This window comes from Burkholderia sp. LMG 13014 (assembly GCF_905232215.1).
In the GTDB taxonomy this organism is placed as follows: Bacteria; Pseudomonadota; Gammaproteobacteria; order Burkholderiales; family Burkholderiaceae; genus Burkholderia.
The window spans coordinates 1-49,726 of the sequence record NZ_CAJNKE010000009.1; the positions used below are offsets into that span (position 1 = coordinate 1).

The 49,726-nt window shown below is 64.4% G+C and carries 46 protein-coding genes; 16 read left to right on the forward strand and 30 right to left on the reverse strand.

What is annotated here, in order from left to right; genetic code table 11:
- The coding region (locus JYJ84_RS02595; protein WP_205189113.1) for an ABC transporter substrate-binding protein at window positions 1-513 on the reverse strand (513 nt) is incomplete at its 3' end.
- A 350-nt stretch (window positions 514-863) separates the two neighbouring features.
- On the opposite strand from JYJ84_RS02595, the gene JYJ84_RS02600 reads away from it, so the two are divergent.
- The gene (locus tag JYJ84_RS02600) at window positions 864-1,625 is read left to right on the forward strand and encodes a 2-keto-4-pentenoate hydratase (RefSeq protein ID WP_122950500.1); all 762 of its coding nucleotides are present in this window, start codon (window positions 864-866) and stop codon (window positions 1,623-1,625) included.
- A gap of 91 nt (window positions 1,626-1,716) precedes the next feature.
- Here JYJ84_RS02600 and JYJ84_RS02605 read toward each other — a convergent pair whose 3' ends face one another.
- The 3 genes from JYJ84_RS02605 to JYJ84_RS02615 form a co-directional block, all read right to left on the reverse strand.
- Complete coding sequence (locus JYJ84_RS02605; RefSeq protein ID WP_175220681.1) at window positions 1,717-2,622, reverse strand: DMT family transporter; 906 nt, start codon at window positions 2,620-2,622, stop codon at window positions 1,717-1,719.
- Between the two features lie 186 nt (window positions 2,623-2,808).
- Window positions 2,809-4,083, reverse strand: a complete 1,275-nt coding sequence (locus JYJ84_RS02610) for an aminotransferase class V-fold PLP-dependent enzyme (protein ID WP_175220683.1) — start codon at window positions 4,081-4,083, stop codon at window positions 2,809-2,811.
- A 55-nt stretch (window positions 4,084-4,138) separates the two neighbouring features.
- On the reverse strand, window positions 4,139-5,464 hold the full coding sequence (locus JYJ84_RS02615) for a cation:dicarboxylate symporter family transporter (protein WP_175220685.1): 1,326 nt from the start codon (window positions 5,462-5,464) through the stop codon (window positions 4,139-4,141).
- Between the two features lie 204 nt (window positions 5,465-5,668).
- Between JYJ84_RS02615 and JYJ84_RS02620 the strand changes: the two genes are divergently transcribed.
- Window positions 5,669-6,607, forward strand: coding sequence for a LysR family transcriptional regulator (locus tag JYJ84_RS02620; protein ID WP_175220687.1), 939 nt, complete (start codon window positions 5,669-5,671; stop codon window positions 6,605-6,607).
- 150 nt (window positions 6,608-6,757) lie between these two features.
- Entirely contained in the window at window positions 6,758-8,170 is a 1,413-nt protein-coding gene (locus JYJ84_RS02625) for a 3-deoxy-D-arabino-heptulosonate 7-phosphate synthase (protein ID WP_175220688.1), read from the forward strand.
- Window positions 8,171-8,215: 45 nt separating this feature from the next.
- On the opposite strand, the gene JYJ84_RS02630 is transcribed toward JYJ84_RS02625, so the two are convergent.
- The 3 genes from JYJ84_RS02630 to JYJ84_RS02640 form a co-directional block, all read right to left on the reverse strand.
- Window positions 8,216-9,268, reverse strand: coding sequence for a helix-turn-helix domain-containing protein (locus JYJ84_RS02630; protein WP_175220691.1), 1,053 nt, complete (start codon window positions 9,266-9,268; stop codon window positions 8,216-8,218).
- Between the two features lie 148 nt (window positions 9,269-9,416).
- The gene (locus JYJ84_RS02635) at window positions 9,417-9,749 is read right to left on the reverse strand and encodes a hypothetical protein (protein ID WP_236027308.1); all 333 of its coding nucleotides are present in this window, start codon (window positions 9,747-9,749) and stop codon (window positions 9,417-9,419) included.
- A 32-nt stretch (window positions 9,750-9,781) separates the two neighbouring features.
- A complete protein-coding gene (locus JYJ84_RS02640; RefSeq protein WP_175220693.1) occupies window positions 9,782-11,287 on the reverse strand; it encodes a hypothetical protein in 1,506 nt (501 codons plus the stop codon).
- 456 nt (window positions 11,288-11,743) lie between these two features.
- Here JYJ84_RS02640 and JYJ84_RS02645 point away from each other — a divergent pair, with 456 nt between their 5' ends.
- Together JYJ84_RS02645 and JYJ84_RS02650 are read left to right on the forward strand one after the other, a co-directional pair.
- Window positions 11,744-13,918 carry a hypothetical protein gene (locus tag JYJ84_RS02645; RefSeq protein WP_175220695.1) on the forward strand — a complete coding sequence of 725 codons (2,175 nt, stop codon included), beginning with the start codon at window positions 11,744-11,746 and terminating at the stop codon, window positions 13,916-13,918.
- A gap of 16 nt (window positions 13,919-13,934) precedes the next feature.
- Window positions 13,935-14,642: a DUF3142 domain-containing protein gene (locus tag JYJ84_RS02650; RefSeq protein ID WP_374102082.1), complete on the forward strand. Its 708-nt coding sequence runs from the start codon at window positions 13,935-13,937 to the stop codon at window positions 14,640-14,642.
- A gap of 45 nt (window positions 14,643-14,687) precedes the next feature.
- On the opposite strand, the gene JYJ84_RS02655 is transcribed toward JYJ84_RS02650, so the two are convergent.
- Entirely contained in the window at window positions 14,688-15,062 is a 375-nt protein-coding gene (locus tag JYJ84_RS02655; RefSeq protein ID WP_122950493.1) for a gamma-glutamylcyclotransferase family protein, read from the reverse strand.
- A gap of 58 nt (window positions 15,063-15,120) precedes the next feature.
- A complete protein-coding gene (locus JYJ84_RS02660) occupies window positions 15,121-15,771 on the reverse strand; it encodes a LysE family translocator (protein WP_122950492.1) in 651 nt (216 codons plus the stop codon).
- A 165-nt stretch (window positions 15,772-15,936) separates the two neighbouring features.
- Here JYJ84_RS02660 and JYJ84_RS02665 point away from each other — a divergent pair, with 165 nt between their 5' ends.
- Window positions 15,937-16,857 carry a LysR substrate-binding domain-containing protein gene (locus JYJ84_RS02665; RefSeq protein ID WP_175220699.1) on the forward strand — a complete coding sequence of 307 codons (921 nt, stop codon included), beginning with the start codon at window positions 15,937-15,939 and terminating at the stop codon, window positions 16,855-16,857.
- Window positions 16,858-16,979: 122 nt separating this feature from the next.
- On the opposite strand, the gene JYJ84_RS02670 is transcribed toward JYJ84_RS02665, so the two are convergent.
- Window positions 16,980-17,816, reverse strand: a complete 837-nt coding sequence (locus tag JYJ84_RS02670; protein ID WP_122950490.1) for an alpha/beta fold hydrolase — start codon at window positions 17,814-17,816, stop codon at window positions 16,980-16,982.
- A gap of 141 nt (window positions 17,817-17,957) precedes the next feature.
- On the opposite strand from JYJ84_RS02670, the gene JYJ84_RS02675 reads away from it, so the two are divergent.
- A complete protein-coding gene (locus JYJ84_RS02675; RefSeq protein WP_175220700.1) occupies window positions 17,958-18,515 on the forward strand; it encodes a GNAT family N-acetyltransferase in 558 nt (185 codons plus the stop codon).
- 61 nt (window positions 18,516-18,576) lie between these two features.
- Here the strand turns inward: JYJ84_RS02675 and JYJ84_RS02680 are convergent, their stop codons facing one another.
- Window positions 18,577-19,407 carry an oxidoreductase gene (locus tag JYJ84_RS02680; protein ID WP_175220702.1) on the reverse strand — a complete coding sequence of 277 codons (831 nt, stop codon included), beginning with the start codon at window positions 19,405-19,407 and terminating at the stop codon, window positions 18,577-18,579.
- A 94-nt stretch (window positions 19,408-19,501) separates the two neighbouring features.
- On the opposite strand from JYJ84_RS02680, the gene JYJ84_RS02685 reads away from it, so the two are divergent.
- Window positions 19,502-20,473 (forward strand): AraC family transcriptional regulator, encoded by a 972-nt coding sequence (locus tag JYJ84_RS02685; protein ID WP_175220703.1) that lies wholly within the window; start codon window positions 19,502-19,504, stop codon window positions 20,471-20,473.
- Between the two features lie 46 nt (window positions 20,474-20,519).
- Here JYJ84_RS02685 and JYJ84_RS02690 read toward each other — a convergent pair whose 3' ends face one another.
- From JYJ84_RS02690 to JYJ84_RS02705, 4 genes are all read right to left on the reverse strand, one after another.
- Window positions 20,520-21,911: an MFS transporter gene (locus JYJ84_RS02690; protein ID WP_175220705.1), complete on the reverse strand. Its 1,392-nt coding sequence runs from the start codon at window positions 21,909-21,911 to the stop codon at window positions 20,520-20,522.
- A gap of 36 nt (window positions 21,912-21,947) precedes the next feature.
- On the reverse strand, window positions 21,948-22,637 hold the full coding sequence (locus JYJ84_RS02695) for a CoA pyrophosphatase (protein ID WP_175220789.1): 690 nt from the start codon (window positions 22,635-22,637) through the stop codon (window positions 21,948-21,950).
- Between the two features lie 284 nt (window positions 22,638-22,921).
- Window positions 22,922-24,127, reverse strand: a complete 1,206-nt coding sequence (locus tag JYJ84_RS02700; RefSeq protein ID WP_175220707.1) for an MFS transporter — start codon at window positions 24,125-24,127, stop codon at window positions 22,922-22,924.
- Window positions 24,124-24,489 (reverse strand): RidA family protein, encoded by a 366-nt coding sequence (locus JYJ84_RS02705; RefSeq protein WP_122950484.1) that lies wholly within the window; start codon window positions 24,487-24,489, stop codon window positions 24,124-24,126. The genes JYJ84_RS02700 and JYJ84_RS02705 overlap by 4 nt, the downstream gene beginning before the upstream one ends.
- Window positions 24,490-24,622: 133 nt before the next feature.
- On the opposite strand from JYJ84_RS02705, the gene JYJ84_RS02710 reads away from it, so the two are divergent.
- Both JYJ84_RS02710 and JYJ84_RS02715 read left to right on the forward strand, forming a co-directional pair.
- Window positions 24,623-25,441 (forward strand): TrmB family transcriptional regulator, encoded by an 819-nt coding sequence (locus tag JYJ84_RS02710; RefSeq protein WP_174957458.1) that lies wholly within the window; start codon window positions 24,623-24,625, stop codon window positions 25,439-25,441.
- Between the two features lie 89 nt (window positions 25,442-25,530).
- Window positions 25,531-26,388, forward strand: a complete 858-nt coding sequence (locus JYJ84_RS02715; RefSeq protein WP_175220709.1) for a PhzF family phenazine biosynthesis protein — start codon at window positions 25,531-25,533, stop codon at window positions 26,386-26,388.
- Window positions 26,389-26,772: 384 nt separating this feature from the next.
- On the opposite strand, the gene JYJ84_RS02720 is transcribed toward JYJ84_RS02715, so the two are convergent.
- From JYJ84_RS02720 to JYJ84_RS02745, 6 genes are all read right to left on the reverse strand, one after another.
- The gene (locus tag JYJ84_RS02720) at window positions 26,773-27,390 is read right to left on the reverse strand and encodes a M17 family peptidase N-terminal domain-containing protein (RefSeq protein WP_175220711.1); all 618 of its coding nucleotides are present in this window, start codon (window positions 27,388-27,390) and stop codon (window positions 26,773-26,775) included.
- Window positions 27,391-27,629: 239 nt separating this feature from the next.
- Window positions 27,630-28,034 (reverse strand): hypothetical protein, encoded by a 405-nt coding sequence (locus JYJ84_RS02725; RefSeq protein WP_226219789.1) that lies wholly within the window; start codon window positions 28,032-28,034, stop codon window positions 27,630-27,632.
- Between the two features lie 431 nt (window positions 28,035-28,465).
- Window positions 28,466-30,007, reverse strand: coding sequence for a GMC family oxidoreductase (locus tag JYJ84_RS02730; protein ID WP_175220713.1), 1,542 nt, complete (start codon window positions 30,005-30,007; stop codon window positions 28,466-28,468).
- 32 nt (window positions 30,008-30,039) lie between these two features.
- Window positions 30,040-30,453, reverse strand: coding sequence for a DoxX family protein (locus tag JYJ84_RS02735; RefSeq protein ID WP_175220715.1), 414 nt, complete (start codon window positions 30,451-30,453; stop codon window positions 30,040-30,042).
- A 63-nt stretch (window positions 30,454-30,516) separates the two neighbouring features.
- On the reverse strand, window positions 30,517-31,242 hold the full coding sequence (locus tag JYJ84_RS02740; RefSeq protein WP_175220718.1) for a pirin family protein: 726 nt from the start codon (window positions 31,240-31,242) through the stop codon (window positions 30,517-30,519).
- A gap of 398 nt (window positions 31,243-31,640) precedes the next feature.
- The gene (locus JYJ84_RS02745) at window positions 31,641-32,555 is read right to left on the reverse strand and encodes a LysR family transcriptional regulator (RefSeq protein WP_175220719.1); all 915 of its coding nucleotides are present in this window, start codon (window positions 32,553-32,555) and stop codon (window positions 31,641-31,643) included.
- 126 nt (window positions 32,556-32,681) lie between these two features.
- Between JYJ84_RS02745 and JYJ84_RS02750 the strand changes: the two genes are divergently transcribed.
- Complete coding sequence (locus tag JYJ84_RS02750) at window positions 32,682-34,958, forward strand: FdhF/YdeP family oxidoreductase (RefSeq protein ID WP_175220721.1); 2,277 nt, start codon at window positions 32,682-32,684, stop codon at window positions 34,956-34,958.
- 343 nt (window positions 34,959-35,301) lie between these two features.
- On the opposite strand, the gene JYJ84_RS02755 is transcribed toward JYJ84_RS02750, so the two are convergent.
- The 8 genes from JYJ84_RS02755 to JYJ84_RS02790 form a co-directional block, all read right to left on the reverse strand.
- Complete coding sequence (locus JYJ84_RS02755; protein WP_175220723.1) at window positions 35,302-36,240, reverse strand: alpha/beta hydrolase; 939 nt, start codon at window positions 36,238-36,240, stop codon at window positions 35,302-35,304.
- A gap of 170 nt (window positions 36,241-36,410) precedes the next feature.
- Window positions 36,411-37,175: an SDR family NAD(P)-dependent oxidoreductase gene (locus tag JYJ84_RS02760; RefSeq protein WP_175220725.1), complete on the reverse strand. Its 765-nt coding sequence runs from the start codon at window positions 37,173-37,175 to the stop codon at window positions 36,411-36,413.
- Window positions 37,176-37,262: 87 nt separating this feature from the next.
- A complete protein-coding gene (locus JYJ84_RS02765) occupies window positions 37,263-38,249 on the reverse strand; it encodes a zinc-binding dehydrogenase (RefSeq protein WP_175220727.1) in 987 nt (328 codons plus the stop codon).
- Window positions 38,250-38,712: 463 nt separating this feature from the next.
- Window positions 38,713-39,303 (reverse strand): hypothetical protein, encoded by a 591-nt coding sequence (locus tag JYJ84_RS02770; RefSeq protein WP_174957425.1) that lies wholly within the window; start codon window positions 39,301-39,303, stop codon window positions 38,713-38,715.
- A 124-nt stretch (window positions 39,304-39,427) separates the two neighbouring features.
- Window positions 39,428-40,306: a transporter gene (locus JYJ84_RS02775; protein WP_374102083.1), complete on the reverse strand. Its 879-nt coding sequence runs from the start codon at window positions 40,304-40,306 to the stop codon at window positions 39,428-39,430.
- Between the two features lie 124 nt (window positions 40,307-40,430).
- Entirely contained in the window at window positions 40,431-41,255 is an 825-nt protein-coding gene (locus JYJ84_RS02780; protein ID WP_226219796.1) for an alpha/beta fold hydrolase, read from the reverse strand.
- A 47-nt stretch (window positions 41,256-41,302) separates the two neighbouring features.
- The gene (locus JYJ84_RS02785) at window positions 41,303-42,589 is read right to left on the reverse strand and encodes an LLM class flavin-dependent oxidoreductase (protein ID WP_175220731.1); all 1,287 of its coding nucleotides are present in this window, start codon (window positions 42,587-42,589) and stop codon (window positions 41,303-41,305) included.
- A 125-nt stretch (window positions 42,590-42,714) separates the two neighbouring features.
- Window positions 42,715-43,206, reverse strand: a complete 492-nt coding sequence (locus JYJ84_RS02790) for a flavin reductase family protein (RefSeq protein ID WP_174957427.1) — start codon at window positions 43,204-43,206, stop codon at window positions 42,715-42,717.
- A gap of 530 nt (window positions 43,207-43,736) precedes the next feature.
- Between JYJ84_RS02790 and JYJ84_RS02795 the strand changes: the two genes are divergently transcribed.
- The 4 genes from JYJ84_RS02795 (at window position 43,737) to JYJ84_RS02810 (ending at window position 48,171) form a co-directional block, all read left to right on the forward strand.
- Window positions 43,737-44,483 (forward strand): hypothetical protein, encoded by a 747-nt coding sequence (locus JYJ84_RS02795; protein ID WP_175220733.1) that lies wholly within the window; start codon window positions 43,737-43,739, stop codon window positions 44,481-44,483.
- Between the two features lie 291 nt (window positions 44,484-44,774).
- Window positions 44,775-45,701, forward strand: coding sequence for a ribokinase (rbsK, locus tag JYJ84_RS02800; RefSeq protein ID WP_174957431.1), 927 nt, complete (start codon window positions 44,775-44,777; stop codon window positions 45,699-45,701).
- A 41-nt stretch (window positions 45,702-45,742) separates the two neighbouring features.
- Entirely contained in the window at window positions 45,743-47,116 is a 1,374-nt protein-coding gene (gene fucP / locus JYJ84_RS02805; RefSeq protein WP_175220735.1) for an L-fucose:H+ symporter permease, read from the forward strand.
- 2 nt (window positions 47,117-47,118) lie between these two features.
- The gene (locus JYJ84_RS02810; RefSeq protein WP_175220737.1) at window positions 47,119-48,171 is read left to right on the forward strand and encodes an aldose 1-epimerase family protein; all 1,053 of its coding nucleotides are present in this window, start codon (window positions 47,119-47,121) and stop codon (window positions 48,169-48,171) included.
- Between the two features lie 22 nt (window positions 48,172-48,193).
- Here the strand turns inward: JYJ84_RS02810 and deoR are convergent, their stop codons facing one another.
- Entirely contained in the window at window positions 48,194-48,964 is a 771-nt protein-coding gene (gene deoR / locus JYJ84_RS02815) for a DNA-binding transcriptional repressor DeoR (protein ID WP_122950476.1), read from the reverse strand.
- A 146-nt stretch (window positions 48,965-49,110) separates the two neighbouring features.
- Between deoR and deoC the strand changes: the two genes are divergently transcribed.
- Window positions 49,111-49,726 (forward strand): deoxyribose-phosphate aldolase (deoC, locus tag JYJ84_RS02820; RefSeq protein ID WP_205189114.1); only part of this gene is annotated, 616 nt, incomplete at its 3' end.

The window sequence follows — 49,726 nt, forward strand, 5'->3', positions numbered from 1 at the left end:
CGCCGCCGCGAGCTTCCCGCACGCGGCCTTCAGCTGGTCGACGTCGGTGGGCACCGTCGCGATGCCCGCACGCTTGAACAGGTCGAGGTTCGCGAACAGGCCGATGCCGACCAGCTCCATCGGCAGCATGTAGGTCTTCCCGCCGATCTGCGTGTGGTTACGCACGCCGCGCCAGATCGTCGGCACCCACTTCTCGCCGCTCAGGTCCAGCAGCTGATGCGCACCCTGCCACTGCCGCATCAGCTCGCGATCGACCATCAGCACGTCGGGCCCGTTGCCGCCCTGCAGCCGCGACGACACGACCGTCGTCGTGTCGTTGCGCGACATGTATTCGAACTTGACCTTGATGTCGGGGTTTTCCTTCTCGAACTTTGCGATCAGCGCCGCCATGTTGGCGGGCTCGGCACCGCCGCCCTTCCAGCCCGTCACGTCGAGCGTGACCGGCGCGGCGCACACCTGCGCCGCCAGCACTGAAAGGACTGCGAAAGTTGCCGCCCGAAGTCTGTTGAACATCTGCTGTCTCCATGTTTGTTGTTGAATCGTGGGCACGGCCAGTGGCGTGCGGCGATCAGGGCATGCGGCACGCGATGCGGCCGCGATCCGTCGCACAGGAATCCCGCGTTTCCCCGTCGTCCGATTCATTTGGGAAAGCGCTTTCCCTATTGTGTCGCACAACCTGCCCGGCTTGCAAGCGCCGGGGCGAACCGATCGTCTAGGGGATATCCCGGGGGCCTGTCGCGGCAGTTCCGAGCCGCCCATGCGCAACCGGATCAAGCGGTCATCGTGCCGAAGGCGCTATCATCGGATGTGCGACTTTCGTCCGGCCCTTATTTGCCGGCCCACTTTCAACTCGCTCAACCGACATGACAACGACTACCGAACGCGTGGACGGCGCCGCCCAGCATCTCGTCGCCGCCCGCCATGCCGGCTCGCCCGGCCCGCTGCTGCCCGATGCGCTGCGTCCCGAGAACGTCGAGACCGCGCTCGCGATCCAGCAGCGCGTGGCCGACCTGCTCGGCGAACCCGTCGGCGGCTGGAAATGCGCGCTGCCGCCGCCCGACCGCGTAATCCTCGCGCCGATCTTCGCGTCGACGATCCGCGAGGCCGATGCGCCCTACCGCGTGGTCGGCGGGCCGATCGTGCGGATCGAACCGGAAATCGCGTTCGTGCTCGATCGCGACCTGCCAGCACGCGAACAGCCGTATGACGAACAGGACGTGCGCGACGCGATCCGCGAAGTGCGCATCGTGCTCGAAGTGCTCGGCTGCCGCTACGCGGAGCCCGCGCGTGCGTCGAAGTTCGAACTACTGGCCGACGGGCAATTCAACCAGGGGCTGTGCGTCGGTCCGGTCGTGCCCGACGGGCTGAACGTGCCGCTCGAGACGCTGGCGCTGTCGTTCGAAGGCGCGCTGAACCGCGCGATCGACGGCCGTCATCCGGACGGCGATCCGCTGAAGCCGCTGGCGTGGCTCGTCAATTTCCTCGCCTCGCGCGGCGACGCCGTGCGCGCCGGGCAGATCGTGACGACCGGTTCGTACGCGGGCGCGATCGACGTGCCGCTCGGCGATGCGCTGACGGTGCGCTTCGGCGAACTCGGCAGCCTGTCGGTGACGTTGACGGCGTGATGCACGCGGCACGCGGGCACGGTTGACCGGGCCGGCCGCTAGCCCCAGCGCGATGGCCGCGATCCATGCGCGGCCTGCTTCGTGGCCGGTATCAGGAACGTGGCTGCCCGCGCTGGCGTGACGGCAGCGTCATGGCGGCCACGCCCGCGACGACGCATCCGAGCCCCAGCCACGCCGATGGCGACAACGACTCCCCAAGCAGCGCCATGCTGATGCCGACGCCGATCGGCACGCGCAGATAGGCCTGCGCCGTCGTGCCGACCGACCCGAGCGTCTGGACGAGCCGGAAGTAGATGACGAACGCGAGTGCGGTCGAGAAGACCGCGAGCGCTGCCAGCGCGATCAGCGATGGCACCGACGGATGAAGCGTCCACGGGCGATCGACGACGATGCTGGCCGGTACCAGCACGGCCGCCCCGACGATGAGCGAGCCGGCAGCCGGCGCCGCGGGCGACAGTCCGCTGAAGCCCCGCCCGTAGATCGCGGCGCCCGCGTAGCAGACGGTCGCCGCGACGATCGCCAGTTGCGGCACGAGTTGCCGCCCGAGTCCGTCGAATGCGCTGACGCCGACCACCAGCGAGATGCCGATGAGCCCCGCGACGACACCGAACAGCTTCCGCGGCGTCAGCGGTTCATGGCGCGTGATCAGCCAGGTGCCGACGAACGCGAGCACGGGCGATGCGGAATTGAGGATCGTCGCGAGCCCCGCTTCGACTGAACGTTCGGCCCATGCGATCAGCGTGAACGGCACGACGCTGTTCAGCAGCGCCTGCACGAAGAAGCGCCGCCAGACCGCGGGATCGCGCGGCATCGGAATGCGCCGGATGCGCGTCCACAGCAGCAGCACCGAGCCTGCGATCACGGTCCGCGCGGCGATCAGCGTCAGCGGCGGAATCGTCTCGACGCCGATCCGGATGAACGTGTAGGACGCGCCCCACAACGTCGAGAGCGTGACGAGCAGGAGCAGATCCGCGACGGCGGGCGGGTGGCGGGGCATGGCTGGCTGCATGTCGGGGTGTTCGCGTTCGCGGTCCGTGACGGGTCGGGATCGACTCGTCGGGCGCGGATCGCGTGAGCGAATGATGCGATTGGCCGACACGCAAACGCTTCAGTGTGATGCGAAATATGGATGGCGCCCGACCAGCCTACGCCAACGACACTACCCCACACCCCGCATCCAGCATCAACGCGCCGCCATCGCCTCCGTGACCGCAAGAAACCGCTCGATCTCTTCACCCGTCTGGCAGTGAAGCGGCGACACGCGCACCGCGCCGTCGAGATTGAACGATTTCAGCATCCGCCCTGAATACAGGCTCGACGCGACCCGCTCGTAGACAATCACGCCGCGCCGCTCGTACTCGCGTACCGCCTGCGTCGCGTCGAGATTCTCGAACCCGATGCCGACGATCAAATCGCGAGTCTCGAACGCGTCGTGGTCCCAGAACACGCGAACCCCTTCCATCGCCCTGAGCCCCCGCCGGCCGCCGTGACCATCGAGCAGCGCCGCCAGCAATGCCCGTTCGTGCAGTTCGATCCGGTGCATGCCTTCGGCGAACAGCGTGCGCCGATCATCCGAGTCGCTGAAGTACGCGCCGATCCACGTGACGTAATCGACAATCGCCGTGACGACCGCGAATTGCGCGGGCGCCGGGCTGCCGAGTTCCCACACGCCCGACGCTTTCGCCGCGAGCCGGTGATGCGGCAGCGACGCCGCGCGCGGCGACAGCCACGAGATCCCGGAGCCGCGGCAGCCGAAGAACTTGTAAGGGGCGAAATTGATGCCGTCGAGCGGCGTTTTCTGCAGGTCGATCACGCCGTGCGGCGCATGCTGGACGGCATCGACGACGATGAACAGATCCGGCTTCTTCTCGCGTGCCCGTGCAACGATCGCTTCGATATCGAGTTTCGCACCGGAAATGTTCGACGCAGCCATCACGCTGAGCAGCGCCGTATCCGCGTCGACGAGCGACACGATCGCGTCGACGTCCACGCCGCCGGTTCGCGGATTGCTCGGCGCGATGCGCAACGTCTTGCCGGTGCGTTCCGCGTAGTACGTCATCGCGTCATGGGACGACGGATGCTCGAGCACGGTCGTGACCGCGTTCGTGCCCGGCACGTTCTCCATGATCGCCCGCACCATGTCGAAGATCGCGCCGGATGCCGTCAGCGATGCGTAGATCGAGCCGCCCTGCGCGTTGAAGATCGTACGAACGTCGTCCTCGCCGCGCGCCTGGATCGCCTGCAGGTCGAGCGCGCGTTCGTGAATGCGCTCCGGGCAGTCGGGCAGCGCATCGACACGCGCATACGCATCGAGTGCCGCCTTCAGCCGGAACGACCCGCCGGCATTGTCGAAAAACAGGCGTTCACGCCCGTCGATGTCACGGTCGAGGTGATGAAAGCGCGACCGGATTTCGCGCATCAGCGCGTCGGGAAAAAAGGCTCCACGGATACTGCTCATCTGCGATGCTCCTGTTTGGTTCTTGAAGTTGTCGGTCGGTGTCGTGCAGCCAGGGTCACGCGTCGAGCGACGCGAGATACGCGCGGCCCTTTTCCGCGTCGTACCGGCCTTCCCACTTCGCGATGACGAGCGGCGCAAGCGCATTGCCGATCACGTTCAGCGCGGTACGCCCCATGTCCATCACGCGGTCGACCCCGGCGATGAAGGCCAGCCCCTCGAGCGGCAGCCCCGCGCTCGCCAGCGTGGCGAGCAGGATCACGAACATGAAACCCGGTACGCCTGCCGCGCCTTTCGACGTGACGACCATCGTCAGCGTCAGCACGACCTGCTCCTGCCAGCCCAGATGCACGCCGTACAGCTGCGCGACGAACAGCGTGCCGATCCCGAGATAGATCGACGCACCGTCGAGATTGAACGTGTAACCCGTCGGCACCACGAACGTCGTGATGCTCTTCGGCACACCGTAGTCCTCCATCTTCTTCATCAGCTGCGGCAGCACGGTCGCCGAGCTGCAGGTCGAGAACGCGATGATCAGCTCGTCCTTGATCACGCGCAGCAGCGTGAAGATCCGGAACCCGCACATCCGCGCGACGGCGCCGAGCACGCCGAGCGCGAACAGCAGGATCGCGAGGTAGGTCACGGCGACCAGCTTCAGCAGCGGCAACAGCGAACCGAAGCCGAAGCTCGCGACCGTCACCGCGATCAATGCACACACCCCGATCGGCGCGTAGTGCATGACCATGTTCGTGACCTTGAACATCGCATCGGCAATCCCCTTCAGCGTCGCGAGGACCGGCGCCCGGTATTCGTCCGGCACCGATTGCAGCCCGAGCCCGAACAGCAGCGAAAAGAAGATCACCGGCAGCAGGTCGCCCTTCGCCATCGACGCGACGATGTTGTCGGGAATCACGCCGAGCACGAGCGCCATCAGCCCGTGATGGGCCTGCGCCTGCTGCGCCGCCTGCTGGTAGTGCGACAGGTCCGCATGCCCGAGCTGCGACAGGTCGGTGCCGACACCGGGCTGCAGCACGTTGCCGATCACGAGACCGAGCACGATCGCGACGGTCGTCACTGCCTCGAAGTAGAGCAGCGTCTTCAAGCCGATACGGCCGAGCGACTTGCCGTCGCCGACGCCCGCGATGCCGATCACCATGCTCGTGAACACGATCGGCACGACGATCATCCGGATCAGCTTGATGAAGATGTCGCCGGCCGGCTGCAGGAACCCGGACACCGCCGCGTCGCGCAGCTGCGGGAAGCGGTTCAGTACGAGTCCGGCCGCGATGCCCGCGACGAGGCCGATGACGATCTGCCACGCCAGCCCGACGCGCGGCTTGCGCGCGGCGGGCTCGGCAGGCGGGTGTTCAATGACGGTATCCATGTCTGTCTCCATAACCGGGGGCCATGCGATTGATCGTGGCGCACCGTGCGGCGCGCATGCCGGCCGCGGGATTTCCGGCCGGTTCGGGCCGCGCAGGACACGCCGGGCGACACGACATCGACACCTTAAGCAGCCTAAATAAGCGAAAAAAGCGATTTTTTTATATGTCAAACTATCGCTTTTATTCATGAATTGGCGGACGCGATGCTGACCTTCAAGCAGATGGAGGCGTTGTACTGGATCGTGCAGCTCGGCTCGTTCGAAGCAGCGGCGAACCGGCTGAATACGACGCAGTCGGCGGTATCGAAGCGCATCCAGGAACTCGAGCGCGCGTTCGACCTGACCGTGTTCGACCGCGCGCATCGCAGCGCGAGGCTCACCGACAAGGGAGCCGAGCTCTTCGACCATGCGAAGGAATTGCTCGAACGCCGCGACCAGATCGTCGAGCGCATCAGTTCGAAGGAAGTGCTGGTGCGGCAGATCCGGATCGGCGTGACGGAGCTCACCGCGCTCACGTGGCTGCCGCGCCTGATCGCGGCCATTCAGGTCGCCTATCCGAAAGTGCACGTGGAAGCCGAAGTGGACCTGAACGCGACGCTGCGCGAGCGCCTGGCGGCCGATACGATCGACCTGATCGTCGTGCCGCAGATCCATGCCACCGAGCCGTTCGAGTCGACACCTGTCGGCGAGGTCGACAACGCGTGGATGTGCGCGGCCGGATTCGCACCGAAGCGGAAAACGGCCATCCCGCTTGCGGACATCGCGCAGTTCCCGCTGATCCTGCAAGGCGGCCTGTCGGGCACCGGCCATCTGTACACGCGCTTTCTCCAGGAGCACGGGGTCGGCATGCAGCGCACGCTGGCCAGCAACAGCCTGATCGCGCAGATCGGGCTCGCGCTGTCGGGGCTGGGTGTCACCTACCTGCCGACGGCCTGCCTGTCGCGCATGATCGCGTGCGGCGCGCTCGACATCATGCAGACGCGCCCCGCGCTGCCCCCCGTTCGCTACGTCGCGTTACACCGCGCCAACCGGCCGCATTCGCTCAATGCCGAGATCGCACGGCTCGCCGCGCAGTCGTGCAACTTCAACGCGAACCTGCTGGATCCCGGCGAGCATCCGGCGCCGGGCACACGCAAGTCGTAGGCGACGATCGGCATCCGGATGTCCCGAACCCCGTGGCACCGTCAACCGCTCGCCCCATCCCGCAAGCCCCGGCGTGATAACGTTGCACATCACCGCGCGCATCGGCCCGTTCCGTCGCGCACGCGCACCGCATTCACGCCGATACCGACCATGTCGCTGACACCGCTTCCCGCCCTGCTCGACGAAACCCTGCGCACCGTCGCACGCCGCTACCGGCTGCCGCCGCTCGACAGCGCGCTGTCGCCGGCCGACGCCGCGAACCCGGCCGCCACGCTCGCGATCGCGATCGAGGAAGCGCGCCGGATGCGAAGCGACGGACGGACGCCCGACGCGGCACTGCGGCAGCGCTTCATCGACGCGCTCGCACAGATGATCCGCGATGCGATCGATACGCACTCCGGCGATCCCGCCTTCCAGGCCGCGGTGCTGCGGCACGACGCGCCGAGCGTGCGCGAATACGCGTCGTTGTCCGCGCACGCCGAGCAGGACCGTCGCGCGCTGCACTCGGCCGTCAATGCGATCGCGCACCCGGCCAAGCTCGAGCGCAGCGCCCGGCCGTGGCAACGCGACGGGCTCGCGCGGCTGCATGCGGCCGCCACCGCCACGTCGTGGGCCGACCTGCACGACACCTTGCGGCAACTGCTCGCGCTGCCCGACATGGCGACCGACACCGCATTCGAGCAGGACATCGTCAAGCTGAAAGACAGCCCCGCGCTCGAACGCATGCTGCGCGTCGACGCACTGGCATCGGACGAGCACGTCCGTCGCTACCGTGCGCTCTGGGTCCGCCAGGGTCCGCTCGAAGGCAGCACGGTCGCCGTCGCGCAGGGCGTCGCGTCGCAGCAGCGCGGCGCGGCCGTCGAAGCGCTGGCCGCGCAGGCGCTCGATGCACTGGCCCGCAGGCTCGACGCCGTCGACGCACGCCGCACGTACCGGGTGGTGACATCGATGCGCGTGCCGTCGTCGATACCGGGCCGGCACGATCGCGCGAAAACCGAATGGGATGCGATCCTGCTCGAACGCACGCGCGGCGACGATCCGGCGCCCGTGTGGAACGTGCGCTTCCTCGTCGAAGCGAAAGCGTCCGCGGATGCCGCGACGACCGATCTGCCGCGGCTGCTGCGCGGCCTGAACCTGCTCGCGCAGGCCGATCCGGATTCGATCTATTCGTTCGAGACGCACCAGGGCACGGTGCGCGTGCACGGCGCGTCGCTGCGGGCGCTGACGATCGACGAAGCAGCGCTGCCACGGGAAGTGCTCTATTGCTGCGATGCGTCCGCCGATGCGACGCCGCGCCTGCTGGGCGCCGCAAGCCGGATGCAGTTGCTGTCGGCGCAGGCCAGCCTCGAATACGCGAGTGCGCTCGCGCAGCGGCCGGATACCGACCCGGGCGGCCTCGGCGTCGTCTGGCACGCGCTGCTGACGCTGCCGCAATGGCATGCCGTGCTGCACCAGTACCCGTCGTTGCGGCAGGTCCGCGAGCTGATGGTGGCGATCGACGACTTGCGGGCCGCGATCGACGATGTCGATGAAGACGGGGTAGCGAGCAGCGTATACGCGTGACGCTCGAAACGAGCCGCCGTGCGGTGGCCTGAAAGCACCGCCCGCTCAGTTGGTGAGCACGCCGAACGGCAACGTCCACCCTGTCAACCGGCCGCCATCCGCCCATCGATCCTCGGCCGCATCGCATGGCAGCAGAACCGGCGCGGTCGCGCATTCGAGGGTTTCCTTCGGCGTATGACCGAACTCCGCCTTGAACAGCCGGTGGAAATACTTCTCGTCGGGAAAGCCGTGCGCCCACGCGATCTCCGCGATGCGCTGATGCCGGCGCTGCGGGTCGCCCAGCACGTGGTATGCGTGGCGCAGCCGCCGCCGCGTGATCTGCCTCATCACGCCGCCGTCTTCCTTGAACAGTTGATAGAGCCGCGCTCTCGACACGCCGATGTCGCGGCAGATCCGGCGGGGATCGAGATCGGGCTCCAGCAGATGCACGTCGATGTAGCGCCGCACCCGCTCGGCCAGCGCCCCGTCGATCGGGCCACGTGCGTCGTGCAACGCCTGCGCGGTCGGTGAAACGGCCGCGGCCAGCAGCATCAGCATCGATTGCACGATGCTCGGGATCTCGTGCGTGCGCAGATTCGGCAGGTTGCGGAACAGCGACAGCATGTGGTCGCCGAGCAGCCGTCCCACGCCGCTCGTCAGCGTCTGGCCGTGCGCCTGCGCCGCATGGCTCGGCAGCAGGTACCTCGGCACGACGAGACTGATCACGTCGCCGGCCTCGACCCTGCAGTCGTTGACCTGCGCGACGTCGTAGACGAACAGGTCGCCGGCGCCCTTGATCAGTTCTGGCCCGCCGGTGTGGCTGGCCAGCCGCCCGCCGAGCAGCAGCGTGAAACGGATCGAATCCTGGCCGTCGAGCCGGATCCGCCGTGTGGTCCGGTTGACCCGATAGGCCGGCGCGCGCGAGCGCCAGTGCCGGCCCGACAGGATCAGCGGGCCGAGCGCCGCGCCACTCGCTTCCGCGTCGAACGCACCATGGCCACCGTCGTCATCGAGACGGTAGTCGCACAGCATGTCTTTGACCCAGACATGGAACCGGTCCTGCTCGGGGTAGTCGATCGTGCGAAACTTGAAAACAGGGACGAATGCCGCTTGATCCATGACAGTTTTTTTATCGAGCCGACACGAGAGGATAGATCGGTTCGTCGATTATCGGACCAAATTGCGCCGGCGCAAGGCCGGCGCGGCATATCGTCCACCAAAGCGGCCGACCGGCGCCCCGCGACGGGCGCCGTCGATCTCGCGACCATCAGCGTTGCGGATGGCATTCCCAGTTGTTGTACGTCGGCCGATCGATCGGCGTGAGCCCCGGAATCATGAACACCGTACAGCCGAAACGCCGCCCCTTGCCGGTCGTCGCGTCGTAACTCACCTTCTGGCCGTCCAGGCCGTCCTTCTTCCCGTACTGCACGTTGGCGACCGTGATCTCGTCCGACGACGCCAGCCCGAGCGTCTTCACGGTCGACGCCTGCACGTCGATCATGTTCATCTGCGTCGAACCGCACGCGGACAACACGAGGCCGGCGGCGGCCGCGCCCAGCGCGGTCCGCAAGGTGACGGTGCGCTGCAAGACTTTCTTCACGGCTTCTCCTTCGAATGCCCGACGCGACACGATTACGGGCCCGGCGTATAAAAACTGGACTGGATCTGGCTGCCGATGTTCGCGGCAAACCCCTGCCAGACGAGCGCCATCGCCCCCGTCGCGTTGACCGCCAGCGCCGGCCACGACCCATCCTGCGGATCCAGCGTCGACGTGCTCCACGCACCGTTCCGGTAGCCGGCCACGAGGAGGACCGACGCGTTCGGCGTGCCCGTGTCCTCCCATGCAACCGTCACGTTGCCCGTCGAGTCGACCACCAGCGGCGGGTACTGGAGCGCCGCCCCGTTCAGGTGTTCCGTCAGCTTCTGCAGCGGCCCCCAGTTTCCGCTGGCATCCGACACGCTCGCCTGCAGGACCGCGCCGCCTTCCGCCCACATCGCGGCGGCCACGCCGTTTTCGTTGACGGTCAGCATCGGCGTCGCGATGAAGCCCGTGGGCACCACGATCGCCGGGGCGACGGGCTGCGCGGGCTGCCATCCGGTTCCGGATACATAGCGCTGCGACATCGTGGCGTTGTAGAGCTTCCCGCCCGTCACGTCGAGCTGCCCCCAGACCAGCGTGATGTTGCCCTTCGCATCCATGCCAGCGACCGGCGAGATGATCGTCGTGAACAGGCTCGAGTTCGATACGACCTGGTTGGCGTTGGTCCAGCCGTTGGTCGCGTCGTACGTGGCCGTCCACAGCGCCGACTTCGTATGGTTGGTCTGCCGCCACGCAAGCACCGCGCGGCCGGACGACAGGACCGACAGCATCGGCCTCACGTTGTCGGTATCGCCGGTCACCGCGCCCGGCCCGCTCTGCACCGGCATCTGGACCAGCGCCGTCGGCGACCACTGTCCGGCCTGCGTATAGCGCGTCCACGCGATGCGCGTATCGAGCAGGCTGATCGACTGCGTCCAGGTGACGAGCGCGTTGCCCTGGCTGTCCATGCCGGCCGAATAGGACGAACCGGCCATGTCCGGCGCCACGGTGACGGGCGTGCCCCATCCGCTACCCGGGCTGTACGGGCGCGCCCACAGCGCGTACGTGTTGGGGCCCGGCGTCCATTCGGTCCAGAACGCGACCGCCTGCCCGCTCGCGTTGCCGACCAGTCGCGGCTGCACCCCGGTCAGCGCGTTCATCGCATGCGAACCGTCGCTCGTGTCGAGCCGCGTCGCGCTTCCCCAGCCCGAGCCCGCCACATGGCGCGCGCCCCACATTTCGTTGCCGTTCGTGCCGGCCGGGCCATTGGTCATCCAGGTGGCGAGCGCGTTGCCGCTCGCGTCGATGGTCACGCTGGGCTGGCCTTCCGGCCCCTTGCCGTCCACCGCGGCGGCCTTCGACCAGCCGGCCTGCGGCTGCGTGGTCCCGCCGCCCGTCGGTCCGCCATTGGAACCGCCACCGGGCGAGGTCGGACCGGAAGGTGAACCGGGATTGTTCGGCGACGACAACGACGCGCCGCCGTTCGTGGCAACGTCGTCGCCGCCGCATGCAGACAGCGCGAGCGCGGCTGCCATGACCATCCATGTAATGGGTTTCATCGGAATCCTCTTCTTTTCGTGTTCCGGCTCACTCTCGTCTGCCGTTCGCCGCACGATGCACCGCATCGATCGGCATATTGATAAGCAATACTATTGAACAGGCATGGAAACCGGCATCCGTTCGCCTTCGGTCATGATCGACTCCGTCGTTCGGATCGATGCGAACACCGCTTTCGGCAGACCGCCCCCGTCGGGCAGCGACGACGACGACAGGTCGTCTATCGCCGGATGTCCGTCACTGCCGGCTGCATCTTAATTCAGGCCGTCCGGATTCAAGGTGGCGTTGCGTCTACACTGAGTGGACTTCCATTTCACCGGCCCGCATTCGACGCGGCTACTGGCCGGCCAGCGCGCGCTCGCGGCCAAAGCGGCCGGTGCGGTACGATACGCGCCGGGGCGACACGCCTCACCTGAGAGACCCGGCCGCTGCGGCCCTACACCCGGCACAAGAAAAAAATGCCCAACACTCCATCGCTGCACCGAAACCTGTTCGCCGCGCTGGCGGCCAGCCTGCTCTGGATTCCGGCTGCCCATGCCAGCGGCGACGACGGCTGCTATGCGCCCGCCACGCTCCGGCAAACCACCTACTCGTGCGGCAACCTGCCGATGCTGAGCCCCGCGAACGACACGCGCATCAACGCGATGCTGATGATGGTCGACAGCGCCAAGGTCGCGCAGGCGTTTCCGGACCCGAAGACGATCCCGGTGAAAGACCGGATCAACCAGATCATCGTGCCGTTCCCGATGGACTTTTCCGGGTGGATCTACATCGGGCAGAAGGAGCCCGACAAGACCGGCAACGCAGCGGATAGCGAAGCACCGTCGAACCAGTACGCCGACGGCGAAGGCAGCATCTGCCGCAGCATGAGCTCGGGCGCCGACGCATTCAACGACGCACTGGGCGGTGCCGGCGGCCTCCCCGCCGACGAAGCCGCGCGCCTGCGCGCGGCGCGCGCCGACATCGCGCAGAAGACCTGCGCCGCGGGCGGCGCGAGCACCGCCGCCTGGACGAAACCGCCGGTCAAGTCGCCGCTCGGCCAGCAGTTCGCCGCGTACCTCGACGGCACGAACGCGTTCTACCGCGCCGACTTCCTCACCGCGACCCGGGCGTTCGCGAGCGCTTCGCACAGCGCGAACCCGTGGCTGAAGGAAACTGGCCTCTATATGGCCGGGCGCGCGCAGCTGAACGCCGCGCAGGCCAATGTGTTCGACAACGACAACCCCACGCCGTCGCGCGGCCGCGTGACGAAGGTGTCGCTCGACGCGGCCAATACGGTGTTTCGCACCTACCTGAAGGTGTATCCGCAGGGACGCTATGCGACCTCCGCGACGGGGCTGCTGCGGCGTGTCGCATGGCTCGGCGGGAACGTCACGCAGCAGGCCGACCTGTACGGCCACGCGCTCGCGCGCTGGTCGCCGGCGACGTCGAACGTGCCGCTGATCCAGCTGGCGAACGAACTCGACAGCAAGCTGCTGTTCGGGTCGGACTTCGACGCGAGCCAGATCCAGTCGCCGACCGTGCTCGCGACCGTCGACCTGCTGCGCATGCGCACGTCGGACAGCAGCGATTCGAGCCGCGACAAGCCGCTGACGCTGGACGACCTGCAGGCGCAGAAGCCGCGCTTCGCGAACGCACCCGCACTCTACGACTACCTGCTCGCGACCTGGTATGTCCAGATCGGGCACAAGCCGGACGCCGCGCTCGCGTTGCTGCCGCAGACGCCCGCCGAGCCGCTCGACTACTTCGGCATGAGCCAGCAGGCGCTGCGCGGGTTCGCGCTGGAGGACAGCGGCCAGACCGACAAGGCGCGCCAGCTGTGGCGCGACCTGATCCCGCTCGCGAAATTCCGCTTCCAGCGCGAGGCGCTGGAACTCGCGCTCGCGATCAACCTGGAGCAGGCCGGGCTCGTCAACGACGCGTTCGCCGACGATTCGCCGGTGCAGAACGCTGCGATCCGTGCGGTGCTGCTGCAACGTTCGGCCAATGCGGACCTGCTGCGCGCGCAGGCGCAAAACCAGGCGACCGGCGGCGCGCTGCGCGACACCGCACTGTACACGCTGCTGTACAAGGAGCTCACGCGCTCGCATTACGCCGAGTTCATTGCGGATGCCGCGCTGGTGTCCGGCAAGCCTGCCGACCCGTTGAAGCCGTTCATCGCAGCCGGCGCCAAAAACGAAGAAGGTTATACGTGCCCGTCCGCGCACGACATCGCCACGGCGCTCCAACAGAATCCTGCCGATGCGAAAGGGCTGAACTGCCTCGCCGATTTCGTGCGCCTGCACCCGCCCGTGCCCGGCCTCGAATACGATCCGGTGCCGATGTGGGTACGCAACGCATCGACGACGGCCGCCACGCGCATCCCGCCGACGCTCGGCGCCGGGCCGTCGCAGTTCGCCGGCAAGCCGTACGAGCGGATGTCGAGCTACGTGACGGTGATGGCCGATGCACAGGCGAACCCGAACGACCGCGCGTACGCGTACTACCGTGCGATCAAGTGCTATGCGCCGGGCGGCTCCAACGAATGCGGCGGCAAGGACGTGCCGAAGAACGTGCGCAAGCGCTGGTTCGATACGCTGAAGGCCAGCTACGCGGGCACCCCGTGGGCGCAGAAGCTCCGCTACTACTGGTAAGCGCCGCGTGAAGCGTATCGCGTGCCTGGCGTGTATCGCGCTGCTGCTGGCCGGACGCGTCGCCCTGGCCGGCACCGTCGATGCCGCGCGGTACGACGCGTTCTGGCTGTGGGCGGGCGTAAAGCCGCAGGCGGTCGTGCGCGACGCACGCGCCGTCTACGTGCTGCAAGGGCAGATCGAGGCATCACCGCAGGACGAATCGCAGGTCCGCGTGATCGCGCAGGGCGTCGCGCTGCCGCCCGCGCCGCAGGCGCGCGTGTGGCTCGTCTATCGTGCGCATACGCTGCGCTGGACACCACGCGTCACGCAGATCATGCTCGCGCAGCTCACGCGCTGGCGCGCGTCGGGCCGCACGATCACCGGCATCCAGATCGACTTCGATGCGCGCACGCGCCACCTGCAGGATTACCTCGAGTTCCTGCGGTCGCTGCGCGAGACGCTGCCCGCCGATTGCCGGCTGAGCATCACCGGGCTGCTCGACTGGAGCAGCCGCATCGATACCGACCAGGTCAACCAGCTCAGGGGGATCGTCGACGAAGTGGTCGTGCAGACCTACCAGGGCCGCCGCACGATCCCCGACTATGCGGACTACCTGCCGCGCGTCGCGCGGCTGCAGTTGCCGTTTCGCATCGGCATCATCCAGGGCGGCGAATGGGACGCGCCGCCGTACCTCGCGACGAACCCGTGGTTCCGCGGCTACGTCGTGTTCCTGCGCAACGGCTAGCGGGCAAAGGCGCGGAGCGGCGGCGCGCCGTTCCGCGCGCCGGATTCATTCCGGTCGCGGCGAAGTCGCGTCCACGTACACCCACGCGGCGACACCCGACTCGAGCACCACGCGATCGCGGCGATACGCGTCGACTTCGTAGTCGTCCGCGTGCTGCAGTTCTTCCTGCGTGATCGCAAACACGGTGCCCGTTACGCGATCGCCCGCCTGGCCGGTGTAGGCCACCACCGGATGATGCGTCTTCCCGCTCGTCGCGACCACTTCCGGATCGTCGATCTTCAGCATCGTCATCGCGTAACCGGGCATCGCATCCTCACGGCCGTCGAGCTTGCGGCCGAAGGTCGCGAGCTGCACCGGTTCGAGTTGCAGCGTGCCATAGGAAAAGAGGTGCTCGGAGAAAGTGGGCGTGGTGCTGGACATGATTGAACTCGATAAAAAGGTCAGGGCAAACGAAGCGTAACGCAGATCGCCGACAGGCTTACGCGGCACCCGCGATCGCACTGCCGAGCCCGGCAAGCGCAATCACGAGCAGCGCGCCCGCCGACGAGGCCGTGATCCAGCGCTGCTTGCGATGAATCAGCGGATGGTTGATCGCGGCCATGTAGCTGGTCAGGATCGTGAAATCGACCGCGATCCACAGCGCGGCCAGGATGGCCAGGCTCACGCGCGAATCCGGCGTGATGCCGACGAACTGCGGAAAGAAGGCGACGAAGAACAGCAGGTCCTTCGGATTCGCGATGCCGACGAGAAAGCCGCGCACGACGCCCGGCAAGCGCCGCGCCTGCGATGCCGGGTTGCCTTCCCGCGAGTCGTTGCCGTCGCGCATCCGGCTGGCGCGCCATTCGCCGAGCAGCGTCCGGATGGCCAGCACCGCGATGAAGATGCAACCGGCCACGTGCAGCCCCGTGAGCAGGCGATCGCTGACGAGCACGACGCCGAACACCATCAGCATCGCCCCCGCGATCATCACGAGGCTCGCGGCATTCGCGCCCACCGCGGTCAGCATGCCCTGGCGAAAGCCGCGCCGCGCGACGGTGCCGACCACGAGCATGACGACGGGGCCGGGTGTCGCGATGAGCAGCACGATCGCGGCGAGATAGGCGAACAGCAGCGGGTAATGGAGTGTCATGACAAAAAGTTGCTGGATGGATTGACGCGCGCGCCCGCCACGGTGGCATCATCGGGATTCAGCGCGGCGGATTGCACGGTTTTGTGAAGTATTGCGTGCCCGGCCGGCTGCTGAAAAACGGAAAATCCTGTCGGATGACATGAGTTTTATTCATATTCAAAACCCGTGAAGGCCAAACCGCTCCCCCCTGTCTACGCGTTGCGCGCGTTCGAATGCGCCGCGCGCACCGGCTCGTTTACGCTGGCCGCCGAGGAACTGAGCCTGACGCAAAGCGCAGTGAGCAAGCACGTCAGGACGCTCGAGGCCTACTTCGGCCGGAAGCTGTTCGTCCGGCGCGGCCCCAGGATGACCGTGACGGCGGAAGCGCACATCTTCGCGTCGGGCCTGCGGCGCGGCTTCAGGCAGATCGAGGAAGCCTGCGTGCTGTTCCAGTCGCAACGCGACGTGCTGCGCCTCAAGGCACCGTCCACCCTCACGATGCGCTGGCTGCTCGATGCACTGGCCGCGTTTCGCGACACGCGCCCCGCGTTCGAGGTGCAGATCGCGAGCGTGTGGATGGATGTCGATACCGTCGATTTTTTCAGCGAATCCTACGATTGCGCGATCCTGCTCGGCACCGGCAAGTTCGGCGAGGCCACGCAGTGCGTGAAGCTGTTCGACGAATGGCTGATTCCGGTGTGCTCGCGTGCGACCGCGACGGTCGCACGCACGAATCCGGCGGCGTGCGAGCTGATCCACCCGTCGCCCGACCGGCGCGACTGGCGCCGCTGGCTCAAGGGCAGCGGCCATGATCTCGAGGTGGACATCACGCGCGGGCAGGTGTTCGACATGCTCGAACAGGGGATCGCGGCGGCCATCGCCGGCCACGGCCTCTCGATTGGCGATCTCGCGCTGTGCGCGACGGCCATCGACGAGAAGCAGTTGGTGCTGCCGTTCAAGACGGCCGTCAATACCGGCGACGCGTACTACCTCGTGTGGCCGGAAGACTCCGCCAAGGCCGCGCAGGTGCGCGCCCTGCTCGCGTTCCTGGAAAGCCGGATGCCGCGTCTGACGTTTCCGGGCATCCGCTTCAACGGTCCGGGTTGAACCGCTGCGGCCGGTGATCCGGCCGCGTTACCGACGGCGCTACGGGCGCACCCTCGCGCCGCCGGCCCGCAATGACAACGCAGCCCGCCTAAGCGGGCCTGCGCCGACACCCGCCGACAGCATTACGCCTGCACGAAAGCCAGCAGGTCGGCGTTGAGCACGTCCGCGTTGACCGTCAGCATCCCGTGCGAGTAGCCCGGGTAGGTCTTCAGCGTGCCGTTCTTCAGCAGCTTGATCGACTTAAGCGCGGCATCCGCGATCGGCACGATCTGGTCGTCTTCGCCATGGAGCACGAGCGTCGGGACGGAGATCGACTTCAGGTCGTCGGTCTGGTCCGTTTCCGAAAACGCCTTGATGCCTTCGTAATGCGCCTTGGCGCTGCCTTCCATCCCCTGTCGCCACCAGTTGCGGATCACGCCCTGATGCACGGTTGCACCTTCGCGGTTGAACCCGTAGAACGGGCCGCTCGGCACATCGAGGAAGAATTGCGCGCGATTGTCGGCAAGCGCCTTCCGGAAGCCGTCGAACACCTCGATCGGCAGGCCTTCGGGGTTCGACTCGGTTTTCAGCATCAGCGGCGGCACCGCGCTGACCAGCACCGCCTTCGCGACGCGGCCAGCCGGCTCGCCATGCTTCGCGACGTAGCGGGCCACTTCGCCGCCACCGGTCGAGTGACCGATGTGCACCGCATTGCGCAGGTCGAGCGCTTCGACGACCGCGAACGCATCTGCCGCGTAATGATCCATGTCATGGCCGTCCGACACCTGCGCCGACCGGCCGTGGCCGCGCCGGTCGTGCGCCACCACGCGATAGCCCTTCTGGACGAAGAAGAGCATCTGCGCGTCCCAGTCGTCGCCGGACAACGGCCAGCCATGGTGGAACATGATGGGCTGTGCGTCCTTCGGGCCCCAGTCCTTGTAGAAAATCTCGACGTGATCCTTCGTTGTAACGGTTGGCATCGCGATGGACTCCTGTAAGGTGGATGAACTCGGCGCTCTGGCCGGAAGCCATTATCGGACAGTATTATTAAACGTCGATGCCGCAATGCGGGCGATCGTCGCCCGTCCGCTCAACCTGGACGAACCCTCGAAGGACCAACGATGGCGCTGCGCGCTGACCCGATTCACATCGAATCGGACCGACTGTCGATCAAGCCGTTTTCTGCCGGCGACGCCGATGCGACGTATCCATGCATCACGCCGACCCTGACGCGTTTCATGGCCTGGGAGCCGCCGCCCGACCGGGCCAGCTTCGAACGCATCTGGCGCGCGTGGCTGCCTTCGATCGCGGACGGCAGCGACTTCGTCTTCACCGTCCGCCAACGCGACGGCGGAACGTTCCTGGGGCTGGTCGGCCTTCATCACGTCACGAATGCCAGTGCGGAGCTCGGCGTCTGGATTCGCGAGGATCGCCATCGCGAAGGCACGGGCCGTGAAGCGGTCGGTCTCGTCGTCGAATGGGCATGCGCGACGCTCGGCATTCGACACTTTACCTATCCGGTTGCCGAAGCAAACGAACCCAGCCGCCGCATTGCGGAATCGCTGGGCGGCACGGTCGCGCAGCGTGGCGAAACGCCCAAGTACCGGTCGGTCACTTACGTGATATCGCGAGACGCGGGCTCTGCCAACCGCGACGACGCGGCGCGCGTCGGCAGTTGAAGATCCACGCGGGAGCGCCGTGGCGGCCCGACACGGCGCTCCCGCGCCAGTCGCGCCCGCGTCAACCGTCCGTCGACACCGTCACGGTCTCCCACGCCTGGATTTCCGCATCCAGCGCAGCCAGTTTTCCACGCACGAGCCGCAGCGCATCGCTGCCGAGCAGCAGATGCGCGGGCGGATGGTCCGACGCGATCGCCGCGAGCATCGCCCGTGCGGCCTTCGCGGGATCGCCCGGCTGCTTGCCGCTCTTCTCCTCGCGCGCCTGGCGGATCGGGTCGAAGATCGCGTCGTAATCCGCGATCGAGCGCGGCGTGCGCAACATCGAGCGGCCCGCCCAGTCGGTGCGGAACGACCCCGGCGCCACGGCCGTCACCGCGATGCCGAACGGCTCCAGCTCCTTGCCGACAGATTCGGAAATGCCTTCCAGCGCGAACTTGCTGCCGCAGTAGTAGGCGATTCCCGGCATCGTGATGTGGCCGCCCATCGACGTGATGTTCAGGATGTGGCCGCGCCGCCGTTCGCGCATGTAAGGCACGACCGCCTTCATCATCGCGACCGCGCCGAATACGTTCACGTCGAACTGCCGGCGCATTTCCGCGAGCGGCGCTTCTTCCATGATCCCCTCGTGCCCGTAGCCGGCGTTGTTCACCAGCACGTCGACGGGCCCGACGTTCGCCTCGATTTCAGCCACGACGCCGTCGATGCGATCGAAGTCGGTCACGTCGAGCACTCGCGCGAACGCCTGCGCGGACAGCGCTTCGAAATCCCGCGCCGCCTGCGCGCTTCTCACGGTGCCGACCACCGTGTGACCGGCCGTGAGCGCCTCCTGCGCGAGCGCGCGGCCGAAGCCGCTGCTGACGCCAGTAATGAGCATGAGCTTGCCGGATGCCATTTGCGCTTCTCCCGAATGTTGATTGAAGCATGCATACTAGTCTGACGAACTACGTAGAATAAGCCCGATTCCGCTAATTTTCTTGCACAAAACTATGAGCACCGAGCCCACCGCCCCCCGATCTCCGTCGCTGCCGCCGCGCGACCGGAAGCGCCTGGTGACACTGCTGCGCGCGCTGGCGCCCGACGAAGGCTACAACCTGACGGCCCTGCCGAGCGTGCGCATCCTGCGTTCGAACCGCGCGCTGTCGCGCACGCCGGTGCTGTACGACCCCGGCATCGTGATCGTGTGCCAGGGCTGCAAACGCGGCTACTTCGGCGGCGAGCGCTACGTGTACGACGAACACCACTACCTGGCGGTGTCCGTGCCCGTGCCGTTCAGCATGGAAACCGACGCCACGCCCGAGCGGCCGCTGCTCGCGCTGTACCTGCACCTCGATTTCACGATGGCCGCCGAACTCGCGGCACAGATCGACCGCGCGGGCCTCGCGGAGCCCGTGCAGGCGCCCCTGAGCATGATGTCGACGCCGATGGACGGCACGATGCACGCGTCGGTGCTGCGATTCGTCGAGGCGATGCACCGGCCGCTCGACGCCGCGGTGCTGGGCCCGGCGCTGCTGCGCGAGCTGTATTTCCGCGTGCTCACCGGCGCGCAGGGCAGCGCGATGCGCGGCGCGCTGGCGATGCGCGGACAGTTCGGCCGGATCGGCCGGTCACTGCGCGTGATCCACGCCGATTACGCGCAGCCGCTCGACGTGCCGCAACTGGCCGACGAAGCCGGCATGAGCGTGCCGAGCTTCCACAGCCACTTCAAGGCGATCACGCAGGTATCGCCGATGCAGTACCTGAAATCGACACGGCTGCATCAGGCCCGGTTGCTGATGGTGCGCGAGGACCTGACGGCGGAGGCGGCCGGCTACGCGGTCGGCTATGCGAGCCCGTCGCAGTTCAGCCGCGAATTCAAGCGCCTGTTCGGCCTGACGCCGGCGAAGGAAACGCAGCGGATGCGCGAAAGCTTCGCCATTCCGGCCGCGTTCGAGGATGCGGTGTTCGTGTCGTCGCATTGATGCGGACACCGCGACGGGCCCGTGTGTCGATTTCGGTCAACCGCACCTAGCCCCGCTGACGGTAGATGCGCGCGATGCTCGCGAAAAACGACAGCGCGGCGATCGCGCAGGCCAACGCGAACACATAGACCGGAAATTGCCGCTCGCCCCCTCCTCCGCCCGCGCCGCCGACGAGTGCAATCACCACGGCGACCAGTGCGGCGCCGATCGACTGGCCGGTCGTTCTCGCAGTCGACAGCACGCCGGACGCGGTGGCTGTCCGGTTCTTCGCCGCGTTCGCAAACATCTCCTTGTTGTTCGGCGGCAGGAAGAAGCCGTACCCCATGCCGCATAGCGCGACACGCCACAAGACATCCCCGACCGTTGGTTGCGCGGGCAACAGGGTCAGCGAACCGATCCCGAGACAGAACATCAGCACACCGACACTCGACAGCAGCGTCGCATTGACGCGATTCGCCAGTCGCCCGGCAAACGGCGCGCACAGCGCGACCGCAATCGGCCAGGGTGTAAAGACCAGCGCCGATTTCAACACGCTGTACGCATACGTATGCTGCAGCACGAACGGCAACGCCACCAATGCCATGCCCTGCGACACGAACATCGTCACCGACGTCAGCACTGCGAACGTGTACCGGCGCGACCTGAAAATATCCAGCGGCAACAGCGGATGCCGTGCCCGAGTCTGCCCGATGCAGAAGGCCAGCATCAACGCCACCGCCGCCGCGGCAAGCACCAGCACGGTTCGATTGCTCCACTGCCCGATCTGGTCGATGGCCAGCGCAAACAGGCCGAATGCCGCGGCGGAAGTCACCGCGCCCGGCACGTCGAAGCCGCGCTCCCGATACGCGTCTTTCCCCAGCGCGACGAACGAGAACGCGATGGCGGCGATCCCGAACGGCAGGTTGATGTAGAACAGCCAGGGCCACGATGCCCAGGAGACGATCAGGCCGCCCAATGCCGGGCCGACGGCCGTCCCGACCGCAAATACCAGCGCATTGATGCCGAAGATCGTCCCCAGCGAACCGGGCGGAAAGATCACCCGGTAGAGACCGTAGCCGACGCTGATCAGGATGGCGTAGCTGATGCCCTGCAGGATCCGCATCGCCACCAGCGCACCGAAGGTGGGCGCCAGCCCGCAGCCGAGGGACGAGAGCGTAAACAACACCAGCCCGATCGTGTAAAAGCGTCGCTCGCCGATTCTCGAGCCGAGCGACGCGCACGTCAGCATCGTCGCCGCGCTCGCCACCTGATACCCGTTCGCGACCCAGATGACCGCCGCCGCACTCACGTGCAGGTCGGTCGAGATCGTCGGCAGCGCGATATTGACGATCGCGCTGTCCAGCGCGGACATGAATACGCCGACCAGAATCGCGACCGCTGCAAAATAGCGGCGAGGGATGTCGAACCCTTCGTCGCCGAACGTTTCTGCCATCTCCATGCGTCACCCTTGCCGGACGGAGGCCCGATTCATGAACTAGTCGCGACGTGCCTGCTCGCCGCGTGCGGCATCGCGCACCAGGCCCACGAGCGACTTCAGGATGAGCGCAGTCACGCCCCAGATGTCCTGCGTCTGCTCCGCCCAGTACCATGCGCCCGCGCGTTCGCCGTCCGTGTATTGCCGTAGCAGATCCGAATTCAGCAGCACGGAGAACGGAAACTCGAAGATCTCCGCGACTTCCGCGGGCGCCGCCTCCCATTGCGCCGTTTCCAGCACGATGCCGATCACGGGAAAGATCGCATGATTGCGTTTTCTGGTTTTATGGATCGGCAAGCTGCCGACCACGCGAACCGCGCCCGGCGCCAGGCGGATCTCCTCGAACGCCTCGCGCAATGCGGTCGCACCGATATCGCGGTCGGATTCCGCCGGGCGTCCACCCGGAAAACTCACATGCGACGAGTATTCGCTGAGATCCGATGAGCGCTTGGTCAGCAGGATCGTCGGCTCGCGCCGCGCGACGATCGCGACCAGCACCGCCGAGAATTTCCACTGTCTGTCGTTGTCGGCGAGGGATTGCTTCGCGGTCGGCCAGTCCATGCCGGCAGAAATGCCGTAGCTTTCCACGCCACGAACGATCGCGTCCAGGGCGGCCTGCGGCGAGCCGGTTCCTGCATGCGCGCCGGCCAACCCGCCGCCGGTATTCACCACGCTTCTGTCTGGTTCCATGTCTTCCTCCTGCGTGCGGCAACCGGCACGCGTCAAGCGACACTGAACCCGACACGTGTTGCATGGGCACGGCGTCGTTGTGGTCAATCCGATGAGCCCGTGTTCGCATGCGATCGCAAATGCCACGCACGGAAGCGCGACTGTCTGCTTCAGCGTAAAAATATCCGCCAGCGTTGCGGATGGTTGAATGCCAAAGCCCGATCGCCGTCAATCGACGGAGCAACCCGATCATGCACGAAAAATGAAATTCGGATCGACCGCGCGCACGCACGTCGCGCCTGCGCTCAAGCGGCGGAGGTCGGCTCGCTCCGCGCATCGACGCTCGCCGATGCGGTACCGATCAACCCGGCTGCCGCGATTGCCGCAGCCGCCACGATCATCATCGCGCCCCACCCGACCCGCGCGTTGAGCAGCCCTGCCGCCACGGCACCGCCGGCACCGGCCGCGTAGTAGAGCGTCAGGTACGCGGCGCTCAATGCTCCGGCCTGGGCCGGCTGAATCGCGACGACCCGCGTCTGGTTCGCGACCTGTGCGGCAAAGCAACCGGCATCGAACATGGCCAGCCCGACGCCCAGCCATCCGGGACGCCCGAGCGCAACGGCAAGCAGCAGGGTCGACACGGCCGCCACGCAGAGCCCTCCCCGGATGACCGCGCGATCGCCGAATCGATCGGCAAGTTTTCCGGCCACGCGCGTCACGCCAAGCCCCAGCACGCCCGCGAGACTGTACGCACCGATCGCCGCGGCACCCAGGCTATACGGTGGCTCGGCCAGGCGAAGCGCGAGCCCCACCCAGACCAGGTTGAACGCGAAGAACCAGAGCATGCCGGCGCAGGTGCGGCGTCTCAACTGAGCGCTGTCGCGCAGCAACCGCGCAATGGCACCGATCGCGTTCGCACGGCCGGGCAGCCCTTCCGGCCGGCCGCCGGGCAACAGCATGGCACCGCCGATGGCGGCCAGCGCAACGCATCCGGCCAGCGCGAGCAATGCGCCGCGCCATCCGAACCATTGCGACAGCACGCCGCCCACGAAACGGCTCAGCAGGATCCCGGCGGAAATGCCCGCCGACACGGCCCCGATCGCCACGCCGCGCCGTTGCGGATCCGCATGTTTTCCGGAAACTGCACTGCACTGCGCCGCTACCGTAGTTGCCGCGCCCACCAGAAAGAAGCCGGCGTCGAGCGCGAACGGCCCGGGCGACCACGACGCGCACACCAGCAACAACGCGAGCGCGCCCATCTGCGCCGAGATGAGGGCGCGCGGGCTGAACCGGTCAACCAGCGGCACCAGCAATACAAGGCCGACCAGATAGCCGAGCATCGTCACGGACGCGAGGGCCGCCATGCGCGACGCGGCCACGCCGAACTCGCTCGCGATCGCCGACAGCGACGGCTGCAACGCGTAGCCGTTGGCAATCGCCACGCCGGCCGCCAGTGCAAGCACCACCGTCGCGGTGCGGGACAGCGGCACGCGGTTGCCGGCGACGGTCATGCCGCGGTCCTGACCGCGATCGCCTCGACTTCGACCAGGATCTCCGGGTCGACGAACGGCAGCGCATGCACCAGCGAAAACGCCGGCCGGATATCGCCGTAGATCTCCCCATGCGCGCGCGCCGCGGCTTCCCAGTTGTCGAAGTCCGCCACCACCAGGCGGCTCTGGACAACGTCCGACAACGAGAACCCGGCGTCCGCCAGCACACGGTCGATCGTCGCCAGCGCATCGCGTGTCTGCGCGTACACGTCCACGCCTTTGCCGGCCGTCCCCGAAATGTAGATGGTGTTGTCGACGACCACCGCGCGCGAGTAGCCGACCTTGGGCTCCCACGGGGAGCCGGTGCTGATCCGTTTACGCATCTTGAAGATCCCTCCAGTCAGGTTTGGATGCATCACCTACTACTTGGGTAGTAAGTTCGAGCGATTGTATACTACTCCGGTAGTTAATCAAGAAGCCCCACGCAGGTCGTCGTGGGAGCAGGAGCCGATACGCATGAGCGAGAACACGGAGCTGATCACGTCGTTGATCCGGCTTGGATTCACCCAGTACGAGGCGCAGGCCTATGCTGCCCTCGTCGGTCAGGCCGCGCTGACGGGTGCGGAAGTCGGCCGGCGCGCCGGCATGCCGCCATCGAAAATCTACGAAACCCTCGGCCGCCTGGAAACGCGCGGTGCGGTGCTCGTCAACCGGTCGGAACCCGTACGCTATGCGGCCGTGCCCCACCGGTCGTTGCTCGAGGACTTGCGCACACGCTTCAATGCGGATCTCGAACTGGCCGCGGGCGCGCTCGACCGGCTGCCGGTTCAACAGGAGCCGGGGCTCGTCTGGTCGTTGAGCGGTCGGGAAGCAATCGCCAGCGCATTCGCGCGCGTCATCGTCAATGCGAAAACGCAGATCTTCGCGGGCGTCTGGGACGAAGAGATCGACGATCTCGGGCCGCTGCTCGAGGCTGCCGCGGCACGGGGCGTCGACACGCACGTGGCGATTTACGGCAATCGCACGCTCAACGGGCCGCGCCACTACGACATGGCCAAATGCGGCGCCAGCGCAAGGCTCAGGCTGTCCGGTCGCCGGCTCGCCGTCGCCGTGGCGGACAACACCGAGGCAGTCGTGGCGGAATTCGGCGATCATTCACCCGATCACGCCACCTTGACCACCAATCCGGTCATTGCGCTGCTCGCGGTCGAGTACATCAAGGCGGACGTGAGCGGGCGCGTGTTGATCGACGCAATGAGTCCGGCGGAGTACAGGAAAATCCTGAAGCATCCCGACATGCAGGCGATGCTTGCGCCGCTCGACAAGCCGAGCTGACCCATGCGACTCCGCGCGGCTGCCAGCGCATCGAGCAGCGTGCCCCCACAACCCAGGTACGGTAATCAACCCACTCACACGAGCGTCAAATGCCTTCCTACGCCTTCCGCCTGCTGAATGTATTCGCCGAATCGACGTTCGGCGGCAACCCGCTTTGCGTATTCGAGGATGCGCGCGGCATGGACGATGCGACCATGCGGGCACTCGCCGTGCAGTTCAACCTGTCCGAAACGACCTTCGTGCTGCCGTCGGAACGCGCGCATGCGCGGGTACGCATCTTCACGCCGGGCTACGAGATGGCCTTTGCGGGCCATCCGACGCTCGGCACCGCGCACGTCGTGCGCGACCTGCTGGGCGCGGGCAACGATCTCGCGCTCGAATTCAAGGCCGGCGTGGTCGACGTCAACGCGCACGACGACGTGTGGACGTTTACCGCGCCGCATTCCGGCATGCCGAAGACAGCAGCATGCGAGTTGCCCGACGCCCGGATCGCGGCTTTGCTGGGGCTCACGGAAGCCGATCTGCTCACACCGCCGATCTGGGTCGACACCGGTGCCGACCAGTTGCTGGTCGCACTCAAGGACCCCGCCGCCGTGCGCCGCGCGCAACCCGACAGCGCGTGCCTCGACATCTGGCCGACCAGCAGCCTCGGCCGCAAGACCGCGTATGTGTTCGCGTTCGATCCCGAGCGTCCGGGGACGGTGGTGTCGCGCTACTTCTTCGTGAAGCAAGGCAGCGTGTCGGAAGATCCGGGCACCGGGTCGGCCTGCGCGAATCTGGGCGGGTGGCTGCTTGCGATGAACCGCGACCTGCCTGCCGCGTATCAGGTCGAGCAGGGCGAAGCCGTCGGCCGGCCATGCCTGCTGCGGTTGTCGGTCAGTGCGAGCGGAGAAATCGGTGTCGGTGGGCGCGTGATCGAACTGGGACGCGGCGTCGTCAGCCTATAGACGCGCCCGACGGACAGGTCGTTGCCGTCTGCGGTATCGGGCGGTTCGCGGCCCACGCTGCGACGGCAGGTTCGTCAGCAATCTTCCGGGGACAGGGTTCGCGTCCGGGCGATGGCATACATGGCCGTCACTAGTGCGCGATCCGCCACCGGCCACGAAGCGGAATGACAGCGGTGACGCCGAGCGAGTTTCGCTTTGCAGTTGGCGTCCGAGGTCAAAAGCTGCTGCGCTGCAGCGTGCGCGTCGGCGAATCCATTCAGATCGACGGCAGCGATCATCGGTGGTTAGAGGAACGGGTGCTGGCTGCATGCTGCTGGTGGAGGTGAACGCCCCGACGCGCCGGCTGAGGACGCCGCATTTCACGCAAACCGAATCGATCTTCCTCTACGTCGAGCGCCGGGACTGTGCGGTCGCCAGTGCGTTTCCGAATTGTTCGACAGCTCCGTCAAAGCGGGACGCGCCGACATCGAAGACCCAATGGCGCAGTGACGGTAGCGCAGCGAGCCCCAGTTCCGCGATCCGGTATTGCGTGTCTATCGTGGCCAGCACGGCCGTCACCATCGCGTGCGGCATCCCGTCGGTAGCCGCGCTCGTCAACCCGCCGTCGAGTATGCTCGGTGCGAAGGCCACACTTTGCAAACCCTGCTGCATCGCCGTTCGGGCAGCCGTGGCGGCGGCATCCGCGGTGACATCAATGGTCCAGCTTGCGGGATCACCGAGCCCGATCAACAGCACGCGGCCCGCTTCGATGCCCGCGGGCGGGCGGCTGATCAACAGTGTTTCCATCGGCGCTGCCAGAAAGTGACCTTCGCGCCGCAACCCGGTGAGCGCCCCCGACAGCACGAGGTCGAGGTGGCGTAGTCCGCCCGCCGGCCCCCCACCTGCCGCCTCGCGGGCGAACATGCAACCACAGGAAAGATCAACCTGCGCACCGACGCCATCCCATGCGGCAACCTCGAAGGACACATCACGCCAACTGCCGATGATCTGCCGTAGAACCATATCGTCTCTCCCGTGAGGTCAGGACGCGGCGGGCCCGTCTTCGATCCTGACGATCAATGCAAAAGCCACCCGCGTGCAACGGACCAGTCATGCGTGTGCAATCCGGATCAACGGCTTTTGCCGATCGGGATTGCCCTCGATGGCTTCCTGTTCATGCGAAATCGCAGCGGCTACACGTCCTGTCAGCGTGACGCGTAGAGGCCGCTCGAGGCACGTCGACCACGCGTTTCGCGCGTGGCCTACACAACGTTGCCGATGAGCTTCAACAACGCGGTGTGGTCGACCGCGAGATCGGCCGAGTTGTCGAAGTGATACAGATAACGCGTCGCAAATGCGTCCGTGGACGCACGGTCCAGCTTGAGCAATTCCCGTGCTCTTGCCACGACTACCGTCGGCGTCAGCTCCAGTTCACCCTCTTGATCCAGCGCTTCGTCCAGCATGACGATCAGTCGGCTGAGCGGCTCCAGCCACTTCATCGAATCGTCGAAGGCCATCACCTGCAGAAAATCGCCGGCCGATTGGTGCCCATGGGTCTTCTCATACTCGCGACGCTCAAGTTCGACCAGTGTCCGGTGCAAATTGAGAAGCGCGGTCCGGATGCGGGTGCAATGTTCTGCTCCGTGGGAATGTGTTCCAGTATTCATATCGGTTCACCTGTTCAGCCGTGTTCCATTCGGTGGCGGCCCGTGCACCGTGTTTCGCAGGCCGCCAGTCACATTGCGACACGTCATCATAGAAGATTGTCTCGACAGATGGCATCGGTTGCCTGTCGGCTATTGAGATCACACGCCGCTCGCGTCCCGGGTACGGAACGGAACGCGCAGATGACGGTATCACTCCGACTATCGCCTTTCACGGCCCAAGGCGTCGTGCAGTTCATGACGTTGCGCCTACGACTTCGAAGTGTCAATCGCCGGCGCGAGACGCGGGGCATCGCCGCCGACTTCAGGCGCCGCGCCCCTGGCCCCGCCCGCGTTCACGACGCCACATGACATGTCGCGTCGGGCGCTCGCACTGCCCGACGCTCCGTGTCTCGAGGCGACGGACAAGGACTCATGTCTTGCCGCAGCGCTGATCAGCGCGCCGCATGCGAGGTCTTGATGCGATCGGCCACGATCTCGGCGACCGCCAGTACTGTCGGATTGGTCGCGACCGAAGGCACGCGCGGCATGATGGAAGCATCCCCGACATACAGGCCGCTGACACCCTTGACCCGACCACTGTCGTCGACCACTGCCCGAGGATCGTCCGCACCCCCCATCGGAGCCGATGACGTCATGTGTAAGTACGTCTGCACGTGTTCGCGGAGAAATGCCCTGATGTCGTCACGGGTTTTCACGTTGGGCCCCGGAGAAATCTCGGCATCCAGGTACTGCGAGAAGGGCTCCGTCGACGCGATGCGTCGTGCCGTTTCCACCGCATCCGCGAGTTTTTCGAGGTCCTTGCTGTTCCCCAGAATACCTGTCTCGATCCGGGGAGGCGTCCTGGGGTCACGCGAGACCAGTGTGAGCCGCCCGCGGGAATCGTCCTCGGGCGTCGCGACCGCGAGGCTCATGGAGAAAACCATGCCGCCGTCGTCCGACGACATCGCCTCCAGCATCGTGATGTGACTCGGGATGATGTGCAGGTCGGGAGCGCCTTCGGTTCGCGCCCCGCTTCGGGCGAACAGGAGCGCGGAGATCGGCGGCACGGTAGCGCCCATTTTCTTTGCCGTCGTGGCGAAAACCACACCACTGGCCGGCTGTTGCATGTAGTTTTTCCCGACCGGCAAATCGGCGACCGTGTCGATGCCAAGCGCGCCCAGCTCGTCAATCGGGCCGATTCCCGAACGCAACAGCACGGCGGCCGACCCGATCGTCCCGGCCGTCAGGACAACGTTCCTGGCTGCTATCTCTTCCCCGTCGGCAAGCCTTACCCCCGTTGCAACTTGCCCCGAGAACGTAACGACGTCGATCAGGACACCGCCACGAACGGTGAGATTCGGACGCTTCCACACCGCGTCGGTCAGATACGCGAGTGCCGCGCCGAACCGGATCCCCTCCCCGGTAATGTTCATCGGATAGCGGCCGACACCGAAGTGCGCTTTACCGTTGAAGTCGTCCACTTCCGGAAAGCCCTGGGTCTTCGCGGCTTCGATGAATGCCGCATGCGACGGGCTCAGTTCCTTCGCATCCCACCGTCGTACCGGAACCGGGCCATCGCGTCCATGGAGCGACGCGTCGCCCTGGTCGTCGGATTCGATCTTCCTGAAATAAGGCAGGACGTCGTCATAGGACCAGTTCTCGAGACCTCGGTCGACCCAGTGCTGGAAATCCGTGGGCAGGGCACGCACGAAGACGCCGGCGTTGATCGACGACCCGCCGCCGAGGACACGCGCGCGAATCTCGACCGGTTGCCCCTCGACATGCGATGCGCTGTCGTCCCGAAGGATCTCCGCGGTCCCGCCGACCGTGAACGCCTGGCTGACAGCGGCAGGCGCTTCCTTCGGGTGAAAAACGGCGCCGGCTTCGAGAAGCAGCACCGATATCGACGGATCTTCACTGAGCCGTGCGGCCATGACGCAGCCCGCGGCCCCACCGCCGGCAACGATAAAGTCGAATTGTTTTTCGTCACGCATCCATAACACTCCTGACTAATACCACGTGTGGTTCAACGCCCGTCGACGGAGTACCTTCCCGCACCCGTCACGCACAGCAGCATCAGCCCGCCAATGATGCTGATGTTCTTGTAGAAATGGATCATGTTGTCGTACTGCATGGCGCCGGTCATGTTCCAGTAGTGATGACCGACAATCGCCGTCCCGAATGTGTAGAGCGCGAGCAACAAGGCCAGCAGGCGCGTATGGAACCCAACCACCAGCGCGATGCCGACAACGAGCTCCATTACCACGGCGATGATCGTCGACAACTCGGGGGCAGGCACGCCACTCGATGCCATGAATGCAACGGTTCCGGAAAAGCCGGTCAGCTTCGACCAGCCGAACAGCACGAAGAGCACCATCAACAGAATGCGAGCGACGAGAATCAACTCGTCCTTGCGGTTTTCAAACAGTGTGTCACGCACGATTTTTCTCGATGAATTAAGTGTCGCCGCACATGGCGCCAGACGCGCACTTGGAAGTGCCTGTCAAGACCACAACACCGGCGTTTCAATGCCGCGCAAATCGAACACCAGCACTTCCGCACCGCGACCTCGCGTAAAGCTCAGTGTCCGTTCACCACGGACCCGTGCGCCGTCACCTTCGCCAAGTTCGACGCCGTTCACGGCAATCGCACCGCGCGCCACGTGCACATACGCGTAACGGTTGCCGGCAAGTTCGAGCTCGGCGCTTTCGTCGCCGTCGAACAGTCCGGCATAAACGCGAGCGTCCTGTTGCAGCGTCAGCGATTCGTTCGCGCCGTCGGGTGACAACACCAGTCGCAACACGCCACGCTTCTGCTCCTCGCCGAAGTGACGTTGCTGATAGCGTGGCGGCGTGCCGTTCGCGGCCGTTGCGATCCACACCTGCAGGAGGTGCACGGGCTCACGCTTCGAAGGGTTGTATTCGCTATGGGCGACGCCGGTGCCGGCGCTCATCACCTGAATGTCACCGGGTACGATCACCGACCCGGTGCCCATCGTGTCCTTGTGTTCCAGCGAGCCCTCCAGCACGTACGTGAATATCTCCATGTCGCGGTGCGGGTGCTTGCCGAATCCTTGCGCCGGCATGATCCGGTCGTCGTTGATCACCAGCAGATCTGAAAAGCCGCTTTGCTTCGGATCGTAATAGCTCGCGAATGAAAACGTGTGACGCGAGCTGAGCCAGCCGTGCTCTGCTCGTCCGCGCTGATCTGCATGTCTAACCTCGAGCATCGTGTTCCTCCTTGCGTGGACGGGATGGCTCGATCACTATGCCGGTTCGGCTCATGCGGCGGAAGCAACAAATCTGAAAACCGGCCTCTCAAATTCAAGAAGCAGGCAGGGATCTGGATTCGGGATTCGCTCGAGAAGCCATCGACCGAGCGCAGGAAGAGTGAACCCGCGTGCCCGATGTCTTGCGCCGGGTCGCGATATGCACCCGAGCATTCATTTGATGTAACACCCTGCGCGGTCACGGCAACGGAAACAGAAGAACTGGAATCGATCCTATTCCGCATTGCGCATCCCGTTCGGGATCAACGCCACGGTCCGTCGCGTCGTACCGAATCGCGATCAGATCGCCACGAAGCAAGCAGCGGGACGGGGCCGGGGCGATGCCCGGGATCACCGGATCAAGCGTGCGAATCCGGAGGCGTTGCCCCGCTCACGACATCACTCAACTTCGCGTCCCAGTACGCCTGGCAAAAGTCGAGATACGCCCTGACGATCGATGACGGATGTCGGTGTGACGGAAACAGCAGGTTCAGCTCGACGGCAGGAAACGGATAGTCGTCCAGAATCGAGACCAGCCGGCCTTTACGCAACTCGTCCGTGACAAGAAACGGCGGGAGTTCGGTCACGACATCTCCGACGAGCGCGCGGTTGCGCAGATGCGAGTAATCGTTCGTCGACAGCACCGGGCGCGGATGGAATTTCGTGTCGCCGAGATGCCAGACAGGCGGCGCGTACGCCCCGCGCCCCCAGGTTGCACACGGCAAACGATGCAGATCGTCCGGCGTCTCCGGTCGGCCGTAACGCTCGAGCAGCGCGGGGCTCGCGACGAGCCGATGCCGATAGATTGCGATCTTGCGCGCCACCATCGACTCCTGCTCGATCGCCCCGACCCGCAACGCCACATCGATGCCGTCGAGAATCAGGTCGACACGGCGCTCAGTGGTATGCACGAACAGGCGAATACCCGGATAACGCGCCTGAAACTCGCCGAGCAGATCCCACCACACTTCGAACGTCGGCGGCAACGACAAACGCAGGAATCCTTTCAGTTCATGCTGCGCGCCCACCACCGACTCCCGCGCCTCGGCCAGCGCTTCGATGCCGCGACTGGCGTGTTCGTAGAGCCGCACGCCGGCATCCGTCAAGCGCGTGCCACGCACTGAACGCTCGAGCAATTGCACGGCCAGTTCGCTTTCGAGGGCGCGGATCCGGCGACTCAGTGTCGGCAGCGGGATACCCGTGCGTACGGCCGCCGCCGACAGGCTGCCCGCCTGCACGACGATCACGAACATCTCGACAGCATTCAGATCCATATCAGCCTTTCGAATTTGAGAGGGAGGTTATCAGATTTGTCGATTCCACATCGCGATTCGAACAGGCACAGTGACCAGCCAAAACCGGCCGACATTCAAGCTGACCTGAACAACAACGGAGTTCACATGACTGCACGACGCGACGTACCGGGTATCCGGGCATACGATGGCCCGGCCGGCGGCTGGGGCGCCCTCCGTGCAACCGCGGAAGCAGTCCGCACGCAGATGGAATCGCTCAAGGCGCCGATCGTGCTGATGCGGACCAACCAGCCCGACGGCTTCGACTGCCCCGGCTGCGCATGGCCCGACAAGGAACACAAGTCGACGTTCCAGTTCTGCGAGAACGGCGCGAAGGCCGTCACGTGGGAAGCGACGACCAAGCGCGTGACGCCCGAGTTCTTCGCGGCGAACACCGTGTCGTCGCTGCTGCGCATGTCGGACTACGCGCTGGAGAACATGGGCCGGCTCACGCATCCGCTCGTCTACGATCGCGCAACCGACACGTTCCGCGCGATCGAATGGGACGACGCATTCGCGCGCATCGGCGAAGTGCTGCGCGCGCTGCCGCCCGAGCAGGTCGAGTTCTATACGTCGGGCCGCGCATCGAACGAGGCCGCGTATCTGTTCCAGCTATTCGCACGCGAATACGGGACGAACAACTTTCCCGACTGTTCGAACATGTGTCACGAGCCGACGAGTGTCGGCCTGCCGCAGTCGATCGGCATCGGCAAGGGAACGGTATCGCTGGAAGATTTCGACGTGTGCGACCTGATCATCTCGATCGGCCACAACCCGGGAACCAACCATCCACGCATGATGGGTACGTTGCACGAAGCCGCGCGCCGCAACGTGCCGATCATCGTGTTCAACCCGCTTCGCGAGCGTGCGCTCGAACGCTTCGCCGACCCTCAGAATCCCGTCGAGATGGCCACCTACGGGTCGACGCGCATTGCGTCGACCTACTTTCAGGTCAAGGCCGGCGGCGACGCGGCCGCGCTCAAGGGCATCATGAAGGCGCTGCTGGCCCTGGACGCCGCACAACGCAACGTGCTGGACCATACGTTCATCGCCGAGCACACCGAAGGCTTCGACACGTTCGCCGCCGATCTCGTCGCGACCGGCTGGGACGCAATCGAGCGGGAAAGCGGGCTCGCGCGCGCCGCACTCGAGCAAGTGGCGAACGCCTATGCAAAGGCGAATGCAACGATCGTCACCTACGGGATGGGCATCACCCAGCACAACACGGGCACGGCGAACGTTCGCCTGATTGCCGACCTGCTGCTGTTGCGCGGCAACATCGGCAAGCCCGGCGCAGGCATCTGCCCGCTGCGCGGTCACTCGAACGTGCAGGGAAACCGGACGGTGGGCATCACCGAAAAGCCGTCGGCCGAATTCCTGAAGAAGATCGAAGACGTATTCGGCTTCAAGCCGCCGCGTGCGCACGGCCACGATGCCGTCAAGGGCATGCAGGCGATGATCGATGGCACCGCCAAGGCGCTGATCTGCCTCGGCGGCAACTTCGCGGTCGCGCTGCCCGATTCGGAACAGTCGTTCCCGGCGATGGCGAAGCTCGACCTGAGCGTGCATCTCGCCACCAAGCTGAACCGCTCGCACCTGCTGGTCGCGAAGGAAACGTTCATCCTGCCGGTGCTCGGCCGCACCGAGCTCGACATGCAGGCAACCGGCCGGCAGTCGATCACCGTCGAGGATTCGATGTCGATGGTCCATGCGTCGTCGGGCAAGCTCACGCCGGCGTCCGACCATTTGCGCTCCGAGCCCGCAATCGTCGCCGGCATTGCGCACGCAACGCTGCCCGCGAGCAAGGTCGCCTGGCTGGACCTGATCGCCGACTACGACGAGATCCGCACATTGATCGAACGAACCATACCGGGTTTCGAGAATTTCAACGAACGGATCAGGGCGCCGGGCGGATTCCGGCTGCCGCTGCCGCCGACCGAACGCCAATGGCCGACGTCGACCGGCAAGGCGATGTTCTCGGTGTTCAGCGGCGTCGAGGAAGATGCCCCCGTTCACGGCGACGACATCCTGCGCCTCGTGACGCTGCGCAGCCACGACCAGTACAACACCACGATCTACGGGCTCGACGACCGCTATCGCGGCGTGTTCGGCCGACGCGACGTATTGTTCATGAACGAGGGCGATCTGGCCGCGTGCGGGCTCGAACACGGCGATCTGGTCGACATCGAGACCGCCGCACCCGGCGGCCGGCCGATGCGGCTCGAGAAGATCACGGCGATCGCCTACGACATCGCCGCGGGATCCGTCGGCGCGTATTACCCGGAAGCGAACGTACTCGTCCCGCTCGACTACATCGACAAGGAAAGCGGCACGCCGTCATACAAGTCGGTCCCGGTTCGCGTGGTCCGGTCGCAAACGATCTGAACCGGTCACGCGCCGGCCGACACGGCACGAAGCGCGGCCGGCCGCGGCTCTCCGTGCCGCCGCGCATCACCAGCCGGACGGAATCCGCCCGGTCATCCGGTTCAACTTTCTCGCCGAATATTTGCCCGAGCGCACATCTCCATCCAATGTCTTGAGCGGATGGATCGCCACGCGTCAATTCGATCCGGGAAAGCCCGTCGGGCCCGAACTCCCCGCACTTCATGTCGGCAAAACGCTGCCAAAACAAATTGATTCAAGTGCGGACCTCGCGCTACGTCTCATCCATCACCCACCACAGGATGGCAAACGATTTCCAACACCGGTTCGCTTGCCACCCGCGGCACTACAAAACAGACATCAGGTACTCGCTCAGTCGCGCGTTGAATTTCCTCGCTGTTTCGCTGGGAATGAAGTTGAATCCATGAACGGCCCCGGCCACCACCTCCAACGAAATCGGTACGCCGGCGCAGCTGAGCTTCCTGGCGTACTCGAGACTTTCATCAAGCAACAGATCGAGGCTGCCGACTGCAATGTACGTGCGAGGCAGATTCTCGAGACTCGGCGCGTACGACGGCGAGTAGTATTGAATCTCGATATCCTCCACCTTGTTTCCGCCAAGAAGATATTTCCATCCGAAGTCGTTCACATCGTGGGTCCACACATACTCGCCGGCATATTTGTTTTTGACCTCGGCGGGATTGGCAGACGTCTTGTAGTCCAGCATCGGAAACAGCATGACCTGGTTCCTGGGGGTGATCTTTGTCTTGTCCCTCAGATAGTGGCACAGCGAAGCAGTGAGACCGCCCCCTGCGCTTTCCCCCATCACCGTTATTCTCTCCCGGTCGATGCCAAGCTGCTCCGCGTTGTCGTGAGCCCACGTGATGCCGGAAACACAGTCGTTCAGCGGCGTCGGGTACGGGTTTTCAGGAGCCAGCCGGTAATCCACCGCGACGACGACGCAGTGCAGCTTTGCGGCCGCCTCGTGGTGCTCGTTGTCGTACAGATCAGCGGCCCCTGCTACATACCCACCGCCATGGATATAGAAAATGGCAGGCAACAGTTCGTTTTCTGCGCTTTGCGAAGGACCGTATACGAGGACGCTCACATCTTCGTTTACCTGGACTCTCTTCCCGAAAAAAGTGTCGTCCACTTTCGAGCTGAACATGCGCACGGCGGCTCGCGTCGCTTCAATATCATCCTTCGTCTTCAACTTCAAAACAGTGGACGATTCAGTGACGGCGCTTACCTGATCCTTCGCAATGAGATGACCTGAATTGCTCATATACCAATCCTGTGCTCAGATGGGAGCCCGGCCGTCGCGTTCACGTTCGACTGATGCGCTTGCCGGAACTTGAAAATAAAACGTTTCACCTACAACCGCCTTCCTGCAAGATATGGAATTCTTCATATCAAGCATTCCTTTCTCTCGCGCAATCGCGCGTATGCCGTGCCTCAATGTGCCGTCATACCACCGTCGGCAAGCCAAACCGCACCCGTGACGAACGACGCCGCGGAAGAACACAGGAACAGCACCACGCCAGCCATTTCCTCGGGCTCCGCTGCACGCCCCATCGGGCTGCTCGCCATCAGGGTCTGCGTCATTGCCGGATCGCTCAGCCAGCGGTCCGTCATCGGCGTACGGATCAGACCCGGCGCCAACGCATTCACACGGATTCCCTGGGTTGCGTAGTCGAGGGCCGCGGCCTTCGTCAAGCCGATCACCCCGTGTTTCGCTGCCGCATACGGCGCCATCCCGGGATCTGCGATCACCCCCGCGACCGAAGCCGTGTTCACGATCGCACCGCCGCCCGTTTTGAGCATCGCTTCGATCTCGTGCTTGACGCACAGGAACACGCCCTTGAGATCGACGGCGATCACCCGGTCAAAATCTTCTTCCGTCATTTCGGCGAAAGGTGCCGTTCGCGGCAAAATCCCCGCATTGTTGAATGCGGCGTCGATCTTCCCGTAAGTCTCCACCGCCGTTGCCACCAGCACTCGCACCGCTTCAGCGTTGCTGACGTCCGTCTTCACGAAGATTGCCTCGCCACCCGATGCGCGGATTTGCTCCACGGTTTCGTTGGCACCTTGCCCCACATCACCGATCACCAGCCGAGCGCCGCGTTCGGCAAACGCCAGCGCCGTGGCCCGACCGATACCCGATGCAGCTCCCGTGATCAGGACTGTCTTGCCGGAATAGTCGAACTGTTCGTTACCCATTTTTCATCTCCTGCGTTAATGCAGCACGCGCTGCCTATCAAGACTAGCGGAGGGTGACACCCTGCTTTCGGAATGTTCGCGCCCGGCTCAGATTCGCACCACCAGCTTCCCGTGTGCGCGATTGCTGTCGATCCACTCGTGTGCTTCGCGTACTTCATCGAAAGCGAACGTATGTTGAAGATGCGACGGCCAGCGAGCCACGGCGACGTCATTGACAATCGAGCGCAGTGGCGAATGTGTCAGCGGGAGCGCAGTCGAGCCGAGCAACTGCGCCGGGAAGAAGGCAAGCCGAACAGCCGGGGGCAGATCGGCCATCAGATCAAATTTTTCAAGGATGGGCGGACCACCCAGCATCCCGATCACGGTGACAGCGCCGAAGGGTCTCAACGTCCTTGCTGTGTCGCGCAGCGTTGACGCACCGACCACTTCGAGCGCGGCATCAATCCCCTTGGGATGGAGTCGAAGCACGTCGCTGGAAATGGTTCCGCTATCGATGATCACATCGTCTGCGCCGGCGATGTGAAGCTGTTCGACGCGATTTTTCGAGCGTGTCGTCGCGATCACGTGCAGATCTCGTGCTTTGGCGTAGGTAACAGCCGCCAGCCCGATTGTCGAGGTGGCACCGCGCACGAGAATCGTCTGTCCCGACTCGATTTCCAGGCTGCAACTCAGCGCGCCCCAGATCGTCAAATAGGCAAGCGGCAGTGCCGCGAGCGCTTCCCATGACAGTGCAGTACCGTCGAGATCGATCACGTTGGTACGCAACACCGTCACTTCTTCGGCATAGGTGCCCCGGCGACTGAACTGCAAGCCGCCCATTACGGTTGCGACGCGCTGGCCACTCCGGAACATACCGGAAGGATCCTCGAGGATTTCCCCGACTGCCTCGACGCCCGGTACGCGCATGCCGTCGACAGTCCCCATCTTGCCGGCACGTAAATAGGTCTCGACACGATTGAGGCCAAACGCACGGACCCGAATACGAACTTCATCCGCGTTCGGCGGAACGGACGGGATATCGCGGAGTTGCAGGACTTCCGGGCCGCCGATACGGTCGATCACATAAGCTTTCAAGGCGCTTCCTTCGTAATCAAGTATTCCTAACCGATCGTGCAGATATGCCGGTCAGATGGGTTGATGAAACACCTCCGCCGCCGCAGAGCCCCTACCGTCTTGCCCTTTCGATCAAGCCGCCAGCTCTGGCGGAACAGCGACGACGGCGCAGCTATAAAGTTGAATGCTGCTGACCACCGAGCGAGCGACTACGGTTGTATCGCCTGGCCACTGCCATTGATCTCGACAACCCAGCCGCGTGGTGCGCCCCCTGCTCATAGCCGATCCTGACGGCGTTACCACTATGCACGCTCGTATCTTGGTGGGGAACCGACAAAACTGACAACCGCCCTCTCATATTCGAGAGGGGAACGATTCCAGACGAAATTGAGATTCCGCACTCGTCGCCCAGGCTGATAGCCTGTCCGTCGCGGCGATGCCTGGCGTTCCCGGGACTCATCGCGCTCACAGCTGACGACAGATGTCATGTTGAGCAGGCAATGGCATCGGAAAGCAGACCGGGCCGACCAAGCAACAACCACATCCGGTCAAGATCCCCCTGCGCCCGGGCCGTTCGCACTGCAGTGCTAGAAATGCGATCGCCCAGCGCCCTTACATCGCGCTGGGTTTCAATTTCAAAGCCCAACGCACGACCGGCCTCGCTCAGCATCACAAGATCTCCCTGTCTCTTCGCACCGAAGCGAAAGTCCTCGCCGACCAGAAGCCACTGCACGCCCAGATTGCCCACGAGAACCTGTGATACGAACAGCTCAGCCGGCAAATTGGCCATGTGGCTATCGAAAGGGCAAACATAGAGTCGGTCGATGCCATATCGCTCCAGCAGGGCCGCCTTTTCGCTCAGCGTTGTGAGTCTTCGCGGAGCGATCTCGGGAAACAGATACTCGCGAGGGTGTGGCTCGAACGTCAGCACGCATGCAGGCAGGTCTCTCGATTTCGCCATGCATTTCAACCTGTCTATCATTGCCTGATGACCGAGATGAACGCCATCAAAGTTGCCAATCGTCAGTGCCACGGGTCCATCTGGACATGTCGGCAATGTGTCAACGATCTTCATAAGTTGCTCCAGGACCATCTTCAGGGAAAATTCGGCGTCGAAACCGCACCAGAGCCGCGTCAGCAATGCATGACGCCGTTGTTGCCGTGCGGCGAGGCGCCCCCCCAAAATTCAGTTCATCGCGCTACGAGAGCGGAAAACTCACTTCCATCCAAAGTTTCTCGCCCTGCGGACGATTGCGTACGGCGAATTCATGTTGGTACTTGAACACGATTCCAGCCGCCGGTGACCACATGTACCGCAGTTGCGGCCCTATGGCGACCGCCTGTCCGCGAAAACCACCGTCCTGAGCCGGGACGCCGTTCACGGTGTCGTCGGTGACCTGCTTCAGAAAGTATCCTTGCAAACCGAACTGAACCTTGTTGTTCAACGAATAGCCGACAAGATAATCCAGGGTTCCAACCACGCCCGAGTGATAGTGCGTGGCAGAATTTGGCGACTGTATTTCAACAAGTGTGGTCGTCGAGATTTCCCACGCGGGTGTGGGAAACCACGTCGTGCTGATATAAGGCATGAGCGCATACGTGTTCAATCCGGTATTGGCCATGCGGTTCACGGAGTACGCTCCACTGGGGACCGCCACATCAGTGGCAAGAAATGCAAAGAACGTGTGCGACGGATTCGCGTAGTTGATCAGCCAGGGTTCAAGAATGATGTCGCCGAGCGCGGTCCGATTGCCGGTTCCTCCAGGCGTGGTCAGGTGCAGATGGAATACCGGGGCAATCACGCCACTGGAGACACTGAACGGGCCGAAAGTTGTCCCCCATGTATGGACGACTCTCGGTGCATCGACAAACGCATCGAGATGAAATCCAGGAATCAGATTTTTTCCGTTTGATCCGGCAAACTTGTTGGCAACGTAATAGAGCGTGTAGTTATAGAATTGCGTGGCGCCAGGTGGAGGCAGTACGCCGTCGAGCACAGTATTGACTCCGACGGGGTAACTGATCAGGCCGTTCTCGGTCGCGTCCGCGTTTGTATTCATAAGCGCGAGAATCGCCATCGTTGCAGGCAGCAATCTTCTAATCAAATTGATCATCTCCTCACCTTCTTTAATAGTATTCCTAACTTGATAACCGGGTACGCGCACCACGTACCCTGGCGCCACAAGATTCGCCGTGCGATCGCTATTCGATGCGCACGAAATCGCTCACTGCCGCCACTGTTTCGGGAAGTTTCTCCACTTGCGGAATATGGCCGCAGCTATCGATGACAACGACTCTGGAATCCAGGAGTCGAGCCTGCCATTCGTCGACATATCCGACCGGAACCAGCCTGTCTTCCCGCCCCCAGACCAGCAGGACCGGTTGAGTGATCCGATGCAGCCTTGCGCTCAGGCCTCGATCAGGAATAGGCCAGGCGAACTTCCCGGTACAGCCGAAGGCCCAGACCCGCGCCGCGATGGCAGCGGCCGCCAAGCCGGGATCTTCGGGAAGCGCAAGCATGGACCGTGCAGCCGGACTCGCCGGATCGTGGAACAGAAGCGACGGAAGTTCCTCCGACCGAGCGGAGATCCAGTCCGCAACGGGCAAGTCTTCGCGCCACAGACCAATAGGATCCAGCAGCACGACCCGGGAGGCGAGATTGGGAAAAGCCGCCGCGAGTTCTGCCGCGAGCATGCCGCCGAATGATTGGCCAATCAGTATGGGTTTGACGAGCCCCAAGGTGCGGACAACCTCCTCGTACACGAGTACGACGTCGCCAAGCGCGTTGACCGAGTGAATCGCATAGGGATCACCAGCGCTCGTTCCGGGAAACTCGGGCGCGTAGACCGTGAAGTGTTCAGACAGCCAGGACAGAAATGGATCCCAGCCAAGTCCAGCTGACGGATGCAGGTAGACGACGGGTTGTCCGGCACCCGCGACCTTTACGCGCATGTTGATGCGACCACCCCATACTCGAAGTGTGCGTTCGGTGATGTCCGGGGTCGCGGCCCGGGTTGGCATATTCATTGAATAGTCTCCTTTTGACATGTGAGCACTCAGGCAAACTCGTGACCTCAACGGCCGGGTTTTTGCGTTTCGGAACCACCGAAGGTTGCGCGCGTGCCATTTGTAACCGGGCCTGGACGTCCGCCGAGCTTGGCCGGCCACCAATGATGTTCGTGATCCGAATCTTTCCAGATGTCACGCAAGTAAGGCGCGACTTCCTTTGCGAACAGTTCGACGTTCTTGATGGCGAGGTGCCGAGGGAGGGAGCCGAATGTCAACATGGCATGGAGATTCCCGATGCCGTAGAGCTTGATGTATTCGGCCAATTGTTCGCGTACGGTTGCCGGGCTGCCGGCAATCACGCAACCAGCATTGACGAGGTCACGATAAGAGGCATCGCGCAACTTTTCGACCATCCCGAAGTCACCCGGGTCCTTGATCAATGCCTCGACACCCTTGATATCGATGCCTCCCGGCAACCCCAGCTTTTCGATCGGGATGGCTCCCAGACCTTTTCGGAATCCATATTCCAGATGCCGCGCGTAGTCGATTTCTGCTTGCGCGTCGGTTTCTGCTACCGCGATGGTCTGCACGAATCCCATCCGGAACGGATTGCGAGCCACGCCGAGCTGGTCGGCGGTTTCCCAGAAACGGTCAAAGATTCGCTTGCCGGTCAGCTTCGCCCCAAACCAGCTCAGGTAATTGAACGCCATATTGCGTTCCAGGCACATCTGCATCGTTCGTGGATTGCCGGTGCCCGTGATATAGACAGGGATATTTTCCTGCAAGGGCCGCGGCCAGATGTTGACTGTCGGATGCTGGCTGAATCGTCCGTTGAACGGGAAGGGGTTTTTATCCCGCCAGGTCCGCAGAATCAGTTCGAGCCCTTCGTCGAAACGAGGCCGAATGTCGATTGGCGCGATGCCATTGTTGATCGCCGCATCGTAAGACAAGCCGATCGGGAACCCCGCCACAAGCCGACCGCCGCTCATGACGTCGATCATCGCGTATTCCTCGGCGACGCGAAGCGGTTCGCGGGCTTTACCGAGCGAGCGTCCCATCGGAATGATCGCGACCGGGATGTTCTCCGACTCGGTCATATAAGCCAGCGCACTGGCGATGAGGTCCGGATTGGGAATCATGTCGTACGCCGACTGGCTGTGCTCCGTTACGGCGAGCCCATCAAATCCGGCTCGAGCGGCAACCATCAGCACATCGAGGAAGTCTCGAACATCCGCGTAAATGCCATCCTGATTGGTAAGCGAGTACGGGGTGTCGCACACCGACTCGTATTGGTGTTCGAAGTCTGCTGGCAACCCCCGATACGCCGCTTGCGAAAATAGACTGATCTTCATCTCTGCTCCTGTGATTTTCTGAACTGTTTTGTCATGCTTATGATGGTCTGCCGATCTCGGCCCCGTGGCGGGCCCGACTGGCGACGGGCCGGCGCCAGTCGATCATCCTGATGAATTGCGGGTGGTCAACCGAGCAAAGGAAGACCCATGCTCATAAACTGCCCGTCACTGAATGCCAGTGGGTCTCCATCGCGCAAGATGCTCGATGTAACCTCGCCGACGACCAGGACGTGGTCTCCCCCGTCATACTGCCGCCATGGCTTACACTGAAAAACAGCAATAGCATTTGCAAGAGCCGGTGTTGTGTTGGCCGCGCCGTCGTCGCTCCAGACCAGCTCGATGCCCTCCTTGCTCCGACCTGCGAAGTGCGAAGCGACATCGACTTGATCGGATCCGAGAACATTGATGGCGAAAGGCTGCGCATCAATAGCTACGCACGTCCGGGACGACCGAGCAACCGAGATCAGCACAAGTGCTGGATCAAGGGATACCGAGGTAAACGAATTCATCGTCGCACCACGCGGGCCTTCAGAGGTGCGATAAGTCACCACGGTTACGCCCGTCAGAAAGCGTCCGAAGCATCTGCGCAGATTTTGCGTATGCGTCTGAGTGTTCATGTCCTTTCCCTGTCAAATTCCGCCGATCAAGCCGGTCATGCACACGGGAGCGAGGGGCAATGCGGAACGAGCACTGCGAGCACTACCCGCCTGAGAAAGGGCGATCGAGGTGAGAGGCACCTCCAATTGGCGTCTCATGGTCATGTCTGTGTCTCCATGTATTCCTTGCGCCACATCCAGGCTTCGGGAAGCGGCGCTTCTGAAGCGTCAATGTAGTAATCGACGGACGTTCACACACCTGCATAAAGGAAGGTGAGATGCAGTGTCCGATCTGACATGGGCATGCGTCGTTGACGCAGCGCCCGCCCGTCAAGGGTGACGGCTACTACTAGGTGTTTTCCCGCGGCGGCACCGTCGCACCGATTTCGGCTTCCGGGCGATAGGCATCCAAGGAAGGCGAACGCGACAAACCTATCTTTCGATAGGAACCTGGCCGCGGACACGCGTGTATGCTTTTGTGAGGAGACAAGAAACCAAATGACCGGAAGCCTGCTTGCGAGCGGCTATACGGCTGGAGGAGGACGACGAAGATGCTGCCCGTGATCGCGACCCGGTTACGCCCGCCAACAAGAGCAGGTGCCGCGGTACCGCGAGAGGTACTGCCAACGGCGCTGGAACACTTGCGTTCACGCCGATTGCTTCTTGTGCGCGCGCCAGCCGGCTATGGCAAGAGCCTGTTGATGGCACAGCTCCATGACGCGCTGCGGGCTGGAGGGGAAGCGGCCGTAGGGTGGATCAGTGTGGGGGAGATTGGCGCATCCCTTGCCGAAGTCGCGATGCATTGTGCATCGGCCCTTTCCCGGATCGTGCCTGGTCTCGACAGCGCCATGCAGACCCTGTTCGAAGCACAGCGCAATGTGTCGCCGGAAACGATCGGCGCGATGTTGTGTAACGAACTGGAGCGCGCTGACGGTAATGGTTTCCTCTTTGTCGATGACCTTCATGCCATTGCCGGCACACCCGGCGAACACCTGTATGAATGCTTGCTGCGCGATGCACCGGAACGGATGCACTTTGCCATAGCCAGTCGGACAGAACCGGGCTTCAGCGTCGCACGGTTAACTGCGCCAGCGCGGCTGGCATCGATCTTGTCCGTCTTGACGCGCGTATCGGTACGGTCGGCATCAGCAAGAGATCGCACGAGTAGAAAGCCTTATGAAATGAAGTCACCTTCGCTCGCCACCTCGCTCTCGCGTCAGCTTAAATTTAGAAATACTTATCAAATTACCTTATGCGATGACCGCTGCACTCCCCTGATTACGCTCAAGCCCACCTAACGTAGTGGCGTAGATAACACCGTCATATCAACCAGTTACATCGACTCATCGCATCGTGAGATGTGAGGTGCAACCTTTTTGGTTCATTCCCGCCCCCTTCTCCCAAGTGCGATCTTTTTTGTATGTCGACAGTTGCCTTCGAGAAAGCGCCGCATCCGTACCGATCGCCGAAAGTAACCTCCACAACATCATATGGTTGCATTTTCACATTTAATGTGATTTTATTGTCATATCTTGCACACCGCCGCCGACCACGCGCGCGGCGCACCCCATACCAAGGAAGAGACGCAGATGGAGACAATCGCCGTCATCGGCAGCAACATGGTCGACCTCGTGACCTATGTCGCCCGCATGCCCGCCCGGGGCGAAACGCTCGAAGCGCCGAATTTCGAGCTCGGCTGCGGCGGCAAGGGGGCGAACCAGGCCGTCGCGGCCGCCCGTCTCGGCGCGCGCGTCGTGATGGTCACGAAGGTCGGCGACGACGTCTTCGCCGACAACACGATCCGCAACTTCGAGCGCGAGGGCATCGACACCACGCACGTGCGCAAGGTCGCCGGCGTGCCGAGCGGCGTCGCGCCGATCTTCGTCGAACCCGATTCGAGCAACAGCATCCTGATCGTCAAGGGCGCGAACCGCCATCTGACGCCGGCCGACATCGACGCGGCCGCACCGCAGCTCGCCGAATGCGCATTGATCGTGCTGCAACTCGAGATCGAGCTCGGCACCGTCTATCACGCGATCGACTTCGGCGCGCGGCACGGCATCCCCGTACTGCTGAACCCCGCGCCCGCGGTGGCCGATCTCGATTTCGAGCGGATCCGCACCGTCGAATTCTTCGTGCCGAACGAAACCGAGCTCGCGATCGTGTCGGGCATGCCGGTCGATTCGCACGACACCGCGGCGCGCGCCGCCGAAGCGCTGGTCGCGCGCGGGCTGAAGCAGGTGCTCGTCACGCTCGGCAGCAACGGTTCGCTGCTGGTATCGCGCGACGGCGTGCGGCACGTGCCGGGCGTACCGGTCGACGCGCGCGACACGACGGGCGCCGGCGATGCGTATATCGGCTGCTTCGCACGCTGCTACGCGGCGTCGCGCGACGCGCTCGACGCGATGCGCTACGCGTCCGCGTACGCCGCGCATTCTGTCACGGGCCTCGGCACGCAGAAGTCTTACGCCGACACCGCGACGTTCGAACGCTTCCTCCGCGACGCCGGCATGTAAACGGCGCCTTCATCGACGAGACAATTGGGAAGGAGACACCCATGGGCCGAGCCAGAATCGAACACACCCCCGACGGCTATTACCTGAACCGCACGCCGCTCTTCGCGTTCACGCTGCTGTGCTGCCTGTTCGCGCTGTGGGGCACCGCCGCGAACCTGAACGACGTGCTGATCGCGCAGTTCAAGAAGTCGTTCTTCCTGTCCGATTTCGAATCGGCGTTCGTGCAGTCCGCGTTCTATCTCGGCTACTTCTTCCTCGCGATTCCCGCCGCGACCGTCGTGAAGAAGTTCAGCTACAAGACGACGATCCTCGTCGGCCTGCTGCTCTACACGACCGGCTGCCTGCTGTTCTTCCCGGCCGCGTCGATGGCGAAATACGGGATGTTCCTCGTCGCGCTGTTCGTGATCGCGGCCGGCCTGTCGTTCCTCGAAACCGCGTCGAACTCGTATTCGACGCTGATGGGCCCGCGCGAAACCAGCACGCGGCGGCTGAACATCTCGCAGACGTTCTATCCGTTCGGCGCAATGGCCGGCGTCTACATGGGCAGCTTCCTGATCTTCAAGGAAGGCGATGCGTCGCATGCGCAGCTCGCCGCGATGTCGGCGGCCGAAGCCCACGTGCACCAGCTCGCGATGATCCAGGCCACGCTCGAGCCGTACAAATGGCTGATCGTCGTGCTCGTCGCCGTGTTCATCGTGTTTGCGCTCACCCCCTACCCGGCCTGCAAGGGCAACGGCCCCGGCGTGGCCACGCACCGGATCGACGCACGCGGCACGCTGGCGCGCCTGTTCGGCAACCGGCGCTTCGTCGCGGGGATCGTCGCGCAGTTCCTGTATGTCGGCGCGCAGGTCGGCGTGTGGAGCTTCACGATCCGGCTTGCGATGCAGATCGGCGGCCTCACCGAGCGCGGCGCGTCGCACTACCTGCTCGCGACGTTCTTCGCGTTCTTCGTCGGCAAGCTGATCGCGACGCTCGTGATGAAGCGCGTCGGCCCGGCCAAGGTGCTGATCGTCTACGGCATCCTGTGCATCGTGCTGCTCGCGTACACGATCAGCGTGCACAACATCACGGCCGTCTATGCGGCCGTGGGCGTGAGCGTGTTCCTCGGCCCGTGCTGGCCGACGATCTACGGCCTCACGATCGACGGGCTCGGCAAGGACACCGAGTACGGCGGCTCGATCCTCGTGATGAGCATCGTCGGCGGCGCGGTCGTGCCGCTGATCCAGGGGCTGATCTCCGATCACACCGGCGGCAACATGCAGCTCGCGTTCGTCGTGCCGCTCGCGTGCTTCGTCGTGATCGTCTACTACGGCTTCTACTGCCTGCGCCACCTGCCGGCCGCGACGCCCGACGCAGCCGCCGACGGCAACGCGCCCGCGCGCTACGCCGCCACGCGCAACACGTCGGGAGCGTAAGCATGCAAGGCGAAATCGAACTGCGCCGCGACGACTTCCGCGACACGCCGCGCACGCTGTACCGCACCGACGGCCTGACCGTCACCGCGTTCGCGTATCCGTCAGGCGTCGAGGCGCTGACGCTCGAGAACCGCCGCGGCCATGTCGTGGTGCTGCCGTATCTCGGCCAGATGATCTGGGCCGCCGCGTTCGACGGCCGCGACCTGACGATGAAGCACATGTTCCGCCAGCCGAAGCGCGTGGCATCGATCATCGATACCTACGGCTGCTTCATGTTCCACAGCGGGCTGCTGCGCAACGGCTGCCCGGGGCCGGACGACACGCATGCGCTGCACGGCGAGATGCCGTGCGCGCCGATGGATCGCGCAAGCCTGATCGTCGGCACGGATGCACGCGGCGCGTTCGTCGAGGTGACCGGCGAATACGAATATGTGCAGGGTTTCGGCAGCCACTATGTGGCGCGCCCGTCGGTGCGACTCGCCGAGCACGACGCACAGATGACGATCGCGATGGACGTGACGAATCTCGGCGGCACGCCGATGGACCTGATGTACATGGCGCACCTGAACTACGCGTACGTGCCGGGCGGTCGCTTCGTGCAAGCGTTGTCTAAAGGCGGGTTACGGCTGCGTGACAGCGTGCCCGCTCACGTGAAGCCGACCGCCGCGTGGCGCGACTACACGGCCACGCTCGCGCGCGAACCGGAACGGCTTCACACGCTCGATGCGCCCGCGCTGTACGACCCGGAGATCGTGTTCTTCATGAACGACGTGGCAACGGATGCAAGCGGCGTCGCGCATTTCCTGCTCGAGCACCCGGATGGCGGTGCATTCCACACCGCCTACCGCCCCGAGCAATTCCCGCACGCGACGCGCTGGATCCTGCACAACGCGGACCAGCAGGTCGCCGCGTTCGCGCTGCCGTCGACCTGCGAGCCGGAAGGGTATGAAGCCGAACGCCGCAAGGGCCATGTCGCGGCACTCGCGCCGGGCGCGACGCGCCGCTTCGAAGTCGTCACCGGCTACCTGAGCGCGGCGGAAGCACGCAATGCGTGAAGCGATGCGCGGCCGCGCGGCGTCAGGTCACGAGCGCGATCCCGTGTTCGCGGATCGCCGTTTCGTAGCGGCGGCTCAGTTGCCCGTCCGAGATCACGTAGTTGAAGTCGGTCAGCTCGGCGAAATAGGCCGCGCGCACTTCGTCGAACTTCGTGTGGTCGACGAGCAGGAAGCGGTTCTGCGCGCGCTCCATCACCTTCTTCTTCGCGTCGACCTCGTGGAAGTTGAAGCAGGTCACGCCGCAGCGGTCGCTCACGCCGGCCGCCGAGATGAACGCCTTCGACACGCGCACCGTGTCGAGGATGCCCGTCTCGGCCACCGACTCGAACACCATGTTCTTGCGGTGGTACGCGCCGCCGCACAGGATCACGCTGCAATGCGGCTTCTGCTGCAGCTTCGCGAACACGTTCAGCGAATTGCAGACCGCGGTGAATTCGAGGTCGTCCGGAATGAAATCGACGACGAACGGCGTGGTCGAGCCGCAGTCGACGAAGATCGTATCGCCGGTCGTCACGAACTGCGCGGCCAGCTTGCCGATGCGGCGCTTCTCCTCGGTCTGCCGGTTGTTCTCGGCGCTGACCACGTACTCGCCGATGTCGCTGCGCTGCGCGGCGAAGTGGCGCGTCACGTAGCCGCCGATCAGGCTCAAGCCGTGCGGGTTGTCCGCGAGATCGCGGCGGATCGTCATCTCGGATACGCCGAACAGCTCGGCCACTTCCTTCAGATGAATCGCGTTCTGCCCTTGCAGCACGTTCATCAGTGTCTTGATCCGTTCGCCCTTCTTCGTTTCCATGCCAGTATCCTGCGTACCCGTCGCATCCGTCGCTTGTCGTGCCGGGCGCGCGGGCCCGGCTGGAATGTCGTATTTGTAACAAACCGATGTGAAAACATCAACTTTACGTGTGCCCTTCCGGCACACGCTCCGTGGAGTCCTGAAACATGCCGCTTTCCAACGCCCAACTCGCTCAAACCATCGATCACACGCTGCTCGCGCCCGACGCGAGCGACGCGCAGATCCGCGAACTCTGCCGCCAGGCGGCCGGGCATCGCTTTTACTCGGTCTGCGTGAATTCGGCGAACGTGCCGCTCGCCGCGCGCGAGCTGGCCGATACCGGCGTGCTCGTGTGCGCGGTGGTCGGTTTTCCGCTCGGCGCCGGGCTGTCGGCCGCGAAGGCCTTCGAGGCGTCGGCCGCGATCGCGGCGGGGGCCGGCGAGATCGACATGGTGATCAACATCGGCGCGCTGAAGAGCGGCCGCGCCGACGACGTGAAGGCCGATATCGAAGCCGTGCACCGCGCATGCGGCGCGGTGCCGCTCAAGGTGATCCTCGAAACAGGGCTGCTGACCGATGACGAGAAGGTGCGCGTGTGCGAGATGTGCCGCGATCTCGGCGTCGCATTCGTGAAGACGTCGACCGGGTTCGGCCACGGCGGCGCGACGCTCGCGGATGTCGCGCTGATGCGCCGCACGGTCGGCCCCGTGCTCGGCGTGAAGGCATCGGGCGGCGTGGGCGCCCCTGGGGCCCCGCGGGGGCTGTACAAGGCCGGCGGGCAGG

Excerpts from the sequence above, each read along its gene's own strand:
- JYJ84_RS02600 (WP_122950500.1), top strand. The coding sequence starts at position 864 with ATGACAACGACTACCGAACGCGTGGACGGCGCCGCCCAGCATCTCGTC.
- JYJ84_RS02605 (WP_175220681.1), bottom strand. The coding sequence starts at position 2,622 with ATGCCCCGCCACCCGCCCGCCGTCGCGGATCTGCTCCTGCTCGTCACG.
- JYJ84_RS02610 (WP_175220683.1), bottom strand. The coding sequence starts at position 4,083 with ATGAGCAGTATCCGTGGAGCCTTTTTTCCCGACGCGCTGATGCGCGAA.
- JYJ84_RS02615 (WP_175220685.1), bottom strand. The coding sequence starts at position 5,464 with ATGGATACCGTCATTGAACACCCGCCTGCCGAGCCCGCCGCGCGCAAG.
- JYJ84_RS02620 (WP_175220687.1), top strand. The coding sequence starts at position 5,669 with ATGCTGACCTTCAAGCAGATGGAGGCGTTGTACTGGATCGTGCAGCTC.
- JYJ84_RS02625 (WP_175220688.1), top strand. The coding sequence starts at position 6,758 with ATGTCGCTGACACCGCTTCCCGCCCTGCTCGACGAAACCCTGCGCACC.
- JYJ84_RS02630 (WP_175220691.1), bottom strand. The coding sequence starts at position 9,268 with ATGGATCAAGCGGCATTCGTCCCTGTTTTCAAGTTTCGCACGATCGAC.
- JYJ84_RS02640 (WP_175220693.1), bottom strand. The coding sequence starts at position 11,287 with ATGAAACCCATTACATGGATGGTCATGGCAGCCGCGCTCGCGCTGTCT.
- JYJ84_RS02645 (WP_175220695.1), top strand. The coding sequence starts at position 11,744 with ATGCCCAACACTCCATCGCTGCACCGAAACCTGTTCGCCGCGCTGGCG.
- JYJ84_RS02655 (WP_122950493.1), bottom strand. The coding sequence starts at position 15,062 with ATGTCCAGCACCACGCCCACTTTCTCCGAGCACCTCTTTTCCTATGGC.
- JYJ84_RS02660 (WP_122950492.1), bottom strand. The coding sequence starts at position 15,771 with ATGACACTCCATTACCCGCTGCTGTTCGCCTATCTCGCCGCGATCGTG.
- JYJ84_RS02670 (WP_122950490.1), bottom strand. The coding sequence starts at position 17,816 with ATGCCAACCGTTACAACGAAGGATCACGTCGAGATTTTCTACAAGGAC.
- JYJ84_RS02675 (WP_175220700.1), top strand. The coding sequence starts at position 17,958 with ATGGCGCTGCGCGCTGACCCGATTCACATCGAATCGGACCGACTGTCG.
- JYJ84_RS02680 (WP_175220702.1), bottom strand. The coding sequence starts at position 19,407 with ATGGCATCCGGCAAGCTCATGCTCATTACTGGCGTCAGCAGCGGCTTC.
- JYJ84_RS02685 (WP_175220703.1), top strand. The coding sequence starts at position 19,502 with ATGAGCACCGAGCCCACCGCCCCCCGATCTCCGTCGCTGCCGCCGCGC.
- JYJ84_RS02690 (WP_175220705.1), bottom strand. The coding sequence starts at position 21,911 with ATGGAGATGGCAGAAACGTTCGGCGACGAAGGGTTCGACATCCCTCGC.
- JYJ84_RS02695 (WP_175220789.1), bottom strand. The coding sequence starts at position 22,637 with ATGGAACCAGACAGAAGCGTGGTGAATACCGGCGGCGGGTTGGCCGGC.
- JYJ84_RS02700 (WP_175220707.1), bottom strand. The coding sequence starts at position 24,127 with ATGACCGTCGCCGGCAACCGCGTGCCGCTGTCCCGCACCGCGACGGTG.
- JYJ84_RS02705 (WP_122950484.1), bottom strand. The coding sequence starts at position 24,489 with ATGCGTAAACGGATCAGCACCGGCTCCCCGTGGGAGCCCAAGGTCGGC.
- JYJ84_RS02710 (WP_174957458.1), top strand. The coding sequence starts at position 24,623 with ATGAGCGAGAACACGGAGCTGATCACGTCGTTGATCCGGCTTGGATTC.
- JYJ84_RS02715 (WP_175220709.1), top strand. The coding sequence starts at position 25,531 with ATGCCTTCCTACGCCTTCCGCCTGCTGAATGTATTCGCCGAATCGACG.
- JYJ84_RS02720 (WP_175220711.1), bottom strand. The coding sequence starts at position 27,390 with ATGGTTCTACGGCAGATCATCGGCAGTTGGCGTGATGTGTCCTTCGAG.
- JYJ84_RS02725 (WP_226219789.1), bottom strand. The coding sequence starts at position 28,034 with ATGAATACTGGAACACATTCCCACGGAGCAGAACATTGCACCCGCATC.
- JYJ84_RS02730 (WP_175220713.1), bottom strand. The coding sequence starts at position 30,007 with ATGCGTGACGAAAAACAATTCGACTTTATCGTTGCCGGCGGTGGGGCC.
- JYJ84_RS02740 (WP_175220718.1), bottom strand. The coding sequence starts at position 31,242 with ATGCTCGAGGTTAGACATGCAGATCAGCGCGGACGAGCAGAGCACGGC.
- JYJ84_RS02745 (WP_175220719.1), bottom strand. The coding sequence starts at position 32,555 with ATGGATCTGAATGCTGTCGAGATGTTCGTGATCGTCGTGCAGGCGGGC.
- JYJ84_RS02750 (WP_175220721.1), top strand. The coding sequence starts at position 32,682 with ATGACTGCACGACGCGACGTACCGGGTATCCGGGCATACGATGGCCCG.
- JYJ84_RS02755 (WP_175220723.1), bottom strand. The coding sequence starts at position 36,240 with ATGAGCAATTCAGGTCATCTCATTGCGAAGGATCAGGTAAGCGCCGTC.
- JYJ84_RS02760 (WP_175220725.1), bottom strand. The coding sequence starts at position 37,175 with ATGGGTAACGAACAGTTCGACTATTCCGGCAAGACAGTCCTGATCACG.
- JYJ84_RS02770 (WP_174957425.1), bottom strand. The coding sequence starts at position 39,303 with ATGAAGATCGTTGACACATTGCCGACATGTCCAGATGGACCCGTGGCA.
- JYJ84_RS02775 (WP_374102083.1), bottom strand. The coding sequence starts at position 40,306 with ATGGCGATTCTCGCGCTTATGAATACAAACGCGGACGCGACCGAGAAC.
- JYJ84_RS02780 (WP_226219796.1), bottom strand. The coding sequence starts at position 41,255 with ATGAATATGCCAACCCGGGCCGCGACCCCGGACATCACCGAACGCACA.
- JYJ84_RS02785 (WP_175220731.1), bottom strand. The coding sequence starts at position 42,589 with ATGAAGATCAGTCTATTTTCGCAAGCGGCGTATCGGGGGTTGCCAGCA.
- JYJ84_RS02790 (WP_174957427.1), bottom strand. The coding sequence starts at position 43,206 with ATGAACACTCAGACGCATACGCAAAATCTGCGCAGATGCTTCGGACGC.
- JYJ84_RS02795 (WP_175220733.1), top strand. The coding sequence starts at position 43,737 with ATGCTGCCCGTGATCGCGACCCGGTTACGCCCGCCAACAAGAGCAGGT.
- rbsK (WP_174957431.1), top strand. The coding sequence starts at position 44,775 with ATGGAGACAATCGCCGTCATCGGCAGCAACATGGTCGACCTCGTGACC.
- fucP (WP_175220735.1), top strand. The coding sequence starts at position 45,743 with ATGGGCCGAGCCAGAATCGAACACACCCCCGACGGCTATTACCTGAAC.
- JYJ84_RS02810 (WP_175220737.1), top strand. The coding sequence starts at position 47,119 with ATGCAAGGCGAAATCGAACTGCGCCGCGACGACTTCCGCGACACGCCG.
- deoR (WP_122950476.1), bottom strand. The coding sequence starts at position 48,964 with ATGGAAACGAAGAAGGGCGAACGGATCAAGACACTGATGAACGTGCTG.